The organism is Streptomyces spongiicola, from assembly GCF_003122365.1.
Classification (GTDB): Bacteria; Actinomycetota; Actinomycetes; order Streptomycetales; family Streptomycetaceae; genus Streptomyces; species Streptomyces spongiicola.
In genome coordinates, this window is sequence record NZ_CP029254.1 from 2,895,289 (window position 1) to 2,952,959 (window position 57,671).

Here is a 57,671-nt window from a genome sequence, read left to right on the forward strand (position 1 = left end):
TCCTGGACGACGTGGGTGTAGACCTCCATGGTGATGCTGATCTGCGAGTGTCCGAGGATCTCCATCACGACACGGGGCGCGACTCCGGCCGCCGTGAGGAGCGTGGCCGTGCCGTGCCGGGCGTCGTGCAGCCGGATAACCCGGAGGCCGGCGGACCGGGCGACGCGGGTGAAGGAGCGGTACAGGTTCCGCGGCTCCACCGGGCGACCGGTGCGGGTGGTGAAGACGTAGTCCGACTTGCCCCAGGTCTCCCCCGCCTTTGCCCGATCCACCGCCTGCCGCATCCGGTGCCAGCGCAGCGGTGCGATGCAGAGCGCGGGCAGCGGGACGGCACGGCGACGACGGCTCTTGGGATCGTCGTCGTACAGGATGCCCCGGCGTCGCTGCGTCTGCTGGCGGACATAGAGGACGCGGTGGTCAAGGTCGACGTCCGACCAGCGCAGGTCCACGATCTCTCCCCGGCGGAGCCCCATGGCGATGGCGAGCACGAGGGCCGCGTAGAGCGGGTCAGGCCGGGACGCCGCCAGGAAATCAAGTGCGGCTCGCTTCGCTCCCCGCCCGCGGCCCGGCCCCCGGCCGGGCCTGCACTCCTGTCTCCGCCCCGCTCCAGCCCGGCCAGCGCCCGCACCGCGCTCGCAGCAATCAGCCACCTGATGCCAGAGAAGGGGTGCGTCGTGGCTGGGGCGGTCGGCTCCACGGCTTTAGGCAGCCACTTTGGCGCGAGCCTCGAAGATCATGACCCCAACGTCGTGCTTTACCGGGCAGGTCCACAGACCACCCGACGCGCCGGAAGCTTACGGGGCCATGATCACTCGCGCCAAAGCAGCTCCAGCCCAAAGCCCCTCCCCCGACCGTCTGCAGCACACACCAATAATAGGGCTGATGTTCGAGGAGTGAACTGTTGTTACCAATGTGCAGAAACGGGTTGCTTGTGAAGCGCGGGTGGGATCACCATGAACCATGAGGATGATCCGGGCGCGGATTGAGAACTTCCGCTGCCTCCAGCTAGCTGAAGTGCGCTTCGACAACGTCACTTCAATTATCGGCCCCAACGGTGTCGGCAAGTCCACGATCTTGCGTGCACTCGATTGGTTTTTCAATGGCGAAAAGGGCACGAGCCTAAGCGTCGACGACCTCTGCGTTAACGCTAAAGGCAGCAGGATCCTCGTCGAGGTCGAATTCGATTCGCTTACGCCAGACGATCGCAATGAACTCGGGTACTACGCCCCCGAAGGGGTGGATAGTGTACTGATTCGGCGCACATGGCAAAACGGCGAAGATAAGATCACGGGCAAGGGGCTGACCTTCCCTCCGTTCGAGTTGGTCCGGAGCCAGCTTAGCGCGACCACGAAGCGTAAAGCTTACAACACACTTCGCGAGGAGCGTCCCGAACTTTCTCTTCCTTCTGCCGGAAGCGAAGCTCTAGTAGACGAAGCGATGATCGTCTGGGAGAGAAACCATCCCGACCAACTCGAAGAGTCCGAGATCCAAGCTACAAACTTTTTCGGGTTCGCCGGGAAAGGCAAACTATCCAGCCTCTTTGAGTTTATCTTGGTTAGCGCAGATCTGCGCGCCCTTGAGGAGTCGACTGACACTCGCTCTGCAATTTTCGGCCGAATTATCGAGCGCGCCGTAGACAGGCGAGTCGCGGATACAGAGCTAGCGGAACTGGACGCTCGCCTGAATCTTGAGCGTGCCCAGATTTCGACAAAAAACTTCGGCCCACAGCTTGAGCTGATTTCCAAGGAACTAACCAAAGCCGTGGAGGTTTTCTCTGCTGGCCGAGACGTCCTTGTCTCTCCTGTGGAAAGCTCACACAAGCCCGTTAAAGCATCATTCAAGGTCAGTATTTTAGACGGCCCTGTTGAGACTGGCGTCGAGCGTCAAGGGCATGGATTTCAGCGAGCGATGATTATCGCTGCCCTGAAGCTCCTTTCGGATAGAGGTAGCGAGGGGCCTCGCTCCAAGGCTGTGTGCCTGGCCATCGAAGAACCCGAGCTATACCAGCACCCTGTTCAAGCGCGCGCCTTCTCTCAAGTTTTGCGAAAAATCGCAGAAGACCCTAACCAGAGAGCCCAGGTGGCCTACGCCACTCACAACCCAATTTTCGTGGATCCTCATCATTTCCATGAGATTCGGCGCATAAGTAGAGTCGGTAAGGGGAGCTTCGAGCGGGCCATCTCAATCGCACATGTCCGAGTCGAGGACGTATTAGAAGCACTCTCCGGCTTCGTTCCGGAAGACCGTGTGAGAAAACAGATCGGTGCAGCTATTCTCCACCGTCTGGCCGAGGCTCTATTTGCATCCGCTGTAGTACTCGTAGAAGGCGACACAGATAAGGCCGTGCTGGAAGGATGCGCTACGCGCAGCGGCTGCCCTTTGGCCGTCGAAGGGATTCACGTAGCGGACGCCGGCAACAAGACGGCGATTTACTTGAATCACGCAATTCTGAATCTACTCGGCATTCCATGCTTTGTAGTATTTGACGCCGATTCCGGAGTTGGCGTTCGCATGGAGCAGAAGGGGAGGACTCAGCGCGATATCTGGAATGCGGAGATTTCGGAGAGAACCGAGAATCACCGACTATTCTTGTACCTCGGTCACCATAATAAGCCCGATTGGCCGCCGACTCACGCGGAAAGCGACTTCGCCGTTTTCGCTGACCGTCTCGAAGAGCTAATCAGTAATGAATGGCCTGAGTGGGGGGTCAAGATCAATGAACTCATTGAGTCCGGCCTCGGCTACAGCGAAAAGAATTCATACACGTACGCGAGGGCTTCGATCGAAGCTGAAGGGGAACCGCCGATCGTGATCAAGCAGATCATCGAAAACGTAAAAGCGATGGCCAGGGAGGGCCAGTGATGAATAGATCACCTGTGGCATCATCTAGTATCGCCTCTATTGGCTACGAGGCGGCAACGATGCTGCTTGAGATTGAGTTCTCCTCCGGCGTCTATCAGTATGATGCCGTGCCGGAGCACATCTACATGGAATTGATGGCGGCTCCGAGTCACGGGCGTTACTTCGCGCGTGCCATCAGAGATTGCTATGCATACCGAAAGGTCGCCTGATGCTTTGTGTGGGCCCCTGACGAGCGCTGTCGTACTCCTCGCTACCAGGTGCGGCCGAGGCTGCACCTGTGTTACTGGCTCGGCTGCCCCCCGTCCCACCCCCGTAGCGCCACCGAAGGAGCACGATGATGGCTGGCACCGGCATTGACGACCTGTCCAAGTACGAGTCTGGGACCGACCCATTCACCGCGGCCGAGCTGAAGGCGATTGCCTGCTTCCGCGAAGACCTGTCCGGCATCCCGGACATCGCCTTCACGGGCTTCGACGCCGATGGGATCCGCCGCCTCGCGTCCGAACACGGAGTTGGCGAAGCCCGCGAAATGCTGCACTCGTTCTCTACCGACCTCCTCAACCGCTGGTGGCTGGCGATCCTCTCGTTGGAGAATGACCTGCCGACCAGCACCGACGAGTCCGCCCGGCACAGCGCGGCCGCCGCCCGGTACGTCGGCCACCTCACCGCCCAACACCTCAACGCCTGCGCGAAGTTCGAGCACGCCGTCACCATGTGGTTCCTGGACCTGGACACGGACCTCTCCTCCCCGCTGTATCTGAACAGGGACGGGGATGAGTGAGCCACACTGGGGCGACGAGGAAGTCATCGATGCCCCGGCGTGTCCCGAATGCAGCCACCCCATGAAGTCCGGCGGCATCGTCCTCTCCAAGCGGGAGGACTATGGCCGGCGGACGTGTCGCACGCTATGGAGATGCGCTGGTCAGCATGTCTGGTGGCGCTGGGCCGATCGACCGGATGAGCCTTTGGATGCCTGTCCGGTGCCGGAGCTGCTCCGCTGACATCCAACGCTGACATCAACGACCCCGGATAAGAGCGACACACAACGGTCGCGGACGGCACCGACGCACGAGGCGAGGCCTGACCGGGCCGGGGTTTGATCGAACTCCTAAAGCGGGTGTCGCAGGTTCGAATCCTGCCGGGGGCACAGCCAGAAGGGCCAGTTCAAAGGAGCGACCTCCTCGAACTGGCCCTTTCGCATGATCGCGGCCGTGCCACGGATGTGCCACTACGACCCCGCGCCACCCGGTCTCTCACGGATCACGGCTCCCGGTCATTCCGCGATGGCAAGGCCCCGGCGGCTGTTATGTGGTGATGGATCGGCTCGCGCCGCACGGCGGTGGTGACGCATGCGTGTCACCGGCTCCCGAGTGCTGGCACCGACCACCGCCAAGGTGCTGCCCTCACCGGCCTGGGTTCGACAGAATTCCCATCACCTAGAGTCACAAGGTGAGGTCTGACCAGGGAGGATGCACTAGGTCATGGAGAGGGGGCGTGTCTCTAGGCTCTGACATTCTTGCTGGTCAGCGCGGTGATGACCGCCAAGGGCCCCTTGATGCTGGGGCGTTGCAACCACGCTATCCGATCACATAGCGGGTTTCTAGCCCCATCGCGCTACGCCGAGGCAAGCCCGCAAAAGTGGCGAAAGGTGATGAATCACCCTCGGATCTTGTGGCATTGTCAGAGAATCATGCCTCTCTCGCCAACTCCTTGACCAGCGGGAATGTCAGCGCCTAGAGACACGGGCAATTCGGGCGTGAGGCGATGAAGCTGCAGGTCATGGCCCACTTTGCATCTTTAGGCGAACCGACTTCTGTCGAACGCAGGACCGGGATCCCGGAGGTGGCGCACCACCGTAGAGCCGGGCACTGGTGCACTCCTTGATCCGGTCGTTGCGCGGCTGCTGCGCCGGAGACGGCCCACTCCGGGTCCCGGGGATGTCGTGACCGGCGCCGCCGACCGGTCCTGAGGGCGCCAGGAGCGGTCCGGAAGCGGATCGGAAGCGGATCGGTTCTGGGCACGGAAGCGCCGGCGCTGGTCGCATCGGAGGCGTCAACCGCCATTCCGCGCACCGCTGTCCACCGTCGCCCCCGCGGCGGGCCCCGTCGCGTACGCACGTACGGTACGGACCGCCTCGGGCATTCGGAGCGGGCGCGCCGCACTGCCGTGACCTCTGGAGAAACACATGAACGTCCCAGGGCTGACACCGTATGCCGAACGTCCCGACCCGCCGTCCACGCACCGCTCGCCGCCCACCTATCGCGCCCCGGGGCTGATACCGCCGAGCGGCCCCGTCCGCAACTGGGGGCTGGCGGTCATCGCCACGCCCCTGCTGCTGGCCATGGCGGTGGTCCTGCTGGGCAGCCTGGCCGCGCGCTCCGACCCGTCCGCGTCGTACGGGTCGTCGGGATCGTCAGGGTCATCGGGGTCGTCGGGGTCGTCGGGGTCCTCGGGGTCGTCGGGGTCCGGCCTCTTCGGTTCGGACACCTTCGGCCCGGACCGCGGAACCACGGCCGACGAGCCGACCCGCGCGCCCTCGACGTCGGCACCCGCGTGGCCGTACGACGGCACCGGTGCACGGGACGCCGGCAGCACCCCCGAGGCGACCGCGACCGGCAGCGGGTGGGACGGCGGCTACGCCTACCCGACGGGGAGCATCCCCGGCACCCCGACCGCGAGCGCGACCGGCGGGCCGGGCGACGTCGTCACCGCCTTCTTCGATGCGATCAACGACCGCGACTACCGGACCGCCTGGGCGCTCGGCGGAAGGAACCTGGAGTCCCGCTACGACCGCTTCGTCGCGGGCTACGCCACCACCGAGCGGGACACCATCGGCATCACGTCCGTGCAGGGCACCAGGGTGCGGCTGACCATCGAGGCCCTCCAGGTCGACGGCACCACCCACTCGTACGACGCCGTCTACACCGTCCGCGGTGGTGTGATCACCGGCGGCAAGGCCACCAGGACCGACTGACACCCACCGGGCCCGCCCGGAGAGCCGCACCCACACGAGCGGAGCGCGAACCACCATGGCCACAGAAGAACTCGCCCCCCGACCACCCGGCCCACCGCCGCAGAGGCCGCCGAAACAGCGCGAGTACGCGCGCAGCAGAGCCACCCGGCTGCTGTCGGCCGGCAGCTACCTCGATCCCGGATACCGGAAGGCCGTCATCCGGGAACTGCTGGACAACCGCTTCCGGGTCGTCGCGCCGTCCTTCGGGTACGACGCGGTGTCGGTCCTCGCCCACGCCCTCGCCGCACGCCGGCTGCACCGCGTCCAGTGGGCGGCGGCGGCCGGCACCGCGGCCGCGGTCCTGCTGCTGATGAGCACCGGGGTGCTCAACGGGTCCCTCGGCGTCCTCGTGCTGCTCTGGCTGCCGTGGGCGGCGGCCTATCTGCGCAGGATCGTCACCCTGCACATCCTGATGACCCGGCTGCGGGAGACCGGGCCGGACGGCGGCTTCGACGGCGCGTGCCCGTCGCACGAGAAACTGCCCGTCGGACTCGTCCACAAGATCGACCAAGAGCAGGCCAGCCGCAGCGGAATGGTCTTCTACGGCGGCTACCGGCCCTTCGTCGGCGCGGGCCTGCCGGTGCGCGACTGGTCCAGCGCGCAGTTGCTGCTGGGCGCGCCGAAGACCCGGATCATGGCGCGCAAGAGCGAGAACGGATTGCCGCCCGACCTCGACACCGTCGAGCGCAGGCAGGTCGTGCCGTTCACCGTGCGCGACATCACCAGCCAGGTCGCCGCCCGGATGAACGCGGATCTTCGCGACGAGGCCCGCCCCGACGAGCGGATCCACGGGCTGACGGTCGAGCGGCGCCACTACGCCACCGCGATCCGCTCCAACGACCGCTCCACCGGTACCGCCTGGTCCGAACTGCCCGGCGTGGACGACCTGCCCGGCATCCACTGGCGCGAGGACTACGACGCCGCCCGCGAGTACCTGTGCGTGCGGGTCGGGTCGTGGGACGAGGAGCTGGTGACCTCGATGTTCGTCGGGTTCGACATCAGGGGCAACACTCTGCACACCGAGTTCTACACCTATGTGCTCGGCCCGCTCGTGAAGGACTTCCACCTCGTCGACCAGTTGCCCGCCGCCATCGACGGGCGGCTGGCCGTGCGGGTGGCCTGGGACATGTCCATGACCGCGATTCGCTGGTCCGTCGCACTGTCCCTGTGGCCGCTGTGGCTGATCCCCGTGCGGTTCCTGCCGGCGTGGACGGTCCCGTGGGTCCGGCCCTGGCACGCCAGAAGGGCCAGGAGGGTGATGGCCGAGCTGCTGCAGGCGGACCAGGCGCCGGACACCAGTGAGTTCGCGCTCGGCCGCTACGTCAACCCGTGGTTCAACTGCGGTGCCGTGGCCAGCGTCAGGGAGCTGGCCACCAGCGAGGCCTACCACCACTTCTTCCAGCACGCCGACGCGACCAAGTACATGGAGATCGTCGAGCGCCGGCTGCTCCAGAACATCCGCGCGTTCCTCGACGACCACGACGTGGACCTCGCCGAGCACGACCGGGCGCAGACCAACATCCTGCTGGGCGACAACAGCCAGAACGTGTTCGGCGGCCAGAACAGCGGCTTCACCTACAACTACCAGCCCCCGATCAGCCGTCCATCATGACGGGCAAGGAAGCGATCATGAGTCAGGGCCACAACTTCGGCGACAACAACCAGAACGTGTTCGGCGGCCGGAACAGCGGCTTCGAGTACAAGGTCTACAACACTCCGCAGCAGCAGCCGGACGCCGCGCAGGAGGCTGCCCGCGCGGCCCAGGCGCAAGCGGACCACAGCCGCAGCCGCAGCGTCTTCGTCGTGCACGGCCGCGACGAACAGGTGCGCACGGCGATGTTCGGGCTGCTGCGCCGGCTCGACCTGCGCCCGCTGGAGTGGGAGCGGCTGGTTCGGGCCTCCGGGGGTACGGCGCCGTTCCTCGGCCAGGTCGTCGAGAAGGCGCTCTCGCAGGCGCAGGCAGCGCTCGTGCTGCTCACCCCGGACGACGTCGCCATGCTCCATCCTCATCTGATGGGGTTCAACGAGGCCCCCTACGAGGTTCAGTTGACCGGGCAGCCCCGCCAGAACGTGCTGATCGAACTCGGTATGGCGCTGATGGCCTACCCGGAGCGGACGATCATCGTGCAGGTCGGCCAGGTACGGCCCGCCGCGGACCTCGCCGGCCGCAACGTGGTCCACTTCGACGGCTCCGAGGCCGCCATCTCGAAGATCGTCGAACGCCTCAAGGGCGCCCAGTGCGACCTCGACGACACCCGGCCGGACTGGCGCGACATCTCACACTTCACGAACCTGGCGGCCTACCACCGACTGGCCTGACGGACGACGGGAGGGGCGGGACGCCGGGTTCCGCCCCCTCGCACACCGCCCGAGGGACGCATCCGCGCCACTCGTACGCCGTCCGCATGCCGCCCGTACGCCACCGTTCCGCGCGTGCGCCGCGCGTATGCCACCGTCCTGCGCGTGCGCCGCGCGTACGCCACCGTTCCGTCCGCATGCCGTCCGCATGCCGCCCGTACGCTACCGTTCCGGGTCCGACGCCAGGGCGTCCAGGAACGCGGCCAGCTCGCGCATGTCGATTCTCTCCAGGTCCTCAGGCCGTATCACCACGCGCAGTTCACGGCAGATCGCGCTCTCCCGGGAGCGGGCCACGAACGACACCAGGATCAGCCGGAGCAGGCTGTCCCGGTCGAGATAGCCCAGACGCGCCAGCCCGGAGCCGACCAGCGGCATGGCCACCCGGTCCAGTTGCGCATGCGCGCCCAGCGCGTCCCACAGCCCGCCGAGGCCCCGCCACAGGTCCTCCACGCCGGAGGCCGCCACATAGTCGTTGCCGATCCGGCTGTAGGCCACACCGAACACCAGCCGCGGTCGAGAGCCCAGCACCGCCACCGTGCCGATCGGGTAGCGGTCGAGCTTCCCGAGCGGCTTGTCCGCCCGCTCCTCGCGCGCCACGGGCTCGACCGGGGCGAGCGCCGCGCTCAGCTCCGCGTCCAGCCGGGGCACGTCACCGCCGTATCCGCGGTCCAGCAGTTGGGCTTGCAGGCTCTCGTCGTGGATGACCCGGCCGCCGGCCGAGAGGGTGTCGAAGGTGTCGCTGAACCCGACGACGAGATGGGCCGGCTGGTCGAAGAGGTCGCCCGCCTCGACGACCACCGCCATGTCCGGCCGCCGGAACTCCTGCTGCACCCGGGCCGCCGGACGGGCCCGCATCAGTCCCCAGCCCAGGCACGCCCCCACCGACAGCCCGACGACCGCGCCGGAACCGATGTGCGGCACGAACGGACCCACGACCTGTAGTACGGCGGACAGCCCGCCGAACGCCACCATCGTGTCGCGTACGAAGACCTGGCGGGCGCGCCGCGTGCCACGCGGCAGACGCAGACGCAGACGCAGACGCAGGGACAGACGCAGAGACAGAGGCAGACGAGGGCGGGGGCGCAGACGCAGACGGGGGCGCAGACGGGGGCGGGGGCGAGTCGGCCGGCGTCGCGGACGCGGGCGGAGGCGCGGCACCGGTCGCGGCCGGGATGAGTCGGGGGACCTTACCGGATCCCTCGGGTCCGGACCACCGGAATCACCCGAACTCACGGTTGTCCCACGACCTGATGCTAATCTTCCGGTCACCAGTGCATGACGCAGAGTGATGCACAACCACCGGGGGGCGACGGGGATGGCCGGTGCGGAAGCGCGTGTCCGAGTGAAGATCCTGGGTCCGGTCCAGCTCGAAGTCGACCGGATTCCGATCCGGCTGACACCGCTGACCATACGGCTGCTGCTCCGGCTGGTGGCGGCCGAGGGCGAGGCAGTGCCGGTGCGGCAACTGCGGCGCGACGTATGGGGGCTCGCGGACGAGCCCCGCCATCTGGACCAGCGCAACCGCAACGAGGTCCAGAAACGGGTACTGGAGCTGCGGCGGGCCCTGGCACCCGGGCGGGACGCTGCCGGAACGAGCATCCTGCGTACCGAGCAGCAGGTCACCGTGCAGGGTCCGGAGACCGCCTACCGCCTGGTGCTGCGGCCCGAGGAGCTGGACAGCTCGCGGTTCACCGCGATAGTCGGCGACGCCCTGCTCGCCCCGCCGGCAACCGCCGCGCACCGGCTGGCCGAGGCACTGTCCCTGGTGCGCGGCAGGCCGCTGGCCGAGGTGAGCGGCGAGGGGTTCGCGGTGTCCTTCGTGCGCCGCCTGACCGGCCTCCAGGAGTCGGCCCGGCGCGAACTGGTGCGTGCGCAGATGGACCTGGGGCGCCCGGAGCTCGCACTCCCGATCGCCGAGCTGATCGCCTACGAACACCCCGACGACGCGGAGGCGGCCCGTGTGCTCGACGCGCTCCGTGCCCAGCTCCGCGCCCGGCACGGCGACGAACTGCTCAGGCACCGGGTGCCGTTGCCGGGTCAGCGGACCGATGTGGTGCTGTTGCGCGGCGACCTGTTCGACCAGGAGGACTGCAACCTGGTGGTCGGGTTCTCCGACACCTTCGACACCGAGACCGCCGAGGATCTCGTGATCAGTCGCGAGAGCGTGCAGAGCCAGCTCGTCGACCGCCTGTTCGCAGGACGGCGCCGCCTGCTGGACGACAAGCTTCGGGCGGGGCTGCGCAAGACGAAGGCGGTGGGCACCGAGACCGCCCGGTCCAAGCCGCTGGGCCGGCGGGTACGCTACCCGGTCGGTACCACCGTGGCGGTGCCGGTCGACGGACGGCGGGTGTTCGCCATCGCCTACTCGCAGCTCGGCAACGACCTGGTGGCCAGATCCAGCGACCGTGATCTGCGGCTGGGCCTGGAGAACCTGTGGGCCTCGGTGGCGGTTCACGGCCTGTTCAAGCCCGTCGCCATCCCCCTGATCGGTTCCGGGCTGGCCCGTGTCACGGATCTGGACCGGGGCCAGCTGGTCGCCCTGATCGTGGATTCGTTCATCGACGCCTGCGCCCGGCTTCCCGCCCTGACCCCCGAACTCCGGGTCGTCATCCGGCCCCAGGACCTGGCCAGGACCGACCTGACCCCGGTGGAGCAGCGCTTCCAGGACCTCGTACCCGGCTCGCGCGCGGCGGACTGACGGCGAAGGCGAGGCCGGGCCAGGGCTCGGACGTGTTCCCCGGGACGGCGGGCTGCTCCGCATCTCTCCCCAGCTCCCCCTTCGCGGGCTCCCCGCCGTCCGGACCACGCGCCGCTGTGCCCGGCCTCATCGCGGTCCACGAGACCATCCCGGTCGCTTCCGCAGGTACCCGCCAACCGCTTCCGATCCGATTCCGGGGCGGTCCCGGCGGCACCGGTCGCGGTCCCGGTGGCGGCGGTCCCGGCGGCACCGGTCCCGGTGGCACCGGTCCCGGTGGCACCGGTCCCGGTCCCGGCGGCGGTCCACGGCTCGGCGACACAACCGCCACCGGACGGGTCAGACCGCCGAAGCACCCCTCCCCCGTGGGCCGCCGGTCAGCAGGGTGACGTGCGGGACGCCGGTCCGGGGGTGCCCGGTCACCTCGGCGTCGACGCGGTAGACGTCGGCGAGCAGTTCGGGGGTGAGGACGTCGGCGGGGGTCCCGGTGGTCACGACGCGGCCGCCGTCCATCACACAGATCCGGTCGCAGAAGGCGGCGGCCAGGTTGAGGTCGTGGAGTGCGACGACGGCCGTCACTCCCAGCCGGCGGACCAGGTGCAGGGTGTCGAGTTGGTGGCGTGGATCGAGGTGGTTGGTCGGTTCGTCCAGCACCATGGTTCCCGCGCGCTGGGCGAGCGCACGGGCGATGAGCACCCGCTGCTTCTCGCCTCCCGACAGCCGGGTGAAGGGGGTGTGGGCGAGATCGGCTGCGCCGAGTACGTCCAGCGCGGCGGTGATGACGGCGCGATCGTCGGCGTCGTCTCCGTCGAAGGGCCGCTTGTGCGGGGTGCGGCCCATGGCCACGACGTCGTACACCGAGAGGTCGAAGTCGCCCGCGGACTCCTGGAGGACCGCCGCGAGTCGGCGCGCCAGGCTCCTGCCGGGCATCCGCCGGACGTCCTCGTCGTCCAGCAGCACCCTTCCCGAAGTGGGGCGCAGGGCCCGGTAGACCGTACGCAACAGGGTCGACTTCCCTGCGCCGTTGGGGCCGACCAGCCCCACCACCTCGCCTGGGGCCACCCGCAGCGACGCCCGGTCCACCAGCGCCCGTCCGCCCACGACGACCGAGACGTCCTCCACGGCGAGCGTGCCGGGCGCCATCGCCGTGAACACGGCCGCAGCCGCGGTGGTCTGCGTCATGTCGTCCTCCGTCGCATCAGCCACAGGAAGAAGGGGCCGCCGACCAGGGCGGTGAGGATGCCCACGGGGATCTCCTCGGGGCTCATGGCGGTGCGTGCGGCGAGATCGGCGGCGATGAGGAACGCTGCGCCGAGCAGTGCGGCGGTGGGGAGGGCGCGGCGGTGGTCGGCGCCGACGAGCAGCCGTACGACGTGCGGCATGATCAGGCCGACGAAGCCGATCTGGCCGCTGACCGCGACGATGGTGCCGATCATGAGGGCGACGAGCGTGAACAGGGCGGCGCGGAAGCGGTGCACGTCCAGTCCGAGCGCCACGGCGGCCTCCTCACCCGCGAGCAGGAGGTTGAGCGGACGGCACACGCCGAGCAGGACGGCCGTACCGAGCAGGACGGCGCCGACGGGGATCCACAGCACCGTCCAGGTGGTGCCGGCCAGTCCGCCGAGCATCCAGCGCAACGCCGACTGCGTCTTGTGCGGGTCGTCGGAGGTGACGATCAGGAAGCTCGCCAGTGCGGACAGCACCTCGGCTGTCGCCACGCCCGCCAGCACGAGCCGGACGGTGGTCATCCGGCCGCCGGACCGGGCGAGGAGGTAGACGGCGACCAGGGCGGCGAGTGCGCCGAGGAACGCCGCCACCGGTAGGGAGAACGCGCCGAACAGGGTGAGGTTGAAGACGACGACCAGCACCGCACCGACCGAGGCCCCCGACGAGACCCCGAGCAGCATCGGGTCCGCGAGGGGATTGCGCACCAGCGCCTGCAGGGCCATCCCGGACACCGCCAGGCCCGCTCCGACGACGCCGGCCAGCAGTACGCGGGGGAGGCGGACGTCGATGACGATCGTCTCGCGGACCGGTGTCCAGGTCGGGTCGGCCGGCGCCGGATGCACCCGGTGCAGCAGGATGCCCCAGACCTGGTCGGCGGGGACGCTGATGGACCCGGTCGCGATCCCGAACGTGGCCGAGACCACGACGAGCGCGCCCAGCAGCGCCAGCACCAGCGGGTAGGGGACCCCGGGGCGGCCCGGGACAGGGGCCGCCGCCCCGGGCGCCGTCCGGGCGCCCGGCCTGCCGGTGGCTGCGGCTTTCGTCCGCTCGGCCGCGTCGACGGCTGGGGCCGCGTCGACGGCTGCGGTGGCTCCCACGGCTTCCGTCACTCCCGAGGCTTCCGTCACTCCCGAGGCTTCCCTCGCTCCCGAGGCTCTGGTCACTTTTGCGGCCCTGGCCGCCACGGCCACAGAAGTCGCATCAGTTACATCGGCAGTAGCGGTCACCTCGGCCGCAACGGCCGCGCCGGTCGGGTCGGTCACGCCGTCCGCCCGGGCCGGGTCGCCCGCGCCGGTCACCCCGGTCACCCCGGTCACGCCCGTCACCCCGGTCACGCCCGTCACCCCGGTCACGCCCGTCACCCCGGTCACGCCCGTCGCAACGGCCGCGCCCGTCGCAACGGCCGCGCCCGTCGCACCGGCGGCGCCGGTCGGGTCGGTCGGGTCGGTCGGGCGGGTCACTTGAAGCGTTCCGGGTGGATCTGGCGGGCCAGGGACTCGACGCCGGAGGGTACCCGGACCCCCAGGACCGTGGACGACAGCGGGAGTACCGCGAACCGCCGGTTCTTGATGGCGGGTACGTCCTTGAGTGCCGGGTTCGCCAGCAGGAACCTCTTCTTGTCCTCGACCGTCTGGTCACCGTAGTCGTAGATGACGACGACCTCGGGCATGCGCTCGGCCACCTGCTCGAACGACACGTCGCCGAACGCCTTGTCCAGGTCGGCGAAGAGGTTCACTCCACCGGCCCGCTTGATCATCTCGTTGCCGACGCCCGCCCCGCCCGCGGTGAAGGCGGTCTTGTCGCCACTGTCGTAGACGAAGACCTCCACCGGCTTGGCCCCGGCGAGCTTGTCCTCCACCGCCTCCAGCGTGCCATGGAGCTTCCTCAGCTGCTGCTCGGCCCGATCCGGCACACCGAAGATCCTGGCCACGTTCCGGATCTCCCGGTCCATCGCGGCCATCGTCACGGGCCCGGTCGGGCACTCCTCGATGTTGAGGTAGGAGTTGATCCCGGCCTTGGACAGGGCGGCGCGGCCACGGCCCTCCTTCTCGTCGAAGGTGCTGGCGAAGCCGCCGTAGGCGAGGTCCGGTTCCGCCGCCAGCAGCGCCTCGAAGGACGGGTACTGCTCCGCGATGACCTCGATGCCGTCATACGCCTCCTGGTACTCGGGGAGGATCCTGTCGTCGAGGTATGCCGTGCCCACCATCGACTTCTCCAGTCCCAGTGCCAGCAGGACCTCGGTCGCATGCTGGTTCAACGACACCGCGCGCTGCGGAGGCCGCTGGTAGGTCGTCTTCACACCGCAGTTGGCGACGGTCACGGGGAAGCCCTCGGCGGCGGGGCCGGCGGCCTGGGCGGCGTCGTCCCGGGTGGCGCTCCCGCCACAGCCGGATACCAGCAGGGCCGCGGCGGCCATGGCCGTCAGCAGGGATACGGGACGCTTGCGCATGGTGTGGGTCCTCTCACCATGGCACGGTCCGGACGGTGGTCCGGAGCGTGGCCGGATTCGGGTAGACGGGACGGGGCGGGGCGGGACGGGGCGGGGCGGGACGGGGTGCGGGAGGCAGCACGGAACCGGTCAGGCGGGCGGATTCGGGGAGACCGGCCGACCCGGGCAGACCCGCCCATCAGGGGAGACCGGCCGACCCGGGCAGGCGAGGCGACCCGGGTTGGCGGGTTCACCCGGGTGGACCGGCCGACCCGTTGAGGAAGGGCGGAGGTCCCCCGGGCGCGCGATGCCGGGGGCCGGCCTCAAGGTCGGGTCGCCTGGTCGGCCCGCGTCGCCCGGTCAGCCCGCGTCGCGGAGCGGCGCTGAACGGGCACGCCGGGGCAGGGTGAAGGCGTAGAGGTCGAGGATGTCCGTGAGCGCGGCGACACCGGGGCCGCCTGCCCGCACCCAGGCGGCGACGTCCTCGGTCGCGGCCGGGTCGTTGACGAGTCCGAACCAGACCGGCCGGCCGCCGGCGGCGCGTCCCTCGGACGAAGGCTGCACCACGATCACGTTCGCCTGATCGCACACGTCGAGACAGCCGGTGATCCGGACCGGGGCGTCCTTAGCGAGACGCGCGGTCTGCTCACGGTGGTCGACGCCGGTCACCTTGGAGCTGCCGCAGCAGCAGTCCCGGCACACCACCACCCGGCACGGCACCGAACCGCCGCGGGAAACCTCCACGGGCATCACGACAAGCCCTCCTCTCCGGGGAGATCCGCCCCAGTCGTGTCGAGGAGGCGACCGCGTGAGTCTCCTGGCTCTCGGGTCAGTGCTCGTCCCGGCCTTCCCACCCGCACACGGGCAGTGGTCTGTTCGGGATCCGCTCGCCGATCACAGTGGCGGGACCGCGCCGGATTCACACCGGCTTCCTCGTTCCGCCGTCGCCTTTTCACGGACATCATGGCAGAAGACCACGTCATGTCATACGCCCGCGGTCCACCGGCCGGGGGCAACTGCCGCACCCGGCCCGCGCACAGAGGCAGCGCGCGGCGCCGAGGGCTCGCACGCACCCTGGACAGGCGACCCGTCCGTGGTCGCGAGGCGGTGGGCCGCATCGGCGGGTTCCGGCGGGCCGTTGCGGGGGAACGGCGTCGGGAAGCGGTACGCGCCGGTGCCCGGAACCGGGACTACACCGGGACCGGGACCGGGACGACGACGCCCGGTGCCCGCCGCGGCAGTGTGCGGTCGGTGCCGGCAGCCCACCGGAGGGAAGCAGGCCGGTGCTGCGGCGTCCCGCCGCACGCGGCAGCCACCCACCGGGCCCGTAGGGTACCCCCATGGTGATCGCGACGGTCCGCGAGTGGCGCGACGAGAGGGGTGGGGCGTCCTCGACTCCCGCGAGACGCCCGGCGGCTGCCGGGGCCACTACTCCCGCATCGAGATGGCGGGTTTCCGCACGCTGTCACCGGGACAGCCGGTGGATCTCCGGTGGGAAGCCCCCGGCTTCAGCCAGGACGGGTACGACTACCGCGCGGCGGGCATCGTGCCCCGGCCCGGGTGACCTCAACGGTCCGGGCCGACCGGGGCGGCGGCGCGACCACGACCGCGACCGCGACCACGACCGCAACGGACCGCCGCCGACCCGGTGTCAGGGACCGTTGCGGTCACCCGGACCCGGGGCGTCAGGGACCGTTGCGGTCACCCGGACCCGGGGCGTCAGGGACCGTTGCGGTCACCCGGACCCGGGGTGTCAGGGACCGTTGCGGTCACCCGGGCCCGGGGTGTCAGGGCCGGCCGGGGCGTCAGCGGCGGCGCAGGACCGCGGTGGCCGTGCGCAGTCGCTGTTCGATCTCGCGCCGCTGTCCCGCCCGGGACGTCGGCAGCGAGACGCTGATGCCGAAGAGGGTGCCGTCCGGTGCCGCGGGCAGGGCCACCGCGAAGGAGACCAGCCCCACCTCGTACTCCTCGAGCGAGCGGGAGAGGCCGTCGTCGCGGACCTCGTCCAGGGCCTTGGACAGCTGGGTCCAGGTGGTGTGGGTGGCATCCGTCAGCCGCTCGTAGGGCCCCTTCCCGACGAGTCGCAGCACCTCCTCGTCCGGCAGTTGGGCGAGCAGGCACTTGCCGAGCGCGGTGCAGTGCGCGGGCACCCGCAGCCCCGGCTCGGCCCGCGGGCTGAGCAGATGGCGGCCGGGCGCGGAGTCGAGGTAGACGACCTCGTTTCCGACCAGGGTGGCCAGGTTCGCGGTCTCCCCGGTGTCCTCCGCCAGTCTGCGCAGGATCGCGCGCGCCGCCTCGGACATGCCCATGCCCTCGATCAGCGGCCCGACCATCCGGGCCACCTGCGGGCCCAGCCGCAATCTGCGGGTGCCCGCGGGGCGCGCCAGGAAGCCCTCGGCGACGAGGGTCGCGCACAGCCGGTGCACGGTCGGCAGGGGCAGGTCGAGGGCCTCCGCTATCTCGCTCTGGGTGAGTTCCGGATGTGCGTCGTCGAAGAGCCGCAGAATCGCGAGCCCCCGGGAGAGGGTCCGCGATCCCGCATCACGTGACTCGCTGATCTCTCAGTCCTCCCGAAGTCGGCCCAGCACGAAGCGCTGGAACGCCGAGATGGTGTGCTCCGAACCGAGGAGGAGCCGGCCGCGCTCCACCCCGCCGGACGAGGCCCCGCGCTGTACGGACTCCACCAGGTCGGTGTCCTCGGCCCCCACCTGGTCGTCGAAGGCGAGCATAGCCTTGATCCACGCCTCGTCGACGTCGTCGCCGAAGAAGTAGTCGAGGTATCCGGTGGTGCGTTCCGGGCCCGCCGGGTACACCGGGCCGAAGGAGAGGTTCGGCTGCCCGGGGTTGACGTTGACCTTCAGGCTCGGCCAGACGAGGTGGTACTGGCCCTCGACGACGGGGCCCTGGACGGGGTAGCCGGCCTCCCGGGGGATGTCCCGCACGATGCCGTGGTGGGTGGCGAAGGTGGGCCGCACCTCCAACTCGTACGCGTCGGGGCTGACGTCGAGTACGTCGGCGAGGCCCGGGTGCGCGACCGGGCAGTGGTAGCACTCCAGGTAGTTCTCGACGGCGATCTTCCAGTTGGCCTCGATGGTGTAGTACACGCGGTGGTGGAAGCGCATCCGCTGAAGGTCGATGCCGCCGGCGGCGAGGAGTTCGGGCAGTTCGCCCAGCATCTCGGTGAGCGGGGCGGGGTCCGGGTCGAGATGGACGAAGACGAACGGGCCCCAGGTGTCCACCGACGCGCGGCGCAGCCCCAGTTGCGAGGTGTCGAAGTCCGCCTCGCGGTCCCCGCGCGGCACCCCGCGCAGCGAGCCGTCGAGGCCGTACGTCCAGGCGTGGTAGAAGCACTGGAGGCTCTTGCGGGTGCCGCAGTCCTCGCGGACCACCTGGGCGCCGCGGTGCCGGCAGACGTTCACCAGCGCGTTGAGCCCGCCGGACCGGTCGCGGGTGACGACGATGGGGACGCCGCCGACCTCGCAGGTGAAGAACTGGCCCGGCTGGGCGACCTGGTCGGTGCGGCCGACGTAACTCCAGCTCCGCCGGAAGATCCGCTCCTGTTCCAGGGCGGTGATCGCGGGGTCGGCGTACCAGGTCCAGGGCAGGGTCTCGCCGCGGTCCAGGGCGGCGGAGCAGGCCTCGGCGTCGACGGCCGCCGGGTGGTGGGCCGTCGGGTGGTGGATGGTCATCGCGGTTCTCCTCAGCTGGGGTCGACGTCGAGCGGGCCGAGTCGGGAGGCGCCGCCCGGGGAACCGAGGGGGGCCTGGCGGCCGGGCAGCACCCGGGTGAAGAAGGCGTCGTTGGACGGTCCGTGGACCGCGGCGGCGGCCGGGTCCAGCAGGCGCAGCGCCACGGCCGCCCCGTTGGGGCACACCTCGGCGCACAGGCCGCAGTCGATGCACTCGCCGGGGTGGATGTACATCCTGCTGCCCCCTTCGTAGATGCAGTCGACCGGGCACTCCTCCATGCAGCTGGCGTCCTTCTCGTCGACGCACGCGTCGGTGATCACATGGGTCATGAGTCCCCCTCTCGGGTGGTGGTTCCGTGACGGTCGGTCGAGTGGCCGGGGAAGAGGTCGCTCGCCGGGTCGAGGACGGTCGCCGCGTTGTTGACGGCGGTGGCGGCCTCGCCGAAGCCGACGGCGATCAGCCGGACCTTGCCGGGGTAGGCCGTGATGTCGCCCGCGGCGAAGACCCGCGGCAGGCTGGTCGCCATATGGCTGTCGACGGCGATGTGGCGGCCGTCGAGGGCCATGCCCCAGGACTCCAGCGGTCCGAGGTTGGCGGTGAAGCCGAGGGCGGCGACCACCCGCTGGGCCTTGATCCGCCGGGTGCCGTCCGGGCCCTTGAGGTCGGCGGACTCGATGTGGCCGTCCGGGCCGCAGTGGAGCGCCGCGACCTGGGTGCGGGTGCACACATGCGCCTCGGAGGCGAGGACCTTGTCGACCGTCGCCCGGTGCGCGCGGAAGGTGTCGCGCCGGTGGGCGAGCGTCACCGAGCGGGCCCGGCCGACGGCGGCGAGGGCCCAGTCGAAGGCGCTGTCACCGCCGCCCACCACCAGCACGTCCCGGTCGGTGAGGTCGTCGAGGTCGGTGACGAAGTACGACAGCCCACGGCCCTCGTAGCCGGTGCAGCCGGGCAGCGGCCGGGGGGTGAAGGCGCCGATGCCTCCGGTGACCAGGACCGCGGCGGCGCGCACGGTCAGCCCCTGGTCGCTGGTGACGACCGGGGTGCCGTCCTCGTACGCCAGGGTCTGCGCGGTGTGGCCGGGCAGCAGGTGCGGGCGGGCGGTCATGGCCTGTGCGGTCAGCCCCTCCACCAGGTCGCGGCCGGTGACGGCGGGCAGCCCGGCGATGTCGAGGATGGCCTTCTCCGGGTACATCGCGCCGACCTGGCCGCCGAGTTCGGGCAGGGCGTCCATGACGGCGACGGACAGGCCGCGGAACCCGGCGCAGAAGGTGGCGAAGAGTCCGGCCGGTCCGGCTCCGACGACCAGCAGATCAACGGTCAGGGGCTCGTTCACCGCACTCCTTGCAGGGTCTTGGTCTCGCAGAACTCCTCCAGCCCCCAGCGGCCCAGTTCCCGGCCGAGCCCGGACTGCTTGTAGCCGCCGGTGGGGGCGTTGAGGTTGAAGGCACCGCCGTTGATCTCGACCCGGCCGGTGCGCATCCGGCGGGCGAAGGCCGCCGCCCGGTCCGGGTCCTGTGACCAGACGGCGCCGGAGAGGCCGAAGTCGGAGTCGTTCGCCAGCCGCAGCGCCGCCTCCTCGTCCTCGTAGGGGAGCAGGCAGAGCACCGGGCCGAAGATCTCCTCGCGGACGACCCGCATCCCTGCCTCGGCGCCGGCGAGGACGGTCGGGCGGACCCAGTGGCCGCCGGCCAGTCCGGCGGGGAGGCCGTCCGGGGTCTCGGGCCCGCCGACGACGACCCGGGCGCCCTCCTTGACGCCCAGCCGGATGTAGTCGACGACGGTGTCGCGCTGGGCGGCCGAGGCGCAGGGGCCCAGATGGTCGCCGGGCTGCGCGGGGTCGCCGACGGTGTACCGCCCGCCCGCCCGCACGGCCGCGGCGACGGCCTCGTCATAGCGGGCGGCGGGCACCAGGAGACGGGTGAGTGCGGTGCAGGTCTGGCCGGTGTTGGTGAAGGCGCTGGCGACCGTGGCCTCGACGGCCGCGGCGAGGTCGGCGTCGGGCAGGGCGACGGCCGCCGACTTGCCGCCCAGTTCCAGGGCCACCCGCTTGACGGTGCCCGCGGCGGTGCGCATGACGTGCTGCCCCGCGCCGGTCGACCCGGTGAACGAGACCATGTCGACGCCCGGGTGGGCGGCCAGCGCCTCGCCCACGACGCGTCCGCTGCCGGAGACCACGCTGAGCAGCCCCGGGGGCAGACCGGCGTCGTCGGCGCAGGCCGCGAGCAGGAAGGCGTTGAGCGGGGCGACGCCGCTGGGCTTGAGCACGACCGGGCAGCCGGCTGCGAGCGCCGGGCCCACCTTGGCGGCGATCTGGTAGAGGGGGTAGTTCCAGGGGGTGATGGCGGCGACGACGCCCGCGGCCTCGCGGACGACACGGGCCGGCGGCCCGTCCGGGATCGCCTCCTCGAAGGGGAAGGTGCGGGCCAGCGCCGCCTGGGCGCGCAGCACGTCGACCGCGAGCCGGACCTGGACCCGCAGCGAGAAGTCGCGGGGTGCCCCCATCTCCGCGGTGACGGTGTGGGCGAGTTCCGTCTCGCGGGCGGTCATCGCGTCGGCGAACCGGTCCAGTACCGCGGCGCGTTCGGCCGGGTCGGCGGCGGACCAGCCGTCGAACGCCCCGCGGGCCGCACCGACCGCCGCGTCCACGTCGTCGCCGGTGGCGGCGGGGACCGAGCCGATGCGCTCGCCGGTGGCCGGGTCGTCGACGGGGAGCCGGTCGGTGCGGTCGCTCCACCGGCCGCCGAGGTAGAGCCCGGGGTTGCGTGGGTCGCGCATCAGTCGCCCCCCGTCCCCGCCGGCGCCGGCCGCGGGGTGTCCGCCCGGGCGTGCATGGACACGCCGAGGGAACGTCCTCCGTCGACGGTCAGCACGGTGCCGGTGGTGTACGGGGCACCGAGCAGATGGGCGGTGGCGTCGGCTATCTCCTCGGCCTCCGCGAAGCGGCCGAGCGGGATCATGTCCAGCATCCGCTGCCGGGCCTCGTCGTCGGAGAGGATGTTGGCGGTGGCGGACTCGGTCGGCACGAAGCCGGGCGCGAGGGCGTTGACCCGGATGCCGTGCGGTCCCCACTCGCGGGCGACCGACTTGGTGAAGGCCAGCATGCCGCCCTTCGCCGCCGCGGAGTGGGCGACCCCGGGGGCACCGGTCCAGGCGTAGGTTGCGACGATGTTGACGATCGCGCCGGGCCTGCCGTCCTTGATCAGCCGGCGGGCCAGGGCCTGGGAGGCGTGGAAGCAGCCGTAGAGGGATATCTCCACCACGGCCTTGAAACCGCCCGGCGACAGGTCGACGGTGGGGCAGGCGAAGTTGCCTGCCGCGTTGTTGACCAGGCCGTCGACCGCGGGCAGTTCCTCGAACAGCGCGGTGACCGCGTCGGGGTCGCGGACGTCGAGCGCGGCAGTGCGGACGGCGGTGTGCTCGGCGCGCAGCGACTCGGCCGCGGCCGCGAGGCGCTCGGGATCGCGGGCGGCCAGGACGACCTCGTGCCCGTCCCGGCCGAGGCGGCGGGCGATGGCCAGTCCGATGCCGGCGCTTCCGCCGGTGACCACGTACGTACTCACGTCAGTGCTCCTTCGAGCCAGGCGTCGTTCCAGACGGCGAGCACACGGGCGCGCCGGGAGTAGCGGTGCAGCGGGAACTCCAGGGTGAATCCGATGGCGCCGACCACCTGGTGGCACTGCGCGACGACGGTCTCCGCGGCCCGACCCGCGTGGGCGAGGGCGGCGGGCCCGCAGTCCTCGCGGCCGACGAGGCCGCGCAGCCCCTCGACCGCGGTGGCGGCGTCGGCGAGGCGGAACTGGACGCCCTCCAGGCCGGCCAGGGTGGTGCCGAAGGCGGCGCGCTGCTTGACGTGGTCGACCGCCAGGTCGAGCGCGCCCGCGGCGAGCCCGGTCAGGTATCCGGTCTGGGCGCGCAGCCACGCGGACTCGGCGTCGGGGTGCACGGCGGCATCCGTCGGCTCGCTCTCCACGGCGTGGACGGCGAGGCAGTCGCCGTAGGGGACCGGCTGGGCGCCGAGCACCCGGTGCTCGCGCAGCCCCTCCGGGGTCCGCGCGACGACCCGCTCGCCCGGGTAGCGGGCGAGGCCCTGGTGCAGCGGGGAGCCGCCGAGGAGCCGGTCCACCTCGCTCAGCGGGACGAGGCCGCGGCCGAGTTCGACGGCCGCCGGGCCGATGAAGGCGGAGGCGTCGGGGTCTTCGAGGAGTTCGGCCCAGCCGACGGCCGCCAGAGCCGCGTCGAGGGCGGGGGTGCGGTCGTCCGACGGGCTGCCGGGGCGCCAGACGTCCGGCACGGGGTGGTCGGCGATGACCTGCCGGAGGGTGACGGCGAAGGCGTCGGCCTCCTTGGTGAGCGCGGTGGTCATGCCCCGTTCCTTTCTGCGGTGTCGAGGAGTTCCCGGATCGCGGGTGCTGCGGCGGGCGGCGGGGAGTGCCCGGCGGCGCGCGCGGGGTGCGCGGGGTGCGCGTCGTGCGCGGGCGTACCGGGCGTGCCGAGCGCCGCGGGCGTTGCGGGCGTTGCGGGTGCGGCGGGCGTTGCGGGCGTTGCGGGTGCCGCGGGCGTTGCGGGTGCCGCGGATGCGGCGTGTGCGCCAGGCGTACCGGCCGTCTCGGACGCCTCGGGCACCTCAGGCGCATCAGACGCATCAGACGTATGGCGCGGCGAGAGGTGCGCGACCGGTGGGGAGGACGCTGTCGGCCCCGGCGCCGCGGTTGCCCCCGCCGTCACCGTCGGCCCCGGCGCCCCCGTCGACCCCGCCGTCACGGGGAGTTCGCCGAGGAGTTCGGCCGAGTGCTCCCCGAGACGGGGAGCGGGCCGGGCGGCGGGCGCGGCGGTTCCGTCGATCTTGAAGACGTTGCCGAGCAGCTGGACCGGGCCGACCCCGGGCTGCCGCACGGTCTGCACCAGACCGTTGACGGTCACCTGGCGGTCGTCGAAGAGCCTGCGGAGGAGGCGTACGTCGCCCGAGGGGATGTCGTGCTCGGCGAGCACGGAGAGCCAGTGGTCCAGCGGCCTGGTGGCGAAGACCGCGGCGAAACGGTCCACCAGCGCCGCCCGGACCGCGCGTTCGGCCTCGTCCGCCGGCGCCGCCTGGGGGTCGGCGACCCAGGGGTCGTCCAGTCCCAGAATCCCGAGCAGCCTGCGGCGCTGGGCGGTGTTGAGGCAGGCGAGCGCGAGGAAGGAGTCGGCGGTGCGGTAGCAGCGGTAGTACGGCTCCAGCCGGTCGGCGCCCGCGGTGGTGCGGGCCGTGTGCTCGAGCTCCGGCGCGGTCAGCGGGCCCTGGTCCGCGGTGTCCCCGGAGTCGCCGATCCGGACGAAGCGCTGTACCTGGACCGCCAGGGCGGCGCCGAGGAGGGAGACCTCCACTCCCGGTGCCTGCTGTCCGCGTTCCCGACCGGCCACTCCGGCCAGCACGCTGATGCAGGTGAGCAGTCCGGCGGTCAGATCGGCCATGGCGATCCCCCCGGACCGCCGGGGTACGGCATCCTCGGGGCGGGCGTCGGCCATCAGGAGTCCGGACAGCGCCTGGGCGATGATGTCGTAGCCGAGCCGGCCGGCGTCGGGACCCTCGGTGCCGAAGGCGGTGACGCAGCTCCAGACCGCCCGCGGGTTGGCGGTGCGTACGCTCTCGCGGTCGAGGCCGAAGCGGGCGGCCCGCTCGGGCGGCATGTTGTGGACCACCGCGTCCGCCCCGGCGATGAGCCTCGCGGACGCCGCACGGCCCTCGTCGGTCTTCAGATCGAGGGTGACGGAGCGCTTGCCCCGGTTGAGCGCGTAGAACCAGGTGCTCTCGCCGGGTGCGTGCGGGTTGTAGTGGCGCCAGGCGTCGCCGGTGGGAGGCTCCACCTTGACGACGTCGGCACCGAGGTCGCCGAGCAGCATGGTGGCGAAGGGACCGGCCACGTACTGCGCGTAGTCGAGGACGCGGACGCCTGCGAGGGGGCGGTCGGCTAGGCGCATGCCAGCCCCCTGCGGGCGATGACGCGGCGCTGGATGTCGGAGGCGCCGCCGGCGATGGTGGTGGCGACCGTGGCCCGGTGGAAGGCTGCGACACGGCCGCCCGCGACGGCGTCCGGTCCGTCCTCGACGAACACGTGCGGGCCGAGCAGGTCCGCCGCGCTGTGCGCGATGGCCTGGAGCAGATAGGCGATGGAGAGCTTGGCCATGGAGGAGGCCGCGCTGGCGTCCTCGCCGTCGGCGAGCAGGAGGGTGGCCCGGGAGCCGATTGCGGCGGCGGCGTCCGTCCGGCCGCGGAGCCGGAGCAGTTCCAGGCGCTGGGCCGGGGTCTCGGCGTACGGCTCGAGATCGTCGAGTACCCGGCGGGCGATGCCGACCTTCTCGCTGGTGACGCGCTCGTAGTCGAGGGTGCCCATCAGCACGCGCCAGCCGCCGTGGAGCTCGCCGATGAGGTTCTCCTCGGGTATCTCGACCTCGTCGAGGACGAGTTCGCCGAGCGTGCCGCCGCCGAGCGTGTCATGGGTGATGACCTCGATGCCCGGGGTGTCCATGGGGCACACCAGGACCGACACGCCCTTGTGGCGGGGGAGGTCGGGGTCGGTGCGCACCGCGAGGTAGCACCAGTCGGCGTACTCGGCGCTGGAGGTCCAGATCTTGCGCCCGGAGACGACGAACCTGCCGTCCCTCCGGACGGCCCGGGTGCGCAGGGAGGCGAGGTCGGAACCCGCCTCGGGCTCCGAGAAGCCCTGGCAGAAGCGCAGTTCGCCCCGCGCGACCTGGGGGAGCAGCCGCTCGGCCAGCGCGGGCGGGGCGAACCGGCGCAGGGCGTTGCCGATGGTCTTGACCGACAGCAGATAGCTGGACAGCGGCAGCCAGTGGTAGCCGAACGCCTCCTCCACCGCGTCGGTGTCGAGCGGGTGCAGGCCGCGCCCGCCGGACTCGGCCGACCAGTGCAGGCCGATGAACCCGGCCCGGCCGTACTCCTCGTAGGCGCGCCGGGAGTCGGCGTCGGACGGCATGCCCTGGAAGCGGTTGTGGGCCTCGTGTTGCAGCTCCCCCGCGAGGCGGGAGGCGAAGGCGTGCGCCTGGGCGGCGATCCCTTCCATGGGAATCCTCCTCCATAACTTCCATAAGATGAAAGTTATTTCATTGTGTGGAATAAGAGTAGGGAGCCCGGCTCGCGGGGGTCAAGGCTCAGAGCGCGGCAGTTCCCGCCGGCTTGCCATCCGGCTCCTCCACCGGCTTCCCAACGGGCTGCACAACGGGCTCCCCCGCCCGCTCCTCAGCGGGCTTCCCCACGGGATTCCCCGCCGGGGAGGCGCCCGGCGCCGGAACGGGCCCGGTCGCGGCCGTGCCACCGCTCCCTCCGCCGTCCAGCAGCGCCCGGCCCGGCATGGCGTCGAGGAGCGCCCGGGTGTACGGGTCCCGCGGTTCACCGATGACCCGCCGGGCCGATCCCTGCTCCCTGACCCGGCCGTCCCGGACGACGACCACCTCGTCGGCGATCCGCCGCACCACGTTGAGGTCGTGGGTGATGAACAGATAGCTCACCTGTAGTGAGTCCTGGAGGTCCTGGAGCAGGTTGAGGATCTGGGCCTGCACCGACACGTCCAGCGCCGAGGTCGGCTCGTCGCAGATCACCAGGTCGGGACGGGCCGCCAGGGCGCGGGCCACACACAACCGCTGCCGCTGGCCGCCGGAGAACTCACCCGGGTAGCTGTCCGGGGACACGCCCCCCATACCCACCGCGTCCAGCAGTTCGAGGACCCGCTCCCGGCCGCCCTCGCGCCACAGGCCGTGCGCCCGCAGCGGCTCGCCGACGATCTGCTCGACGGTGAAGCGCGGGTCCAGTGAGGCGTAGGGGTCCTGGAAGACGAACCCGATCCCGCGGCGGGCCTCGCGCAGCCGCCGGCCGCCGCGGGGCAGCGGCCTCCCGCCGACCAGCACCCGGCCGCTGTCGGGCCGTTCCAGCCCCGCGACGATTCGGGCCAGTGTGCTCTTGCCGCTGCCGGACTCGCCCACCACCCCGACGGTGCTGCCGGGCGCGACGGTGAGGCTGACCTCGTACAGCGCCTGATGGGTGCCGAAGCGTTTGCTCACGGCGTCCAGCTCGACTATCGGGGTGCTGACCTGAGCGGACATCAGTGGGCCTCCCAGCAGGCGAGAAGGTGGGCCGGTGCACCGTCGGGCAGCGGGTCGCCCGCGGCGGCGCGCACCGGGGGCGCCTCGACGCGGCATCTGTCGGCCGCCTCGGGGCAACGCGGCTCGAAGGGGCAGCCGGGGCCCGCGGAGCGGTCGGAACGGGCTCCGGGGATGGAGACGTAGCGCGTGTGGGGCGCGCCCGCGTAGGCGTCGCGGTAGGTGGCGACGAGACCCCGGGTGTAGGGGTGGCGCGCGCCGCCGAAGAGTTCCGGGGCGGAGGCGTGTTCCACCAGCCTCCCGCCGTAGAGCACCGCCACGGCGTCGGCGATCTCCGCGGTGACGGACAGGTCGTGGGTGATCCAGATGACCGTGATGCCGAACTCCCGCCGCAGTTCGGCGACCAGGGCCAGCACCTCGGCCTGCACCGTCACGTCGAGCGCGGTGGTGGGTTCGTCGGCGATGAGCAGCTGCGGTCGGTGCGCGAGAGCGATGGCGATCATCACACGCTGCCGCATCCCGCCGGACAGCTCGTGGGGGTAGCGGCCGGCGGTCCGCTCGGGGTCGCGGATGCCGACGCGTCCCAGCATCTCCACGGCCCGGTCCCGGGCTTCCCGGCGGCCGTGGCCCTCGGCGATCCGGAACACCTCGGCGATCTGCCGGCCCGCCGTCATCACCGGGTTCAGCGCGGCGAGCGCGTCCTGGGGCAGATAGGCCACCCGGCTGCCGCGCGCCCTGCGCAGCTCCGCGCCGCGGAGCGCGGCCATGTCGACGTCGCCGACGTGGACCGAGCCGCCGGTGACGCGTGCGCCCGGCGGCAGCAAGCGGGACGCGGCGTGGGCGAGGGTGGACTTGCCCGAGCCGGACTCGCCCACCAGGGCGAGGACGCCGCCCGCGGGGACGTCGAGGCTGACCCCGTGGAGCGCGGTCCGCTCGCCGTAGGCGACGGTGAGGTTCTCCACCCTCACCCGTACACCGAGGCGGGCGGGGCCGTCCCCGGCCGGCTGGTCCATGTCCGGGCGGACCGGGCCGCTCCCCGCGGGCCCGTTCACGTCGAGCCGGGCGGGGCCGCTCCCCGCGGGCCCGTTCACGTCCAGCGGGGCGGGGCCGCTCCCCGCGGGCCCGTTCACGCCCGGCGAGGGCCGGCCGGTCTCTGCGGGCTGGTTCATGTCGTCAGCTCCTGACGGGATCGGGGGTCGACGACCGAGCGCAGCGTGTCGGCGAGGAGGTTGCCGAGGACGACGAGGACCGCCGCGACGACGACCGTGCCCATCAGCACCGGCCGGTCCTGGTCGGCGAACGCCGTGACCTGGAGCCGCCCGATACCGGGCCAGCCGAAGATGGTCTCCACGAAGACGACGTTGGACACGAAGATCGCGACGTCCATGCCGGCCATGGTGAGCACCGGCGACAGCGTGCAGCGCAGCACGTGCCGACGCAGTACGGCGGGCCGCGACAGCCCCTTGGCGACGGCGGTACGCACATGGGGGGAGGCCAGTGTCGCGGCCATCCCGTCGCGCACCACGCTCGCGTAGTACGGCACTCCCGTCAGCCCGAGCACGATCGCCGGCAGCACCAGGTGGGCGGCGTCCGCCCCGTTGCTCACCGGGGCGATGCCGAGCCCGTACCCGAAGGCCAGCAGGAACAGATAGCCCAGGGCGAACGCGGGGATCGCCAGCAGCGCGATGTTGGTCATCAGCACGGGCATCAGACGCCTTCCGCGCAGCGCCTCCCAGGTGCCGAGGGCGGCGCCGAGCAGGATCTCCACGAACAGCGCGGCGGCGCACAGCAGCAGGGTCGAGGGGAGCCGGTCGCCGATGAGCGTGGCGACGGGGGTGCCGCGCTGGTAGGACTCGCCGAGGTCACCGGTGAACACCCCCTTGGCGTACTCCCAGTACTGCTCCCACAGGGGTGCGGTCAGGTGCAGCTGCTCCCGGATGCGCTCCACCAGTTCGGGCGTGGCACGGGGGCCGGCGATACCGCGGGCGGGGTCGCCTGGCACGACGTACAGCAGGGCGAAGGTGGCGGTGACGACGACCGCGACGGTCGCCGCGCCGAGCAGCAGCCGCAGTCCCACCTGGCGCGCCGTCCCCCACCGGGCCGCGCCGGAGCGAGAGGCCTTCGGGGAGACGGCTTCCGGGGGCGCGGTCGCCGTGGGGACCGCCTCGGGAGTCACCGCCTCGGGAGTCACCCCCGGCGGCGGCGCGGACTCCGGTTGTCCGGACTTCAGATGTTCAGCCATGAGCGCCTCTCCGATTCCGGGACCATGCGGCTCACGCCCTCGCTGACGAGCACGAAGGACAGCACCAGGGCCACGACCAGGGTGAGCGGGACGAGAAGGAGGCGCGGGGCGAACTCCAGTGCCTGGGCGCCTTCGTTGAGCAGGCTTCCGAGCTCGGGATGGGGCGGTACGACGCCCGCCCCCAGATAGGAGAGGCCTGAGCCGATGACCACGACGGCCGCGCCGTTCAGTGCGGCGATGTTGAGCAGCAGGGTGCGGATGTTGGGCAGGATGTGGCGGAGCATGACCGTGCGCGGCCGTACGCCGTGCACGAGCGCCGCCTCGACGAACGGCCGTCCGCGCAGCCGCAGGGTCTCGCCGTGCACCAGACGGGCCGTCCAGGCCCAGTAGAGGGCGGCGACCACGACCACGATGCCGCCGACGCTGCGGCCGACCACGCTGGCCAGGGCCAGTCCGGAGATGACGGTGGGAACGGACAGGAAGACGTCGACGGTCCGCATCAGGACCTGCTCGGTCACCCCGCGGTAGAAGCCCGCCGTCAGGCCGACGAGGGTGCCGAGCCCGACGGAGCAGACGTTGGCCAGCACGGTGAACTCGAGAGTGGTGCGCAGCCCGTAGGCGGTCCGGGCCAGCAGGTCCCGTCCCAGGACGTCGGTTCCCAGCAGGTAGCCGTGCTCACCCGCGCCGCGCGGCAGGCCGAGTTCGCTGATGCCGTCCCGGTCGATGTGCAGCGGATCGCCGAACAGCGGCGCCGCCAGGGCGAGGACCACGAGGGCCGCGAGGACTGCCAGGCCGGCGGCGACGACCGCGCGGGCGCGCCTCAGCCGCCTGGCGGAGGGACTCTGCGCGGTGGCGGCGGCGGGCCGCTGCGGCAGGAGGGAAACGGTCATGGACTCACCCACAGACGGTCGTAGTAGGACCCCGTCTCGCCCCGCATGTGGTAGTTGCGGACGCGTGGATTGCGGGCGGCGAGGAAGTTGAGGGAGGAGAAGAAGACGCCCGGGGGGTCCTCGGAGAGCAGCTGCTCCGCCCTGGCCAGGAGCCTGTTGCAGTCGGCCATGGTCTGGCTGCGGCGCGCCTCGGCGAGCAGGGCGTCCACGGCCTCGTTGGCGTAGCCGCCGTAGTTGCTCGAGCCGTCCGAGGCGAAGCAGTTGCCTGCGAGGTCGAGGGCGTTGGGGTTGATCATGTACCAGTGCCGGGGGAAGACGTCGCACTGCCCGCTGGCCATTGCCTGGTCCAGGGCGGACTTGGACATCGGGTCGATGGTGACCTCGACCCCGGCCTCCCGCCACTGCTGCTGCACCACCTGGCTGAGCCGCTCCCAGGGGGCGGAGCCGTCGTGGGCGAAGCGCAGCCGCAGGTCGGTGGCACCGGCCTCGGCGAGCAGGCTCCTGGCCCTGTCGATGTCCCGGCGGTAGGGGCGGGCGGTGCGGGGGAAGTCCGGCAGGTGCTTGGGGAAGGGCAGCGGCGATGACTCCTGGCTGCCGTAGGTGAGCCTGCCCAGCACCTCGGTGTCGGTGGCGTGGTTCAGGGCCTGCCGTACGCGCCGGTCGCGCAGGTGCCGGTGCCCGGTGTCGAGACCGATCCAGGACGTGCCCTGGAGCGGGATGGGCACCACGTACCGTTCGCGCAGCTCCGGTTGGGAGTTGATCTGCGGGCCGAGCGCCACCGGGGCGCCCTCCCCCAGCACGTCGAGTTCTCCGCTCATCAGCTGGCGCAGCTGCATCGCCTGCGCGATGCCCCACCGGTACTCCAGCCGCTCGATGAACGGCGTGCCCCGCCAGATGTAGTGGGGGTTGCGCTGGAACACCGCGCGCTGGCGCTTGCGGTCGTACGAAGTGATCACGAAGGGGCCGGTGCCGACCGGCCGGCGGCCGAAGTCCTTGCCCAGCCTGCGTATCTCCTCCATCGGCAGCGCGGCCATGAAGGGCAGGCACAGCACACCGGCGAACGTGATGTCCGGGGCCAGCAGCCGCACCTCCAGCGTGTGGTCGTCGATCCGCCTGAGGCCGGAAACAGACTTGCGCTTCCCCTCGTTGACCTCTAGGGCACCCTCGATGGAGAACAGATAGCTGGCCGCCCACGAGGCAAGCTCGGGGTCCAGCACCCGGGTCCAGGTGGCGATGTAGTCGTCGGCGGTCACGGCGCGGCCGTGGTGGAAGCGCACGCCCGGGCGGAGGTGGACCGTGTAGACGCGGCCGTCCTCGGAGACCTGGGGCAGGCGGGCCGCCGCACTGGGTGCCGGACCTCCCGACTGACCGTCGAACTGGAACAACGGGGTGAACAGCACGCTGGTCGAAACCTCCCAGGCGTGCAGGTCGTAGCCGACGGCCGGGTCGTACGACTGGGCCTCCTCGCTCCATCCGGTGACGACCCGTCCACCGGTGGCGACGGGGCCCGGGGTGCGGGGTCCTGGGCCCGTACGGCCCGGGGTGGACGTCCGGGTCACGGCCGCGGCCCGCTCCGGCCGCTTCGCGTCCGTGCACGCGGCGAGCATCAGTCCCGCGGCTCCCAGCCCGAAGCCGTGGAGCAGAGTGCGGCGTCCGAGAGATTCCTTCATGGCACCTCCTCGTCTCTGAGGATCGAATACTTCCAATATTCGAAAGTCACAATCACCATGCGGACGCACAGTAGAAGGGTGTGGGGTGGATTACAAGACATGCAGCACGTTTCCGGACGACCGTCTTCAGCACGGTTCGGTCACGGGGGGCGCACCCCGGCGGACCCGCTGGTACGCACGGTCGACGGGGCCGGGGCCGGGGCCGGGGCCGGTGGCGGTGGCGGTGGCGGTGGCGGTGGCGGTGGCGGTGGCGGTGGCGGTGGCGGTGGCGGTGGCACGAGGGTGAGCCCGGCAGCCTGTACGCGAAACGCGCGCCCACCGACGGGCACCGCGGGCAGGGCACGGGCCGGCAGGGAGAGTGCGGGCCGCAACCGCTCCGGGGATGCCAGGAGATGCCCCGGGGGCCCCGGAGGTGAGGGCCGGAGGTGAGGGCCGGAGGTGAGGGCCGGAGGCATCGGACCCTCCGGTGTGGCCCCCGGTCCCGGGTTTCGCCGTACAGGAGTCCCCGCACACGACGCGGCGCCGGCCGGGAGCCGCCCCCGGCGCAGCGGGACCTCCGGCCGACGAAGCACCGCGCGCATGACCCCGCGCACCCATGACCGCCTCGCACCTGACCGCCTCGCCCGGGACAGCGACGCCACGCAGGGGACCCGTCAGCCCGGTGCGCGCGGAAGCGCGGGCAGTCGTGCAGGCATGTAGGCGGTGAGCTGCGTGCGGCAGGTGTGCGGGCAGTTCTGCGGGCAGGCACCCGGGAGGCGGACGCGGGCGGGTGCACGCGTTGCCGGGGCGAGGCGGCCGCGCGATGGATTGCGGCGACCGCACCATGCCGCGCCTACGGCCCGGCCGCCGCCCTGCTCCGGCCGTGCTGCCCGCCGCCGGCCATACGCGGTGCGCGGGCACGCCGACGGCCGCGCGACGACGACCGCGCGACGACCGCACGGCGGTGAGCCCGCCGGCCTCCGGCGGCCCGGGGCTCACCCCGGCAGAGCGCCGGAGCAGCCGGAGCGGCCGGAGGAGCCGGAGGAGCGGGAGCAGCCCGTCGGCCGGTGCGGGCGGCTTGCGGGGCTTGCGGGGCTTGCGGGGCTTGCGGGGCTTGCGGGGCTTGCGGGGCTTGCGGGGCGGCGCATTTCCGCCGCCTCACACTCACAACCCTCGATGCACCCGGCTCATACCGCCGGATAGAAGTGGGTGAGCGACTCGGCGACACACGCAGGCTTCGCCGATCCCTCCAGCTCGAAGGTGAAGGCCCGCGTCATCGCGATGCCGCCCCGGCTCACCTGCCGTATCCCGGAGACCTGGGCGTGCAGGCGCACCCGGCTGCCGACGGGCACCGGTGCCGGGAAGCGGACCCGGTCCGTGCCGTAGTTGAGCGCCATCCCCACCCCGGTGACCTGGAGAAGCTCGGAGAAGAGCGGGACGCCCCAGCTCAGGACCATGTAGCCGTGTGCGATGGTCCGGCCGTACGGGCCTCGGGCGGCCCGCTCGGTGTCCGTGTGGATCCACTGGTGGTCGCCGGAGACGTCGGCGAAGGCGTCCACCAGTTCCTGGGTGACCTCGCGCCATCGGGAGCGGCCCAGGTCGCGCCCGGCGAGCTGGGCGATCTCCGCCATTCCGTGGACGGTCAATGCCATGTCGCGGGATGCCTTCTCGTGTGGTGCGGACGATGCACGGGAACTCCTTCACTTCGTGGTGGCCGCGGTGGCGGGCCCGACGGCAAGCGCGGGGCCGGGCAGGGGGCTTCGGGCGGGACTGGCGACAGTCACGGCAGACACGGCAGACACGGCCGGCACGGCCGGCACAGCAGGCGCGGCAGGCGCGGCGGGCACAGGGCACAGCAGGCACGGCGGGCGCCGTGGCGGACGTTTCTGAACCCGCGCCTCCTCGTGCAGGCCTGGCGGCCGCCCGGGCCGCGAGCCGGGCGGGCTCGCTGAGTCCGCCCGGCTCGCGGCCCGATCCGGCTCGCTGCCCGGCCGGCTCCGGCTCCGGCCCCCGGGCCCGCCGCGGTCCCGCTCGCGGTCGTATTCACGCTCACGCTCGCGGGGGCCGTCGGCGGTCCGACGTCAGGGGGCCACCCGTTCGAACACCGCGGCCAGCCCCTGACCGCCCCCGATGCACATCGCCTCCAGTCCGTAGCGGGCCTGCCGCCGGTGCATCTCCCGTGCCAGATGGGCGAGGATGCGGGCACCCGTCGCGCCGAGGGGATGCCCGAGGGAGATCCCGGAACCGTTGACGTTGATCCGCTCGTGGTCGGCTTCGCCCAGGTCGAGCGCCCGTGTGCAGGCCAGGACCTGTGCGGCGAACGCCTCGTTGAGTTCGATGAGGTCCATGTCGGACAGCGCCAGGCCGGCCCGCTCGAGCGCGGTCCGGGTGGCCGGCACCGGGCCGAGGCCCATCCTCGCGGGGGCGACGCCCGCCCGGGCGAAGGACACCAGCCGGAGTACGGGGGTCAGCCCGAGCCGCTCCGCCGTGGCCAGGTCGGTCACCAGGCAGGCGGCCGCCCCGTCGTTCTGCCCGCTGGCGTTCCCCGCGGTGACCGTGGCCCCCGGGTCGGAGTCCTGCATCACGGGGCGCAGTGCCGCCAGTTGCCCGGCCGTGGTGCCCGGGCGCGGATGCTCGTCGGCGGCGACGACGCTCTCCCCCTTGCGGCCGGTCACCGTGACGGGAACGATCTCCTCCTCGAACAGCCCGGCCGCCGCGGCACGTGCGGCGCGCTGCTGGGATCTCAGGGCGAGGGCGTCCTGGTCCGCCCTGCTGATGGAGAACTCGCGCCGCAGGTTCTCGGCGGTCTCCAGCATGCCGCCGGGCACGGGATGGTGGATACCGCCCGCGGTGACCCGCCCGCGCGCCAGGGCGTCATGCAGCATCAGTCCCGGCGAGGTGATGCCGCGGCGCCCCTCGTGGGTGTAGAAGGGGGCGTCGCTCATGACCTCGACGCCCCCGGCGACGACGACCTCGCTGAAGCCGGAGCGGATCTGCATCGCCGCGTCCAGCACGGCCTGGAGTCCGGAGCCGCAGCGGCGGTCGACCTGGGTGCCCGTGACGGACTCCGGCAGACCGGCGTCGAGGGCGGCGACCCGCCCGATCGCGGGCGCGTCGGAGGTCGGGTAGGCGTGGCCGAGGATCACCTCGTCGATCCGCCCGGGGTCGACTCCGCTGCGGGCCACGACCTCCGAGATCACGTGCGCGGCCAGCGCGGCGGGCCGCTGCGACGCCAGCGCGCCGCCGAACCGGCCGATCGGTGTGCGCAGGGGTTCGCAGATGACGATGGGGGCGGGATCGGCGGACATCCCTCGTCCTTTCACCTGGGGTTGGTGTCCCGCCGACCCTCGCACCGCCCGCCGAGGAGGTCCAATACTCAATTGCTACGGCATTGAGACCGATGGCGTCTCAGCACCCTCCGGGCCCGGCGGGATCCCTCACAGCACCGGCGTCGGCAGCGCGGCCTCGGCAACGGCCAGTACGGCGCGCAGCGCGGCGGAGGGGTTGTCCCTGCGCCAGGCGAGGGCGGCGCGGAGCCTGATCGGCTCGCCCGCCAGCGGCCGGTAGACCAGGCCCGTCTGCTGGATGTGCTGGCAGGAGGTGAGCGTCAGCGTCACCCCCACCCCGGCGGCGACCAGGGCCAGGATGGTGTGCGAATCGGGCGCCTCCTGTGTCACCCGGGGGGTGAACCCGGCTCGCTCGCACGTGGCCGCCATGAGGTCGCGCAGGGAGGAGCCCGCGTTGGCGGGGAAACCCACGAACGGCTCCTCGGCCAGGGCCTCCACCGGGATGCGCGTGCGCTGCGTCAGCCGGTGGTCCGACGGCAGGGCGCAGAGGAGTTCCTCTTCGTAGATCACCCTGGTCTCCAGCCCCGGATGAGCCACCGGCAGCCGCACGAAGCCCACGTCCAGTTTTCCCTCCACGACCCGGGTCAGCGCCGCGTTGGCGTACGTCTGGCCCTCCAGGACCAGTTCGATGCCCGGGTGGGCCGCCCTGACGGCCCTGGTCAGCCGGGGGAGGGCCTCGTGGCTCGAGGCACCGGCGAAGCCGACCGTGACCCTCCCGTACTCGCCACGGCCGGCGGCCCTGGCCACCCGGACGGCGATGCCGACGTCCTCCAGCACCGTCCGTACCGGGCGCAGGAAGGCCTGGCCGGCACTGGTGAGCCGTACCGAGCGGGTGTTGCGCTCGAAGAGCTGCACCCCCAGCTCCTTCTCCAGCTGGCGGATCTGCTGGCTGAGCGGCGGCTGCGCCATCTGGAGCCGTCTGGCGGCGCGGCCGAAGTGCAGTTCCTCGGCGACCGCGAGGAACGCCGTCAGATGGCGCAACTCCATCTCGTCACCCAACCCTGTTCCGGCAGCCGCGGGCCGGACCCGGCGACTGATCTACCTGGAGTATCAATGTGAGCCTAATTCGGTATTGGACAGTGATCAATGACTGTTGGCACGGTGTGAGCCACCTCCTCCCCGGACCGGGTGCCGACCGGACCGGATGGAGAGCCGCTCCGGTCGGGCACCGGGCGGCCGCAACCGGCCGCACCCGGCCGCCGGAAACGCCCCGCCCCGCCTACCGCCCCGCCTACCGCCCCGCCTACCGTGTCGCGCCGTCGCGCCTACCGTGTCGCGCCGCCGCGCCGACCGCGGCCGCGGGAACGGCCGGGGCCCAGAAACGAGGTCTCAACGTGCGCATCAGGATCGTCGGCGCCGGCGTCATGGGACGCGGGATCGCCCAGTGGGCGGCGGCCGCCGGTCACACCGTGGAGCTGGGCGACGCCAGGCAGGAGGCGGTCGGCGACGCGATCGGCTTCGTCCGGCGGATGCTCGACCGGTCCGCGGCCAAGGGGCGGCTGACTCCCGAGGCCGCCCGGGCCGCCTCGGAGCGTCTGCTGCCGCTGGACGACGCCTTCGCCCCGGGCGACGGGGTGGAACTCGTCATCGAGGCGGTACGCGAGGACCTCGCCACCAAGACGGACCTGTTCCGGCGGCTGGAGGACGTCCTCCCCGCGCGCACGATCCTCGCGACCAACACCTCGTCCCTCCCGGTGACCCGGGTCGCGGCGGGACTGGCGGACCCCTCCCGGCTGGTCGGCCTGCACTTCTTCAACCCCGTACCGCTGATGAGGATCGTCGAGGTCGTCCCCGGGGTACTGACCCGGCCGGACATCCCGCCCGCACTCGTCGAACTCGTCCAGGCCACCGGCCACTCGGCCGCCGTGGTCGCCGACACCCCCGGCTTCCTCGTCAACCACGCGGGCCGCGGACTCGTCACCGAGGCGCTCGCCCTGCTCGAGGAGTCCGTGTCCGACCCGGCCGGAATCGACCGCATCGCCCGCGACGTCCTGGGACTGCGCATGGGTCCGTTCGAGCTGATGGACCTCACCGGACTCGACGTGACCGACACCGTCATCGACGGCGTGTGGCGGGGCTTCCGGCACTCGGACCGTCTCCGGCCCTCCTACCTCACCCCCAACCGCGTGGCCGCGGGCCTGCACGGCCGCAAGACCGGTCGCGGCTTCTACGACCACGTCGACGGCGCGCAGGCGACCCCGCCGGAGCCGCCGATCACCGGAGACCCCGGCCGCCCCGTACGCGTGGCCGGGCACGGCCCGGACGCCGACGCGCTGCGCCGCACCCTCCGCGAGGACGGGGCCACCCTGGAGGACGACGGAGCCGACCCCTCCGGGCGGGCCGTGGTGCTGGTGCCCACCTGGGGCACCACCCTGGCGGAGCAGATCGCGTCCGCCGGACTGCCCGCCTCCCGCACCGTCGGGGTCGACCCGCTGGCAATGCCCACCGGCCGCCGGGTGCTCGCCTTCACTCCGGCCACCGATCCGGCCGCCGTCCACGACGCCCGGGCCGTTCTCGCCCGTGCCGCCGCCCCGGCACACCACGACGGCACGGACGGACACCGCGCCGTCTCGGTCGTCCGGGACACGGCCGGCTCGGTGGCCCAGCGGCTGCTCGCGTCGATCGTCTCGGTGGCGGCCTCCATCGCCGAGCGCTCCATCGCGACCCCAGCGGCGGTCGACACGGCCGTCACCGCGGGGCTCGGGTACCCGACCGGTCCCCTGGCCTGGGGCGATCGGATCGGTGCCGCACGGATGCTCGCCCTCCAGGCGGGGCTCCACCGCAGCACGGGCGACCCCCGCTACCGGCCCACCCGCTGGGTCACCGAGCGCGTGCACCTCGGCCTCCCGCTCACCGAGCCGGGCCCGGACCCGGTGGCGCTCGGCGCCACCTCACCACCTCCGCGAAGCGGAACCGCCGAACCCACACACGAAGGAGACGGGGCATGAGTCTGCGGATAGTCGTCTGTGTCAAGTACGTTCCCGACGCGACGGGCGACCGGGGCTTCACCGAGGAGCTGACGACCGACCGGGAGGGGGTCGACGGCCTGCTGTCCGAACTCGACGAGCACGCCGTCGAACAGGCCCTGCGGATCGCCGAGAACGCCGAGAACGCAGGGGGCGCAGGAGGCGCAGGAGCCGCAGGGGATTCCGATGGTGGCGGGGGCGGCGGGGGTGGCGGGAACGGCACGGGCCAGGGCGGCGGTGCGGAGATCACCGTACTGACCATGGGGCCCGAGGACGCCCGTGACGCCCTGCGCAAGGCGCTGTCCATGGGCGCGGACAAGGCGGTGCACATCGAGGACGACGAACTGCACGGCACCGACGCGCTCGGCACCTCCCTGGTGCTGGCCAGGGCCGCCGAGCGGATCGGCTACGACCTCGTGGTGTGCGGAATGGCCTCGACCGACGGCGGGATGGGCGTGCTGCCGGCGATGCTGGCCGAGCGTCTGGGCGTCCCCCAGTCCACCCTGCTCTCCGAGGTCCGCGTCGAGGGCGGCAGGGTCACCGGACGGCGTGAGAGCGACACCGCCACGGAACTGCTGGAGACGGCGCTCCCGGCCGTCGTCTCCGTCACCGACCTGTCCGGCGAGGCGCGCTACCCCTCCTTCAAGGGCATCATGGCCGCGAAGAAGAAGCCGATGTCCGTGCTCACGCTGTCCGATCTGGGCATCGAGGCGGCGGAGGTCGGCCTCCGGGGTGCCTGGACCGCGGTCGACCAGGCCACCGAGCGCCCCGCCCGCACCGGCGGCACGATCGTCCAAGACGAGGGCGACGGCGGCAGGAAGCTGGCCGAGTTCCTGGCCGGGCAGAAGTTCGTCTGAGACGGCCCGGCGGCACGGCGCCCCGACACGGCCCGCTGCCCCGTCCCGCCACCACGGCGCCCCGACACACCCCGCAGCCGCGGCCCTCCGCCCGGCTCACTGCCACGACGGCCGCCCCGGTCCACTGCCGCGACGGCCGGCCGCGACCCACTGCCCGCGTCGGCCGGCCCGACCCATCGCTTCGCACCCGCAGGAGACAATCCCATGGCTGAAGTCCTCGTATACGTCGACCATCTCAACGGCACCGTCCGGAAGCCGACCCTGGAGCTGCTGACCCTCGCCCGGCGCCTGGGCGAGCCGGTCGCCGTCTTCCTGGGCCCCGGAGCAGGCGCAGCCGCGCCCGTACTCGCCGAGTACGGCGCGGTGCGGATCCTCGCCGCCGATCTACCCGAGTTCACCGACCACTTCCTCGTCCCCAGGGTCGACGCGCTGCGGGCCGCGGTCGACTCCGTCTCCCCGGCCGCGGTGCTGGTGCCGTCCTCCGCCGACGGCAGGGAAATCGCCGCGCGGCTCGCGGTCCGCACGGGCTCCGGCCTCATCACCGACGCCGTCGACGTGGAGGCAGGGGAGCACGGCCCGGTGGCCACCCAGTCGGTGTTCGCCGCGGAGTTCACCACCCGGTCCCGTGTCACGCGTGGCGTCCCCGTCATCACCGTCAAGCCCAACTCGGCCGAACCCGAGGCCGCCCCGGCCGCGGGGACCGTCGAGCAGCTCGCCGTGGCCGTCAGCGAGGCGTCCAGGGGCACCCGGGTCGTCTCCCGCACTCCGCGCGAGTCCACCGGCCGCCCCGAGCTGACCGAGGCGGCGATCGTGGTCTCCGGCGGCCGGGGCCTCGGCGACGCCGGGACCTTCGCCCTGATCGAGGCCCTCGCCGACTCCCTCGGCGCCGCCGTCGGCGCCTCCCGCGCCGCCGTGGACGCGGGCTGGTACCCGCACTCCCACCAGGTCGGCCAGACCGGCAAGAGCGTCTCCCCGCAGCTCTATGTCGCCGCCGGGATCTCCGGTGCCATCCAGCACCGCGCCGGCATGCAGACGTCGCGGACCATCGTCGCCGTCAACAAGGACGCGGAGGCGCCCATCTTCGAACTCGCCGACTACGGCGTCGTCGGCGACCTCTTCCAGGTCGTCCCGCGACTCACCGAGGAGATCGAGTCCCGCAGGGGCTGACCCCCGCGCGGGGTACCGGGACCCGGCCGACCGCGAGGAGCGCGAGCACCGCAAGGAGCGCGAGCACCGCAAGGAGCGCGCGCGGACCCACACGGCGGGCTCAGCCGAGGCCGAAGTAGGTCCTGATCGCGTTGAGCATGAGCTGGATCCCGATCGTGGCGACGAACAGTCCGCCGAACCGTGTGACGATGGCGATGGTCTGCGCCGACATCCTCATACGGTTGACCAGGAGCAGGTGCCCCACCGGGATCAGGGCCACGGTGATGGCGACTGCGATGAGCGCGGCGACCGTACCCGACCAGCCCTGCCCCGTCGAAGCGATGCCGATGACCGTGGTGATGGCCCCCGGGCCCGCCATGAAGGGGATGGCGTAGGGCACCACGATCGAGTCCTCGGCCGATCTCGGCGCCGGCTCCTCGTGCGCCGCGGCGCCGCCCTGAGCACGGGTCGGCTCACCGCCGAAGAGCATCTCGAACCCCATCAGCAGGAGCACCAGGCCACCGGCGAAACCGAAGGCGGAGAGGTCGATGCCGACGAGGTCGAGCACCGGCCTGCCGATCAGGGCCGCGCCACCCAGGGTGATCGCGATGACCACCATGATGCGGCCGACGTACTCACGCCGCCGCTCCGGCTCGTTGTCGGTCAGCACACGGAAGAAGAGGCCACGGATGAACGGATCCACCAGCAGGATCATCGCGATGGTCGCCTGAATGGTCAGCTCGATGGTGCTCATGCCCTCGTCTCCCGCCGTCCTCGGTCCAACTCCCGCCGTCCTCGGTCCAACTCTCGCCGCCCCGGAGCGACTCCTGCGCCACGGCGGCCGGCTCCCCGCCGCGGCGGCAGCACCGGAACCGCCCCGGACTGGTGAACACGCCCCGTCCGTCCACTGCCTGGGAGCTGTCTCCGGCCTGCCTCCGCCCGCGCGGCCTGTTCCGGACCGGACCGGACCGGCCCGTTCCGTTCAGGTCCGGGCCCTCAGCAGGCTCCAGGCCTTCTCCATGCCTTCTCCATGCCTTCTCCGGGCCTGGTCCGAGCCTGCTCCGGTCCTGCTCCGGTCCTGCTCCGCGTTCTTCAGGGCCGCTTCGGCCCCACGTCCCCGACCACTCCGATACGGAAGCCCAGCCATGGATAGGTGTGTCGGTAGAAGACGTTGTCCTGCGGCTGGAGTCCGACCGCGGAGGGCCACAGCTGGTAGGCCGGGGCGTTCGACACGCCGCCGTGCAGCCGCCGCCAGACGCGGCCGAAGTCCTGACCGGTGGGGGGCGGGGTGATGGTGTCGGTCCACTCGACCGCGTTACCGCCCTGGTCGAAGGTCCCCCAGGGGGAGGCGCTGAGGGCCTGGCCGCCGGTGCTGAGGCTGCCCTGGTAGAGGGTGGCGTAGGTCGCGGGATCCAGGCCCAGCGGATTGACGGTGGCGCACTCGGCCGGCGGCACCTGGCCCGGGCACCAGGTGGGAGCCGCGCCCCCGGAGGGATGGTACGAGGCGAGTGGCCGGATCGACGCGTTGGTGACGTCACCGGTCGCGGGATCGAGGACGGTGGGGCCGGGGGCGGTCGCGTCGCCGTCTCCGAAGACCCCGGCGTTGGTGGGGTACTTCCAGTACGAGTACGTACCGCCGCCGCTCGGGTCGTAGTAGGCCGCCTTGACCCACTCGTTCTGGCTCGGTACGACGAAGCCGGACGCCGCGGTGCGGGTGGTGTCCGGACGGTCGAGGTCGTACATCCCGCGCTCGGTCCGCGGCGAGAGCCGCACCCTGTAGGAGTGGTAGGTGAAGCCGCCCTCGGTAGCGGTGTCCTTCGCCAGGACCCGCCCGTTGAACAGGGAGTTGACGAAGCGGGCCGCGTCGAGGAAGTCGGCGAAGCCGTAGGGCTTGTCCGCCCACTCCGGGTGGGCGAGCGAGTAGTGGCGGCCCCTGCGGGCGTCTTCGGCGAACTCGACCTGCCCGTACCTCGGCCAGGTCTCGCCGCTCTCGTTCGCGTCCCATAGGCCGAGACGATCGTGTCCGTCCGGGTCGACGGTGTTCAGGAACGCCACCCACTGGGCGACGGTCACCTCGAGCTTGCCGATCTCGTACGGGTAGCGGACACCGCCGACCGTCAGGCAGCCGCCCGGCGTGGCGGGAGCGGCGGCGCAGTCGGGGTAGACGGCGTCGGTGAAGGGGACGACGCCCACCGGGGGGTTGCCGGGGTCTCCGACCCCGGCGGTCGTCACGGTGACGACCTCACCGGTCCGGTGACGGTCGCTCCCGTCGGCGGGCGTCCCCGCGGCGGCGGCCGGAGCGAGCGGCGCCGACAGCGCGCACGCAACTGCGGCGGCCCGCGGGAGGCGGGGGCGGGGGGATGCGAGACGCATGGGCGCACCTGTCCGGTCGTGGCGGGTCGCCCCGCGAGCCGGAGGCGGCCGGGGCGACCCGCTGATCACAACAACAGCGGGCGCCACAGTAACCCCGACGGCAACGCCTCGCGTTCAAGGCGGCACCGAACGCATCGAATGGCGGACACTCATGAGGGGGTCAGAGCCGTGGTCCGTCCCGCGCCCCGCGCCCAGCCGGCGCCCCCACGCCCCGCGCCCCGCCCGAGGTGGGCGTCCGGCGGGCATGCGGCGGACATCCGGCGGGTGCCCGCCCTACGCCGCCCCGCAGGTCAGCTTCATCTGGGCGGCCGCATGGTGCGCGCCGATACGCTCGGCCCCTCCCCAGTCCCGCCCGCGATCGAGCAGTTGCACCGCGAAGACCCTGTCACCCTTGACCGGATAGCTCCTGACGGACACCAGCTCGCCCCGGTGGACGGTCTGCCGGACACCGAAACCCGTATAGCCGGACCGCACATCGTCCGGATCGGCGAGGACGCGGTAGAACGTGGGGTCGCCGGCGGCGTCCGACGCGCGGTCCGTACGGGGGACGAACACCGCGAGCGCGCACGTCCGGTAGTCGTCGTCCAGTTCCCAGCTCCAGATCGCGGTGCCGCTCGTGTCCTTGGTCGCGCTGCCCGACATGGGGACGGCGGTGAAACTGCCGTCGCAGTCGGGGTTGCTGCGCCCTCCCTCGCGGACCGTGTACCAGGCGGCGTGGCCGTTCTCGACGCGGCCCACCTCACGGTACGTGCCCGTCGTGCAGCCCGGTCCGGCCCACTCCTCGAACTGCTCCCCGCCGGGCAGTTCCGTCGGGCCCACCCTGGTCGGGATGGAGCGTCCGGGAACGTCGGTCCCGGCGGCCTGGGCTTCCCCGCCGCCTTCGCCTTCGCCGCCGCCGGAACCGGAACCGGTGAGGAGTGCCGCGGCGGCGACGAAGCAGCCCAGCACCACCACGGTCCCCGCCGCCAGCAGACCCTTCCGGACGCGGGAGAGCAGCGAGATCCGGCCGGTGATCGTCTCGCGGGCGACCCAGGACGGACCGGCCCGCCGCTCGTCCCGGACCAGGTATCCGCAGTCGGGGCAACTCATACCGGGCAGCGGCGTGTGCCTTTCACTGCCGCACCGTTCGCACGCCATACCAGCACACTATGCAGGAACACCGTGCGCCACGGGGCGGGAACCGCCACGATCAGCGCCCGCACCCGCGCCCGCGCCCGCGGCCCGGTCAGCACCAGTGGCCGACTCACCACCCGCCACACCCGCCACACCCGCTCACGGCCCGCCTGCGGCCGAGCACCCCGCACACTCGAGGTCAAGTCCCCCGGACGGTGGGGAGATCGATCCACTCCGTGTCCGGATCCATCTCCACCTGTGCGTCCCCCCGTGCGCGTCCGTGTCCGGATCCATGTCCCAGTGCATGCCCGTGTCCGTACTCATCTGCGTGCCCGTGCGCATGTCCGTACCCATGTCCGTGCCCGTGCCCGTGCCCGTTGCCGTTGCCGTTGCCGTTTCCATTGCCCGCGTCCGAGTCCGAGTCGATCCGGGTTCGCCGGGCAGCGGAGCCGGAATGCCGCCCGGCGCGAGTTCGGCGACCGCCGTTGACCTTGTCCCAGGGGCAAGCCGCATCGTCTTCGTCACCGGGCGGACCTCCCGCCCGGTGACGGAGGATGGGCCCATGCACGACGACTCCCTGCTCACCATCGGAGCCTTCGCCGCTCGGGCACGGCTCTCGCCGAAGGCCCTGCGCCTGTACGACCGGCTCGGGCTGCTCGCCCCGGCGCACGTCGATCCGGCGACCGGCTACCGCTGGTACCGCACGGAGCAGGTCGACCGCGCCCGGCTCGTGGTGCTGCTGCGGCAGATCGAGATGCCGCTGGCCCGGATCGCCGACGTACTGGAGCTGCCGGGGTGGCAGGCCGCCGAGGCGCTCACGGCGTACTGGGCGGAGGTGGAGGATCGCCGTGCCGTGCAGGGTGCCGTCGTGGCCTATCTCCGTGACCGGCTCACGGGCAGGACACAGACGATGAAGTACGAGATCAGGACGGTGGACGTGGCCGAGCAGGTGGTCCTCACCGAGCGCCGCGGCCTGACGGCGGCAGAACTGCCGCGCTGGATCCCGGCGTCCCTCGGCCGCCTGGAGCAGGCGGCCGAGGGGTGCGGTGGCATCGCGGGACCGCCGTACGTCGTGTACCACTCCGAGGTCACTGCGGACGACGACGGCCCGGTGGAGGCGTGTCTGCCGGTCAACGACGCCCGCGCCGCGCAGCTCTGGCTCGAGAGGCAGCGGACCGGGGCGGCCCTCCGCGTCGAACCGGCCGGCCGCCTCGCCTACACCCGGATCACCAAGGCGCAGGTCACACACCCGCTGATCGAGTCCGCCTTCGACGCCGTCGAGCGCTGGACGGCCGAGGAAGGGCTGACGATCACGGGCCCGTGCCGCGAGGTGTACTTCGCGGACTGGGACGCTTCCTCGGCGACGGACGAGGTCTGCGACGTGGCGTTCCCGGTGGGCTGACGGCCGGGTCGACGACGCGGCCCGACGACGCGGCTCGACGACGCGGCCCGACGGCGTCGACGAGAGCGGAGGCGGACGCTGAAGCGCTGTGGTCCACGGGGGTGATCTGCAGCGAGGAGCGCTGCCGCCGCTGTCCGCCGTCGTTACCGCCACCGGCGGCGTCATCGTTGTCGCCGGTGGCGGTGGCGGTGGTGGACAGCGGCGGCGGTGGCGGTGTCGGTGTCGGTGTCGGTGGCGCCGACAACGATGACGGACAGCTCCGCGAGCCGCTGCAGCGACCAGCCGCCGACTGCCACCGGCGCGACCGACGCCCCCCGGTTCGGCTCCTCCCGGGTCGACCCCTCCCGGCCACCGCCTCCCGGTCAGCTCCCCGCGGCATGCCGCCTCCCGCTCAGCTCCTCCCGGTCAACTCCTCCGGACACGGCGTGCCGCGGGGGAGCTGATACGGGGCCGCCAGCCGGTAGACACCCGGACGCGGCGCGAGGAGTTCGGTCCACTCGTCCCCAGCCGTGTCCTCCTCCGCCTTCGTCAGGCAGCCGGCGACGTTGACGAACACCTTCGGCTCGTCTTCCGCACGCAGCTTCGACGCCGGGGTCTCGCGCGGCTGCTCCACGCTCCGGCCCTGGTCGTCCACGAGCCCCAGCCACGGCGAGTACGGGACCCGGATCAGCACCCGGCCCGCCTCGCGCACATGGATCCGCAGCTCACCGTCGCCCGCCCGGTCCACCGTCGCCGGCGGGTCCGCGAGAGGGGTCGGCTCACGGACGGCGAACAGCCGCCAGTTCGCGTCCGACCACACCAGCTTCAGATAGGGCTGGCCGCGCTCGACCAGCTCCGCTTCCTGCCGGGCGCCCGAGTCCGGCTTGCCCGTCGGCAGCACCACGTAGTGGACGGCCCATCGGTGGAGCCACTCGCGGTAGTTCACCGCGTCGAGCGTGTCGTCGTAGAAGAGCGGATTGCGCTCCATGTCCGCCTGCCGGTTCCAGCCGCGCGCCAGATTGACGTACGGCGCGAGTGCCGACGCCTCGCGGTGGCTGCTCGCCGGGACGACCTCGACGCGGCCCTTCTCCGCACCGACTTGCTGGAGTTCGTTCACCAGCGGCGCGAGTTCCCTCGTCCAGGACGCGGCCGGAGCGGTGCGCACGATGTCGTCGACGCTCTTGAAGCCGATCCACGCGTTGAGCCCGGCGAAGGCCACGACGATGGCGTACCACCTGCGCGAGCGGGGAACGGCGTACGGCAGCGCCGCCAGCAGCAGCACCCCCGCGAAGAGCATCGCGAGCCGCGAGACGTTCGAGCCGATCTGCGAGTCCACCAGGAAGGTCAGCAGCGTGCCGGCGGAGTACACCCCGGCCGCGGTCCGCACGGTGCGCCAGCCCCGCGGTACGAGGACGAGGACCAGCACCCCGAAGAGGAACGGCAGCGACGTCGACACGAACGACATGGGCTGGGTGCCGGAGAAGGGGAAGAGCCACGCGGACAGGACCACGACCACGACCGGCGCGATCCCCAGTGCGTAGGCGCCCGGCCGGCGCTTGTTCAGGAACAGCGCCGCGGCGACGACTCCGAGGAACAGCCCGGCGACCGGGCTCGAAGCGGTCGCGAGGCCGGCCAGCGGCGCGGCGAACGCGGCCTTCGCCCACCGCTTCCTCCGCCAGCGGTACGGCCAGCAGAACACCGCCGCGACCGCTCCGAGGGCGAACACCATCCCCAGCCCGAACGTGACCCGGCCCGAAAGCGCGTTGCAGAAGAACGCGAACACCCCGGCCAGTGCGCAGGCCAGCGGGTTCCGGACGGCGCGCACCCGCGTCAGGATCAGCGCGGTCAGCGCGGTGGAGAGGGTCCCGACGACCATCATCGTCGTGCGCACGCCGAGCACGGACATCAGGTACGGGGACACCACGCTGTACGAGACCGGGTGCATGCCTCCGTACCAGGCGAGGTTGTACGCCGAGTCGGGGTGGCGGCCGACGAACTCGGCCCAGGCGTCCTGTGCGGCGATGTCACCGCCGCTGTTGGCGAAGAGGAAGAACCACCCGACGTGGAGGAAGGCCGCCCATGCGGTCGCCGTCAGGACGGGTCGGCGCGCCGAACCGGAGGCGAACCGGGCGGCGGTGCGCCGCGGGGAGGCGAGCCACGAGGCGCCGAACCGCGGGCCGGTGAGCCTCGACTCGGTGCACCGCGCGGCGCCCGGACTTCCCGTCCCGGGAGCGGCCGGAACCCGACGGGATCCGGGGGACTTCGGGGATCCGGGGGATTCGAGCAACTTCGGGGATCCGGGGGATCCGGGGGATCCGGGGGATCCGGAGTCCTCCCCTATTCGCGGGGTCTTCTCGGCTCGTGGCCCCCTCGCGGCACTGCTCTCGTCCGCGCGTGTCGGCTCGACGGTGGTCAATGCGGCTCCCGTGTTCGCTTCCCGTGCTCGGGGACGCCGTCCCGGCTTCGCGAGTTGCCCCGTACCGGGGACGCCGCGATCCGGGGACGCTAGCACGGTGCTGATGCGGCGGACGGGGCACGGAGGCCCGTGCCCCGTCCGGGCGCGCGATGTCAGCCCAGGCGGGTCAGCCTGGCGCCGAAGCCGGGCTCCGCGAGTTCCTGCTGGAGGGCGACGGGCACGGCGACCTGGCTCGCGCCCTCGCCGACGGTCAGCGAACCGACCACCGTGCCGGGCGCGGCCTCGTGCGGCAGGACCTTGCCGCCGTCCGTCAGCTCGAGCTTCACGGTGAGCCCGGACCAGCCGACCGCCCGCACGTCCTTGGTGGCCACGACCGGGACCGAACCGCCCAGACCGTCCTCGACCAGTCCGACGACCTGGCCCTTCTCGACGACCGTCGCGTTCTTCAGGGCGTCCTGGGTCGCGAGCATCAGCTCCTTGCTCTCCTTGATCGCGGTACCGAGGATCGGGGTGTCGTACTGCGCGAGCACGGCGCCGACGATCAGCTGGTCCGTGTCACCGACCATCTTGTGGGCGGCGAAGAGGAGATTGCCGCCCGCCTTGGTGGTGCTGCCGGTCTTGATGCCGAGCGCGCCGTCGAACGGCGGCAGTTCGTTGTAGTTCCGCCATGTCCTGCCCGAAGGGTCCGTCCACTCCGGCAGCTTGGTGATGTCCGTCAGGGCCTTGATCTCGACCAGCTTCAGACCCAGCTTGACCTGGTCCTCGGCCGTGCTGACCGTCGTCGCGTCCAGCCCGGACGGGTCCGTGTAGGTCGTGTTCTCCATGCCGAGTTCCTCGGCGGCGGCGTTCATCTTCTCGACGAACGCCTTCTCCGAGCCCGAGTCCCAGCGAGCCAGCTGCCGCGCGATGTTGTTCGCGGACGGAATCATGATCGCCGCCAGCGCGTCCCTCAGGCTGATCTTGTCGCCCTTCTTGACGGTGTTGAGCGTCGACTCGTTGTCCGTCTTGTCGAGCTGGCCGTCCGACTCCCCCTTGGCGTCGATCTCGATCACGGGCCCCTCCTCGCCCGGCTTGAGCGGGTGGTTCTTGAGGATTACGTACGCCGTCATCGACTTGGTCACGCTCGCGATCGGCACGGGCTTCTGCTCGCCGGAGGAGCCGAGCGCGCCGAGTCCGGACGCCGCCATGTACGCCTGGCCCTTGGCCGGCCAGGGCAGCTGCGGGGCGGCACCCTCGAAGGTGTACGCGGGCTCGGCGGTCAGCGAGAGGGTGTTCTCCGGGAGCGGGCGCATGGTCTGTACGACAGCGAAGACGATCAGGAGCAGTACGACGAGCGGCGTCCAGATCCTGACCCGCCGCAGCAGGGTCCGAACCGGGGTCTGCGGAGGCGGAGGGGTGTTGGTCAGTTCGGCCAGCAGATCGAGCGGCGGCTTGGGCGGCATGGGCTGCTGTCGCGTGCGCTCGGGCTCGGCGACTGACACTGACGGGGCAGCGGCGTACCGGCCGGGCGGGGCGGACTTCGAGGCAGACGGTGCGTCGTCACGTCGCAGCGGCACGAACGTGCTGGTCCGCTCGGCGGCCGACTCGGCGGCCGACTCGGGGGCACCACCGGAGGCCCGGCCGGGACCGGGCTTGGACGCGGACGCGGACGCGGAGTCCGGCCCCGAGGCGGACTTGGACGCGGACTTGGGCTCGGACGCGGACGCCGCACCGGCGACCGGGGTGGCCGGGGCCGCCACTCCCCCGCCGCCGGAGGGGGGTGTGGAGCCGGCGGCGCCCTCGGCGTCGGGACGGTCGTCGGACTCCGCCGCCGGCTTCATGGCAGGCCCCTGTCCGGGCTTCGCCGACCCGCTCGGGGGTGCGGTGACCCTGAGTGCCGTGGTGCGCTCCGCCTCCCACTCCGAGCCCTCCCGGTCCGAACCGGTGCGGTCCGAGCCCTCGCGGTCCGAACCGGTACGGTCCGAGCCCTCGCGGTCCGAACCGGTGCGGTCGGTGCCCGGCCGGCTGGTAGCCGTTGAGGGCTTCACGGCCTGCTTCGGTGCCGCCGCCGATGGGGTGATCTTCAGCGCGGTGGTCGGCTGGTCCACGGCAGACCGGGGCAGCGCGGTGCCGACGGCCACCGGTTTGCCGGCCGGCGTCCGGTTCCCCTCGTCGCCGCCGTCTTCACCGGCCCCGGCCGCATCTGCCGACGCGATGGCCTCGGCGCCGTCCGGGCCCTCTGCGGTGGCCTCGTCCTCGGCTGCGGTGGCGTCGTCGCCCTCGGCGGTCCGGGTCGCAGCCCAGCGGGGCGCCCTGGCCCGGGCACCGTCCTCGCCGCTGTTCCCCCCGCCACCGCCGCCGCCACCCCGGCCACCCCGGCCACCCCGGCCGCCGGCGTCCGGGCCGGCCGCCGATTCCACGTCGACGGACTTGCGGGGCGCGGGCGCCACGGACCTCCTCGCGCCCTCATCGACCACCTCGGTTGCGCCGCGGGCGACTTCAGGGGTGTCTGAGCCCGCCAAGCGATCGTCGGCGTCCGCCTCCGCGGACCCGCTCACCGCGTCCTTCCCGGGCTCGTCCGTACCGGAGTGCCATGCGGTCACGGCTTCCCGGAGGCGGTCGCCGCCGCCGGACGGCCGACCCTCGGGGGCCCCGGACTCCGTCGCGGTCCGGGAACCGGACCCGGCCCCGGGTGCGTCCCCGTCCGTGTCCGTGTCCTCGCCTGCTCCCACGTGACTGCCCCTGTGACTGTCACTGCCCCGGCCCGTGACCCTGCCCGTGCCCCTGTCGCCGTCTCCGCTCGAGGACGACGACCGAGACGACTCCGACGACGGTGTCCTGAACACCGCCGTCGGCTGGTCGGTCCGCCCCTCGGAGGACACCCCCTCCGAACGGACCACGGCAAGCCGCGGATCGCGTTCGCCCGGAGTCGTCTCCCCCGACGACTTCTGCTGCTCCGACCTGTCGGGGGACTCGCCCGCCACCGTGCCTCCTCCGTGCCGCAAACCTGAATCCGCCGTGGCGCTGGTACCACCCGCACCACTGTCCGAACCATCTACCAGTGTCCTGTGTGAGCCCTTGGCCCCCGTCCTAGACGAGAACGACATACCTACCGGTTCCCGTACGAAGCACCCAGGCACTCTCGACAGACCAATGTGAGAGGCGTCACCCTGTCATTCATCCACGCGGGGAGGCATGGATGGGCAGGAGCCGCAGAACAATTCCGGAGGAGCTTCTGCTGCTCGCTCTGGACCCGGCCACGGGTACCACAGCGCAGCCGCAGTCGCTCGACCTCGGCCTGGCCGGAGCACAGCTAGTGGAGCTGGCCCTGGCAGGACGGATAGCCCCAGACGGGGATCGTATCGCCGTGGTGATGCCACGGCCGACAGGAGATCCGACACTGGACTCCGCACTGGAACTGCTGCGCAGGCGCGGCAGTCCGGTACGGGCGGTCCACTGGATCGGCGGGCCCCGGCTGGGGTTGCGCCAGACCTACCTTTCGCATCTGGAAAGGTGCGGCATGGTCCATGCCGTGGCGGGACAGATGTGCGGGGTGCTGCCGACGACTCGCTACCAGGCGACGGACACGGCTATCAGCCGGGAAATCAGGGCCCGGCTGGACAACGCCATCCGCACCGGCGTACCGCCGGACCCGCGGACGGCCGCGCTCGCCGCGCTGGCGCACGCGGTCGGCCTTGGCAAGCACCTCTATCCCGGCAACGAGGGGCGGTCCTCCCGCTCCCGGCTTCGGGACCTGATCAGGCACGACCCCATGGGCGGACTCGTGGCCCACGCCGTGATGGACGTTCAGAACGGCGTGTCCGCGCAGCCTCGCCGCAGCCCGGCAGCGACCGGCCGGCAGCCGGCCGTCCAGATGCCGGCAGGACGCGGCGGCATGGCCCGCGCCGCCGCCCACTAGCCAGGGCCGCGGGTACGGGCGCGGGCCCGGCGCACCGGCCGGGCACAACCGGACACGCACCGGCACGGATGCACCCGGGACGCCCACGGCCGTGGACGCGCCGGGACATCCGTTCGCGTGCCCGCCGGGATTCTCCGCCCCACCGACGTCGGCCCTGACCCGGTGCGGGAGCCGCGGAGGGCGCGGGGCAGTCGTACACAACGACTGCCCCGCGCCCTCTCCACGGGCTGCGATCGCACCCCACCGCCCGGGGCCTCACGCGGGCGCGCGCCCTCCGCCGCGCCAAGCCACCCGCAGGCTCCAGGGCCGCATACACCGACTCAGACACACGCACCGACGCACCGACGCACCGACGCACCGACGCACCGACGCACCGACGCACCGACGCACCGACGCACCGACGGGCATGGTCGCTGTCTCCTCGGGCTGCTCGCGAAGCCGCGCCCACGCGCAGACGCACCCTCCAGCTCAACGCCCGCCGGCCCGCGCAGCACTTGCAGTGCGACATCACCCGCGTCACCCCGCCGAACGCGTGCCGCGGGGCGCCACCCGCGCCCACCCGCACCTCCGCCAAGGCGTGCCGCCAAGACGCGCCGCGCACAGCCGGAGTTCTTTGTCCCCCGCATTGTGCGCGCGTGTCGTCGTTTTCCAGCGCGGGCAGCACCTTTGGTGGCAGTCTGCTGAGACGTAGATACGCACAGCAACAGGACAGCAGAGCAGAGCAGTCCACAGCCGGAGGTGCAGTTCCCGTGGCGTCCAACGTCAACCCCACCGTCAGGCGTCGCCGTTTGGGCCAGGAGCTACGCCGCCTCCGCGAACTCAAGGGCATGACGGCGGAAGAGGTGGCGGACCGTCTGCTCGTCTCCCAGTCGAAGATCAGCCGACTGGAGAACGGCCGGCGGTCGATCAGCCAGCGCGACGTCCGCGACCTCTGCGGAGTGTACGAGGTCGAGGACCACCGCGTCGTCGACTCCCTGATGCAGATGGCCAAGGACTCCCGCCAGCAGGGCTGGTGGCACGCTTTCGGCGACATCCCGTACAGCGTCTACATCGGCCTGGAGACGGACGCGGCCAGCCTCCGGGTCTACGAGCCGCAGATCGTGCCCGGCCTGCTGCAGACCAGGGCGTACGCGGAGGCACTCATCACCGGCGCACTGCCCGAGACGCCGAGCAGCGATGTGGAGAAGCGCGTACAGGTCCGGGTCCGCCGACAGGAGCGGATCGCCTCCGACGAGAGCCCGCTACGCCTGTGGGCGGTGGTGGACGAGGCAGCACTGCGGCGGGTCGTGGGCAACAAGGAGATGATGCGCGAGCAGCTCGAGCATCTCGTGGAGCGGTCGCAGCTGCCGCACGTCACCGTCCAGGTGCTGCCGTTCAGCATGGGCGCGCATCCCGGGATCACGGGCCACTACGCCATCCTGGAGTTCCCCGACGCCGCGGACTCGAGCGTCGTGTACATCGAGGGCGTCACAAGTGACCTGTATCTGGAGAAGGCGAACGACGTCCACAAATACACCGTGATGTACGAGCACTTGCGGGCCCAGGCCCTGAACGTCGAGCACACAAGGGAGTTCATCGAGGACATCGCCAAGTCCTACGCCAGATGACCTCAGTCCAGGGGGCATCGCAGTCCCCGTGCGGGGGCGATGGGCGCATCGCCCGGCAGCTGACCGGGACGTCGTGAGGGCGCAAGATACACCGTCACCACCGCTTCCCGGAAGAGTTATATGGAATATGCCATCCGGTCGAGTGAAGAGACATTCTCAGCGGTCGAGCGTGCCGAGTAGCGTCGTGATCACGCCGTCGAGCACGTCGGCCGCACCGTCGAAACACTGAACCGGAGAAAGACATGGCTATTCACCAGGGCGCCACGGACACTTGGATCAAATCCTCGTACTCCGGCGGCAACGGCGCATGTGTCGAGGTCAAGTCCCCTGTCGTACGGGCGATCGCCGTTCGCGACTCGAAGGCCCCCGAGGGCCCCTCCATCACCTTCGTCCCCGACTCCTGGAACGCGTTCGTCCACGGCGTGAGCAGGGGCACCCTCTAGGTTCCGCAGCCCGAACCGGAACCGGAACCGGTAGCAGGAAGATCAGGAAGCCGCAGGCTTCCGATGTCGGCCTCGTCCCGCGTGTGCGGTGCCGACCGGCGTCGAGCCGACCCGACTCGACAGACAGAGCCCTCTCGACTGGTCCGCCGTCCCGGCCGAGGGGGCTCGGCCCTGCGGGTCCCGACCGACCCGCCATGCGGCCTCGGTAGCAGCCCCGCTCCCCACCACCGCCCGCCTCACCGCCTCAGTACCTGGGTGACTCGGTAGTGCCCTCCCCGGTACAGGCCACCCGGCACGCCCTCCCACTGCGGCCCTCCCCGGGCGCCGGTCCCCCCTGAGGTGGAACGCGCCTACGCGAACCCGCCCGGCGGCCCGCGGCCGGGGCGATCGACCCGCGCGCCGGCCTGGCGCGCCCACCATAGGGGCGCGCCGCAGCAGCCCTCGGTGGTCCAACGGATGGAGCAGCAGCCGGAGCCACCGGCCGGCTGGTAGTCGACGCCGCCGGGTGTCGCGGCAGCCGCAGCACCCGGTGGCGGTCGCAGCACCCGGGTGACCGCCGCCCTGAACCACCCCTGAACCACCCCTGAACCACGCCCGCTCGGCCCCAGGGCGGTCCCTCCCGGCCGGCGCCGGTGAACCGACCGGCGCCGCCGCCGTCCAGCGAGCGCCAGGCTGCACGCCCACCCGCAGCGGGTGCCCGGGGTGGTCAGCCGCGCGGGTAGCGCTGGAGCCAGCCGGGGGCCGAGACTGCGGGGCCGTGGAGTGCGGGCCCCTGGGTCATCTCCATGGCGAAGTCGTCGGCCAGTTCGAGGATGGTGGAACGGCCCTCGACTTCCGCCACCCAGGCGGGCGGGAGGGCCGTCTCGCCGTGGAGTGCGCCGAGGAGGGCCCCGCAGAGGGTGCCGGTGGTGTGAGAGGCGCCGTCGTGGTTGACCGCGAGGCGGAGCCCGTGCCGGACGTCCTCACTGACGAGGGTGCAGTAGACGGCGACGGCGAGGGCGTCCTCGGCGTGCTCGGGGTCGCCGAGGGCGTCGACGTGGGCGGGGCCGGGGGTGCCCTGGCGTACCGCGCCAAGGGCCTGTTTCAGTCCGTCGCTCACGGGCTGGTGGCCGGGCCTGGGTGTGAGGAGGTACAGCGCCCGCTGGACGGACGCGTCGACGGTCTCGCCGCGGGCCAGCCCGTGGACGATCACCGCGAACGCGCCGGCCGAGAGGTACGCCGTGGGATGCCCGTGGGTCTGCGCCGCGCACTCGACGGCGAGCTGGCAGACCAACCGGGGTTCCCAGCCCACGAGCAGTCCGAAGGGCGCGGAGCGGACGAGGGCGCCCGCGTCGCGGGCGGTGGGGTTCTTGGGCTTGTCGATGGTGCCGAGGAGCTCGTCGGCGAGACCGGTGAGGCAGGCGGGCGCCGGGTCGCGGCGGGTGTAGAGCCATTCCTCGCGGGCGAGCCAGCCGTTGTCCTTGCGGCGCTCGTCGGGGCCCCAGTCGCGCTGAGTGGCCGCCCAGCGAAGATGGGCGCGGTGGACGTCGGTCGGCGGGTGCCAGGCACCGGTGTCACGGCGGACCTGGGCGCGTATGAGGCCGTCGACGGTGAAAAGGGTCAGCTGGGTGGCCGCGGTGACGGCGCCGCGGCGGCCGTACGCAGGGGCGAGGTCGGCGACCCCGTCGGGGCCGTGGGCGGTGCGGATCTCGTCCAGCGACAGCGCTGCGACCCCGGCGCCGAGGGCGTCGCCGACGGCCCCGCCCAGCAGACAGCCGCGCACCCGGGCACGGAAGTCCTGCTGCTCGGCACGTCCCCAGACGGCTGCGGCTCCCGTGGTCACGCGGCTCCCTCCCTTCTCGTGCCGAGCACTTTAATCGACCGTGAGAGATCGCTCATGGGTGGAATCCGGCTGCCGTGGCCGGTGAGGCGGAACGCGGCGGCCGGCCCCGGTCCGGGTCCGGTCCGGGGCCGGTCACGGTCCTCGGCGAGCATGGCTGCACAGCCCCGGAGCCGGGGCTCCCCCGTCGCCGCGGGCCCTCCGCGGGCCCTCTGCGGGGATGGCATCGGGGATGGCACGGGGATGTCCGCGGGAGGGGCCCGCGGCCGACTGCACGGCGCTCCCCCGCGCACCCCTACCCTCCGCGCGCACCCCGCCGTCCACCCTCCGCGCGCACCCCGCCGTCCACCCTCCGCGCGCACCCCGCCGTCGCCCGGCGTGCACGGCCGCGGAGCCTCTGCTCGTGCACCGCCGAGAAGCCCCTCCACCGGCTCCCCGGGGTGCCGCCGCCCCGGACCCGTCCACGCCGCCGCGGGGACTCAGCCCGGTGGCAGCACCGGCAGCAGCTCCGGAAGGTGACCGTCGGAGTCCACCGCGGTGCGTCGCCGCTCCGCCGGAACGTCGCCGTACAGCGTCGTACGGGGCCGGGACGGGCGTCCGGCGGCGTCGGCGATGGCGGTCAGATCGCGGATCGAGCGGTACGAGCCGTAACTCGACCCGGCCATCCGGGAGATGGTCTCCTCCATCAGGGTGCCGCCGAGGTCGTTCGCGCCGGAGCGCAGCATCTCCGCCGCACCGTCCGCCCCGAGCTTCACCCAGCTGGTCTGGATGTTGGGGATGTGCGGATGGAGCAGCAGCCGGGCCATCGCCGTGACGGCCCGGTTGTCCCTGGCCGTCGGTCCGGGCCGGGCGATGCCGGCCAGATAGACCGGCGCGTTGGTGTGGATGAAGGGCAGCGTCACGAACTCGGTGAAACCGCCGGTCTCCCGCTGGATGCGGGACAGCGTGCGGAAGTGGCCCAGCCAGTGCCTCGGCTGGTCCACATGGCCGTACATCATCGTGGACGAGGAACGGATGCCCAGTTCATGGGCGGTGGTGACCACCTCGATCCAGGTGGCGGCGGGCAGCTTGCCCTTCGTCAGCACCCAGCGGACCTCGTCGTCGAGGATCTCCGCGGCCGTGCCGGGGATGGAGTCCAGCCCCGCCTCCTTCGCCGCGGTCAGCCACTCGCGGACGGACAGGCCGGTGCGCGTCGCGCCGTTGACGACCTCCATCGGGGAGAACGCGTGCACATGCATTCCCGGTACCCGGTCCTTCACGGCCCGGGCGATGTCGAAGTACGCGGTGCCGGGCAGGTCGGGGTGGATACCGCCCTGCATGCACACCTCGACCGCGCCGACGTCCCACGCCTGCTGGGCCCGGTCGGCGACCTGGTCCAGCGACAGGGTGTAGGCGTCGGCGTCGGTGCGGCGCTGGGCGAAGGCGCAGAAGCGGCAACCGGTGTAGCAGACGTTGGTGAAGTTGATGTTGCGGGTGACGATGTAGGTGACGTCGTCGCCGACGACGTCTCGGCGCAGGTCGTCGGCGATCGAGCAGAGCGCGTCGAGGGCGGGCCCGTCGGCGTGCAGCAGGGCGAGGGCCTCGCCGTCGGTGAGCCCCGTCGGGTCGTCCGCCGCCGTGGCCAGGGCCTGCCGCACGTCGGTGTCGATCCGCGACGGCACCATGCCGGGCGCCGCCGCCTCGCGCAGCGCTCCCCAGTCCCCGTACACCTCGTCGAAGTCGTCCCGGCGGTCCGAGCTACGTCCGTCGGTGTCGATCGTGCGGTGCAGATCGGTCCGCCCGCTCGCGGTGAAGCCCTCGTCGGGCTCCTGCCAGGGCAGGCCCGTGGGCACGGCCTCCTCGTTCGCCAGGCCGGTGCCGGGATCGGCGAGGGCCCGAACGTGCGGCAGCAACCGGGGATCGAGCCAGGGTTCGCCGCGCCGTACGAACTCCGGGTACACGGCGAGCCGCTCCCGCAGTCGGAAGCCCGCGTCCCCGGACCGCTCGGCGAGCATGTCGATCCGGGGCCAGGGACGTTCGGGGTTGACGTGGTCGGGTGTCAGCGGGGACACCCCGCCCCAGTCGTCGATGCCGGCGGCGATGAGCCGGCCGTACTCCTCGTCCACGAGGTTCGGCGGCGCCTGGAGGCAGCCGGAAGGGCCCATGACGTGCCGGGCGACGGCGATGGTGGCGACGAGGTCGTCCAACTCGGCGTCCGGCATGCCGCGCATGGCCGTGTCGGGCTTGGCGCGGAAGTTCTGGATGATCAGCTCCTGGATGCCGTGGTATGCGCGCGAGACCCGGCGCAGCGCGAACAGCGACTCCGCGCGCTCCTCGTACGTCTCGCCGATCCCGATCAGCAACCCGCTGGTGAACGGGACGGAACTGCGCCCGGCGTCCTCCAGCACCCGCAGCCGCACCGCCGGCTCCTTGTCGGGCGAGCCGTGGTGCGGGCCGCCGGGCTCGGACCAGAGGCGGGTTGCGGTGGTCTCCAGCATCATGCCCATGGAGGGCGCGACGGGCTTGAGCCGCTGGAAGTCCGTCCAGGTCAGCACGCCCGGGTTGAGGTGGGGCAGCAGCCCGGTCTCCTCCAGGACGCGGATCGCCATGGCCCGCACATAGGCGATGGTGTCGTCGTATCCCTCCGCCTCGAGCCACTCGCGCGCCTCGGGCCAGCGGTCCTCCGGCTTGTCGCCGAGGGTGATGAGGGCTTCCTTGCAGCCCAGCTCCGCCCCGCGCCGTGCGATCTCCAGCACCTCGTCGGGCGACATGAACGGCCCGTGGCCGGCGCGGCGGAGCTTGCCGGGGACGGTGGCGAAGGTGCAGTAGTGGCACTTGTCCCGGCAGAGTCGCGTGAGCGGGATGAACACGCTCTTCGAGTAGGTGATGACCCCGGGACGCCCCGCCGCCTCCAGTCCGGCGTCCCGCACCCGCGCCGCGGACGCGCACAGGTCCTCCAGATCGCCGCCGCGCGCCTGCAGCAGCACGGCGGCCTCGCCGATGTCGAGCGCGACACCGTCCCGGGCCCGCCTGAGAGCACGGCGCATGGCGTTGGCGGTCGGACGCTCCGCCTGGTCTCCGGCCCGGTGTCCGCCCTCGTGATCCGTCATGCAGCGAGCATACGAGCGCGGTCCGACAGTGGAACGGGGGGTGGGAGCGTATGCGCCGAAATCGGTCGC

Annotated in this window: 44 protein-coding genes, 2 pseudogenes and 1 riboswitch (1 of these 47 running past the window's edge); of the genes and pseudogenes, 15 read left to right on the plus strand and 31 right to left on the minus strand. The window is 72.1% G+C overall.

The window, feature by feature from the left end:
- Positions 1 to 536, minus strand: a pseudogene (locus tag DDQ41_RS12615) (tyrosine-type recombinase/integrase); its annotated part reaches 76 nt to the left of the window's first position; the annotation flags it as partial.
- Positions 537 to 960: 424 nt separating this feature from the next.
- Between DDQ41_RS12615 and DDQ41_RS12620 the strand changes: the two are divergent.
- The 6 genes from DDQ41_RS12620 (at position 961) to DDQ41_RS12650 (ending at position 8,194) form a co-directional block, all read left to right on the plus strand.
- A complete protein-coding gene (locus tag DDQ41_RS12620; protein ID WP_109294597.1) occupies positions 961 to 2,862 on the plus strand; it encodes an ATP-dependent nuclease in 1,902 nt (633 codons plus the stop codon).
- Positions 2,862 to 3,071: a KTSC domain-containing protein gene (locus DDQ41_RS12625; protein ID WP_109294598.1), complete on the plus strand. Its 210-nt coding sequence runs from the start codon at positions 2,862 to 2,864 to the stop codon at positions 3,069 to 3,071. The genes DDQ41_RS12620 and DDQ41_RS12625 overlap by 1 nt, the downstream gene beginning before the upstream one ends.
- A 125-nt stretch (positions 3,072 to 3,196) precedes the next feature.
- Positions 3,197 to 3,643 (plus strand): hypothetical protein, encoded by a 447-nt coding sequence (locus tag DDQ41_RS12630; RefSeq protein ID WP_109294599.1) that lies wholly within the window; start codon positions 3,197 to 3,199, stop codon positions 3,641 to 3,643.
- A 1,404-nt stretch (positions 3,644 to 5,047) separates the two neighbouring features.
- Positions 5,048 to 5,836, plus strand: coding sequence for a hypothetical protein (locus DDQ41_RS31250; RefSeq protein WP_162602669.1), 789 nt, complete (start codon positions 5,048 to 5,050; stop codon positions 5,834 to 5,836).
- A 55-nt stretch (positions 5,837 to 5,891) separates the two neighbouring features.
- Positions 5,892 to 7,487, plus strand: a complete 1,596-nt coding sequence (locus DDQ41_RS12645; RefSeq protein WP_109294602.1) for a hypothetical protein — start codon at positions 5,892 to 5,894, stop codon at positions 7,485 to 7,487.
- Between the two features lie 17 nt (positions 7,488 to 7,504).
- On the plus strand, positions 7,505 to 8,194 hold the full coding sequence (locus DDQ41_RS12650; protein WP_109294603.1) for a TIR domain-containing protein: 690 nt from the start codon (positions 7,505 to 7,507) through the stop codon (positions 8,192 to 8,194).
- A gap of 201 nt (positions 8,195 to 8,395) precedes the next feature.
- Here DDQ41_RS12650 and DDQ41_RS12655 read toward each other — a convergent pair whose 3' ends face one another.
- On the minus strand, positions 8,396 to 9,166 hold the full coding sequence (locus tag DDQ41_RS12655) for a macro domain-containing protein (RefSeq protein ID WP_245991538.1): 771 nt from the start codon (positions 9,164 to 9,166) through the stop codon (positions 8,396 to 8,398).
- A 409-nt stretch (positions 9,167 to 9,575) separates the two neighbouring features.
- On the opposite strand from DDQ41_RS12655, the gene DDQ41_RS12665 reads away from it, so the two are divergent.
- Entirely contained in the window at positions 9,576 to 10,931 is a 1,356-nt protein-coding gene (locus tag DDQ41_RS12665) for a macro domain-containing protein (protein WP_109294604.1), read from the plus strand.
- A 336-nt stretch (positions 10,932 to 11,267) separates the two neighbouring features.
- On the opposite strand, the gene DDQ41_RS12670 is transcribed toward DDQ41_RS12665, so the two are convergent.
- The 4 genes from DDQ41_RS12670 to DDQ41_RS12690 all read right to left on the minus strand — a co-directional run bounded on the left by DDQ41_RS12670 (position 11,268) and on the right by DDQ41_RS12690 (position 15,333).
- Positions 11,268 to 12,071, minus strand: coding sequence for an ABC transporter ATP-binding protein (locus tag DDQ41_RS12670; RefSeq protein ID WP_174720357.1), 804 nt, complete (start codon positions 12,069 to 12,071; stop codon positions 11,268 to 11,270).
- Positions 12,072 to 12,106: 35 nt separating this feature from the next.
- Entirely contained in the window at positions 12,107 to 13,108 is a 1,002-nt protein-coding gene (locus DDQ41_RS12675) for a FecCD family ABC transporter permease (protein WP_162602784.1), read from the minus strand.
- Positions 13,109 to 13,611: 503 nt separating this feature from the next.
- On the minus strand, positions 13,612 to 14,604 hold the full coding sequence (locus DDQ41_RS12685) for an ABC transporter substrate-binding protein (protein WP_109294607.1): 993 nt from the start codon (positions 14,602 to 14,604) through the stop codon (positions 13,612 to 13,614).
- Positions 14,605 to 14,943: 339 nt separating this feature from the next.
- The gene (locus DDQ41_RS12690) at positions 14,944 to 15,333 is read right to left on the minus strand and encodes a hypothetical protein (protein ID WP_109294608.1); all 390 of its coding nucleotides are present in this window, start codon (positions 15,331 to 15,333) and stop codon (positions 14,944 to 14,946) included.
- 40 nt (positions 15,334 to 15,373) lie between these two features.
- A riboswitch (cobalamin riboswitch) is annotated at positions 15,374 to 15,572 on the minus strand.
- Between the two features lie 351 nt (positions 15,573 to 15,923).
- Here DDQ41_RS12690 and DDQ41_RS12695 point away from each other — a divergent pair.
- Positions 15,924 to 16,147: pseudogene (locus DDQ41_RS12695) on the plus strand (cold shock domain-containing protein).
- Positions 16,148 to 16,388: 241 nt separating this feature from the next.
- On the opposite strand, the gene DDQ41_RS12700 reads toward DDQ41_RS12695, so the two are convergent.
- The 17 genes from DDQ41_RS12700 to DDQ41_RS12790 all read right to left on the minus strand — a co-directional run bounded on the left by DDQ41_RS12700 (position 16,389) and on the right by DDQ41_RS12790 (position 35,481).
- Entirely contained in the window at positions 16,389 to 17,141 is a 753-nt protein-coding gene (locus DDQ41_RS12700; RefSeq protein WP_109294609.1) for an IclR family transcriptional regulator, read from the minus strand.
- 3 nt (positions 17,142 to 17,144) lie between these two features.
- Positions 17,145 to 18,272 (minus strand): aromatic ring-hydroxylating oxygenase subunit alpha, encoded by a 1,128-nt coding sequence (locus DDQ41_RS12705; RefSeq protein ID WP_109294610.1) that lies wholly within the window; start codon positions 18,270 to 18,272, stop codon positions 17,145 to 17,147.
- Positions 18,273 to 18,283: 11 nt separating this feature from the next.
- Complete coding sequence (locus tag DDQ41_RS12710) at positions 18,284 to 18,601, minus strand: indolepyruvate ferredoxin oxidoreductase subunit alpha (protein ID WP_109294611.1); 318 nt, start codon at positions 18,599 to 18,601, stop codon at positions 18,284 to 18,286.
- Positions 18,598 to 19,605: an NAD(P)/FAD-dependent oxidoreductase gene (locus tag DDQ41_RS12715; RefSeq protein ID WP_109294612.1), complete on the minus strand. Its 1,008-nt coding sequence runs from the start codon at positions 19,603 to 19,605 to the stop codon at positions 18,598 to 18,600. The genes DDQ41_RS12710 and DDQ41_RS12715 overlap by 4 nt, the downstream gene beginning before the upstream one ends.
- Complete coding sequence (locus DDQ41_RS12720) at positions 19,602 to 21,047, minus strand: aldehyde dehydrogenase family protein (protein ID WP_109294613.1); 1,446 nt, start codon at positions 21,045 to 21,047, stop codon at positions 19,602 to 19,604. The genes DDQ41_RS12715 and DDQ41_RS12720 overlap by 4 nt, the downstream gene beginning before the upstream one ends.
- Positions 21,047 to 21,832 carry an SDR family oxidoreductase gene (locus DDQ41_RS12725; RefSeq protein ID WP_109294614.1) on the minus strand — a complete coding sequence of 262 codons (786 nt, stop codon included), beginning with the start codon at positions 21,830 to 21,832 and terminating at the stop codon, positions 21,047 to 21,049. Before DDQ41_RS12725 ends, DDQ41_RS12720 begins: the two co-directional genes overlap by 1 nt.
- Entirely contained in the window at positions 21,829 to 22,635 is an 807-nt protein-coding gene (locus DDQ41_RS12730) for an acyl-CoA dehydrogenase family protein (RefSeq protein ID WP_109294615.1), read from the minus strand. The genes DDQ41_RS12725 and DDQ41_RS12730 overlap by 4 nt, the downstream gene beginning before the upstream one ends.
- Entirely contained in the window at positions 22,632 to 24,230 is a 1,599-nt protein-coding gene (locus tag DDQ41_RS12735; protein WP_262508444.1) for a CaiB/BaiF CoA transferase family protein, read from the minus strand. The genes DDQ41_RS12730 and DDQ41_RS12735 overlap by 4 nt, the downstream gene beginning before the upstream one ends.
- Positions 24,221 to 25,333: an acyl-CoA dehydrogenase family protein gene (locus tag DDQ41_RS12740; protein ID WP_109294616.1), complete on the minus strand. Its 1,113-nt coding sequence runs from the start codon at positions 25,331 to 25,333 to the stop codon at positions 24,221 to 24,223. Before DDQ41_RS12740 ends, DDQ41_RS12735 begins: the two co-directional genes overlap by 10 nt.
- Before the next feature lie 88 nt (positions 25,334 to 25,421).
- Positions 25,422 to 26,369: an ATP-binding cassette domain-containing protein gene (locus tag DDQ41_RS12745; protein ID WP_262508445.1), complete on the minus strand. Its 948-nt coding sequence runs from the start codon at positions 26,367 to 26,369 to the stop codon at positions 25,422 to 25,424.
- Entirely contained in the window at positions 26,369 to 27,535 is a 1,167-nt protein-coding gene (locus DDQ41_RS12750; protein WP_262508446.1) for an ABC transporter ATP-binding protein, read from the minus strand. The genes DDQ41_RS12745 and DDQ41_RS12750 overlap by 1 nt, the downstream gene beginning before the upstream one ends.
- The gene (locus tag DDQ41_RS12755; protein WP_262508447.1) at positions 27,532 to 28,608 is read right to left on the minus strand and encodes an ABC transporter permease; all 1,077 of its coding nucleotides are present in this window, start codon (positions 28,606 to 28,608) and stop codon (positions 27,532 to 27,534) included. The genes DDQ41_RS12750 and DDQ41_RS12755 overlap by 4 nt, the downstream gene beginning before the upstream one ends.
- Positions 28,593 to 29,498 carry an ABC transporter permease gene (locus DDQ41_RS12760; RefSeq protein WP_109294617.1) on the minus strand — a complete coding sequence of 302 codons (906 nt, stop codon included), beginning with the start codon at positions 29,496 to 29,498 and terminating at the stop codon, positions 28,593 to 28,595. Before DDQ41_RS12760 ends, DDQ41_RS12755 begins: the two co-directional genes overlap by 16 nt.
- On the minus strand, positions 29,495 to 31,168 hold the full coding sequence (locus DDQ41_RS12765; RefSeq protein ID WP_109294618.1) for an ABC transporter substrate-binding protein: 1,674 nt from the start codon (positions 31,166 to 31,168) through the stop codon (positions 29,495 to 29,497). Before DDQ41_RS12765 ends, DDQ41_RS12760 begins: the two co-directional genes overlap by 4 nt.
- Positions 31,169 to 32,334: 1,166 nt before the next feature.
- On the minus strand, positions 32,335 to 32,799 hold the full coding sequence (locus tag DDQ41_RS12775) for a MaoC family dehydratase (RefSeq protein WP_109294620.1): 465 nt from the start codon (positions 32,797 to 32,799) through the stop codon (positions 32,335 to 32,337).
- Between the two features lie 429 nt (positions 32,800 to 33,228).
- Complete coding sequence (locus tag DDQ41_RS12785) at positions 33,229 to 34,455, minus strand: acetyl-CoA C-acetyltransferase (protein ID WP_109294621.1); 1,227 nt, start codon at positions 34,453 to 34,455, stop codon at positions 33,229 to 33,231.
- A 129-nt stretch (positions 34,456 to 34,584) separates the two neighbouring features.
- Positions 34,585 to 35,481: a LysR family transcriptional regulator gene (locus DDQ41_RS12790; RefSeq protein ID WP_109297703.1), complete on the minus strand. Its 897-nt coding sequence runs from the start codon at positions 35,479 to 35,481 to the stop codon at positions 34,585 to 34,587.
- A 347-nt stretch (positions 35,482 to 35,828) separates the two neighbouring features.
- Between DDQ41_RS12790 and DDQ41_RS12795 the strand changes: the two genes are divergently transcribed.
- From DDQ41_RS12795 to DDQ41_RS12805, 3 genes are all read left to right on the plus strand, one after another.
- A complete protein-coding gene (locus DDQ41_RS12795) occupies positions 35,829 to 37,442 on the plus strand; it encodes a 3-hydroxyacyl-CoA dehydrogenase (RefSeq protein ID WP_109294622.1) in 1,614 nt (537 codons plus the stop codon).
- Positions 37,439 to 38,317 (plus strand): electron transfer flavoprotein subunit beta/FixA family protein, encoded by an 879-nt coding sequence (locus DDQ41_RS12800; protein WP_109294623.1) that lies wholly within the window; start codon positions 37,439 to 37,441, stop codon positions 38,315 to 38,317. Before DDQ41_RS12795 ends, DDQ41_RS12800 begins: the two co-directional genes overlap by 4 nt.
- A 204-nt stretch (positions 38,318 to 38,521) precedes the next feature.
- Positions 38,522 to 39,484: an electron transfer flavoprotein subunit alpha/FixB family protein gene (locus tag DDQ41_RS12805; protein ID WP_109294624.1), complete on the plus strand. Its 963-nt coding sequence runs from the start codon at positions 38,522 to 38,524 to the stop codon at positions 39,482 to 39,484.
- A gap of 100 nt (positions 39,485 to 39,584) precedes the next feature.
- Here the strand turns inward: DDQ41_RS12805 and DDQ41_RS12810 are convergent, their stop codons facing one another.
- The 3 genes from DDQ41_RS12810 to DDQ41_RS12820 all read right to left on the minus strand — a co-directional run bounded on the left by DDQ41_RS12810 (position 39,585) and on the right by DDQ41_RS12820 (position 42,925).
- Positions 39,585 to 40,217: a MarC family protein gene (locus DDQ41_RS12810; RefSeq protein ID WP_109294625.1), complete on the minus strand. Its 633-nt coding sequence runs from the start codon at positions 40,215 to 40,217 to the stop codon at positions 39,585 to 39,587.
- A 338-nt stretch (positions 40,218 to 40,555) separates the two neighbouring features.
- Positions 40,556 to 41,836 carry a hypothetical protein gene (locus DDQ41_RS12815; RefSeq protein WP_109294626.1) on the minus strand — a complete coding sequence of 427 codons (1,281 nt, stop codon included), beginning with the start codon at positions 41,834 to 41,836 and terminating at the stop codon, positions 40,556 to 40,558.
- A gap of 273 nt (positions 41,837 to 42,109) precedes the next feature.
- Positions 42,110 to 42,925: an adhesin gene (locus DDQ41_RS12820; protein WP_394342135.1), complete on the minus strand. Its 816-nt coding sequence runs from the start codon at positions 42,923 to 42,925 to the stop codon at positions 42,110 to 42,112.
- 586 nt (positions 42,926 to 43,511) lie between these two features.
- Between DDQ41_RS12820 and DDQ41_RS12830 the strand changes: the two genes are divergently transcribed.
- Positions 43,512 to 44,351, plus strand: a complete 840-nt coding sequence (locus DDQ41_RS12830; RefSeq protein WP_109294627.1) for a MerR family transcriptional regulator — start codon at positions 43,512 to 43,514, stop codon at positions 44,349 to 44,351.
- A 161-nt stretch (positions 44,352 to 44,512) separates the two neighbouring features.
- Here DDQ41_RS12830 and DDQ41_RS32410 read toward each other — a convergent pair whose 3' ends face one another.
- The 3 genes from DDQ41_RS32410 to DDQ41_RS12840 form a co-directional block, all read right to left on the minus strand.
- Positions 44,513 to 44,647, minus strand: coding sequence for a hypothetical protein (locus tag DDQ41_RS32410; protein ID WP_262508448.1), 135 nt, complete (start codon positions 44,645 to 44,647; stop codon positions 44,513 to 44,515).
- A 95-nt stretch (positions 44,648 to 44,742) separates the two neighbouring features.
- Positions 44,743 to 46,425, minus strand: a complete 1,683-nt coding sequence (locus DDQ41_RS12835; protein WP_245991540.1) for an MFS transporter — start codon at positions 46,423 to 46,425, stop codon at positions 44,743 to 44,745.
- A 473-nt stretch (positions 46,426 to 46,898) separates the two neighbouring features.
- Positions 46,899 to 49,175, minus strand: coding sequence for a hypothetical protein (locus DDQ41_RS12840; protein WP_316681991.1), 2,277 nt, complete (start codon positions 49,173 to 49,175; stop codon positions 46,899 to 46,901).
- Between the two features lie 749 nt (positions 49,176 to 49,924).
- On the opposite strand from DDQ41_RS12840, the gene DDQ41_RS12845 reads away from it, so the two are divergent.
- The 3 genes from DDQ41_RS12845 (at position 49,925) to DDQ41_RS12855 (ending at position 52,694) form a co-directional block, all read left to right on the plus strand.
- On the plus strand, positions 49,925 to 50,644 hold the full coding sequence (locus DDQ41_RS12845) for a GOLPH3/VPS74 family protein (protein ID WP_109294630.1): 720 nt from the start codon (positions 49,925 to 49,927) through the stop codon (positions 50,642 to 50,644).
- Positions 50,645 to 51,393: 749 nt separating this feature from the next.
- Positions 51,394 to 52,251: a helix-turn-helix domain-containing protein gene (locus tag DDQ41_RS12850; RefSeq protein WP_109294631.1), complete on the plus strand. Its 858-nt coding sequence runs from the start codon at positions 51,394 to 51,396 to the stop codon at positions 52,249 to 52,251.
- Positions 52,252 to 52,493: 242 nt separating this feature from the next.
- Entirely contained in the window at positions 52,494 to 52,694 is a 201-nt protein-coding gene (locus DDQ41_RS12855) for a DUF397 domain-containing protein (RefSeq protein ID WP_109294632.1), read from the plus strand.
- A gap of 706 nt (positions 52,695 to 53,400) precedes the next feature.
- Here DDQ41_RS12855 and DDQ41_RS12860 read toward each other — a convergent pair.
- The gene (locus tag DDQ41_RS12860) at positions 53,401 to 54,516 is read right to left on the minus strand and encodes an ADP-ribosylglycohydrolase family protein (protein WP_109294633.1); all 1,116 of its coding nucleotides are present in this window, start codon (positions 54,514 to 54,516) and stop codon (positions 53,401 to 53,403) included.
- Positions 54,517 to 54,992: 476 nt separating this feature from the next.
- Positions 54,993 to 57,602: a bifunctional FO biosynthesis protein CofGH gene (locus DDQ41_RS12865; RefSeq protein WP_109294634.1), complete on the minus strand. Its 2,610-nt coding sequence runs from the start codon at positions 57,600 to 57,602 to the stop codon at positions 54,993 to 54,995.
- Positions 57,603 to 57,671: the final 69 nt, after the last annotated feature.

What these genes read in the sequence shown, in the direction of transcription:
- DDQ41_RS12735 (WP_262508444.1), bottom strand. Translation starts at nt 24,230, where the DNA reads ATGCGCCTAGCCGACCGCCCCCTCGCAGGCGTCCGCGTCCTCGACTAC.
- DDQ41_RS12720 (WP_109294613.1), bottom strand. Translation starts at nt 21,047, where the DNA reads ATGCGCGACCCACGCAACCCCGGGCTCTACCTCGGCGGCCGGTGGAGC.
- DDQ41_RS12820 (WP_394342135.1), bottom strand. Translation starts at nt 42,925, where the DNA reads ATGAGTTGCCCCGACTGCGGATACCTGGTCCGGGACGAGCGGCGGGCC.
- DDQ41_RS12625 (WP_109294598.1), top strand. Translation starts at nt 2,862, where the DNA reads ATGAATAGATCACCTGTGGCATCATCTAGTATCGCCTCTATTGGCTAC.
- DDQ41_RS12775 (WP_109294620.1), bottom strand. Translation starts at nt 32,799, where the DNA reads ATGGCATTGACCGTCCACGGAATGGCGGAGATCGCCCAGCTCGCCGGG.
- DDQ41_RS12845 (WP_109294630.1), top strand. Translation starts at nt 49,925, where the DNA reads ATGGGCAGGAGCCGCAGAACAATTCCGGAGGAGCTTCTGCTGCTCGCT.
- DDQ41_RS12815 (WP_109294626.1), bottom strand. Translation starts at nt 41,836, where the DNA reads ATGCGTCTCGCATCCCCCCGCCCCCGCCTCCCGCGGGCCGCCGCAGTT.
- DDQ41_RS12830 (WP_109294627.1), top strand. Translation starts at nt 43,512, where the DNA reads ATGCACGACGACTCCCTGCTCACCATCGGAGCCTTCGCCGCTCGGGCA.
- DDQ41_RS12805 (WP_109294624.1), top strand. Translation starts at nt 38,522, where the DNA reads ATGGCTGAAGTCCTCGTATACGTCGACCATCTCAACGGCACCGTCCGG.
- DDQ41_RS12760 (WP_109294617.1), bottom strand. Translation starts at nt 29,498, where the DNA reads ATGACCGTTTCCCTCCTGCCGCAGCGGCCCGCCGCCGCCACCGCGCAG.
- DDQ41_RS12710 (WP_109294611.1), bottom strand. Translation starts at nt 18,601, where the DNA reads ATGACCCATGTGATCACCGACGCGTGCGTCGACGAGAAGGACGCCAGC.
- DDQ41_RS12790 (WP_109297703.1), bottom strand. Translation starts at nt 35,481, where the DNA reads ATGGAGTTGCGCCATCTGACGGCGTTCCTCGCGGTCGCCGAGGAACTG.
- DDQ41_RS12785 (WP_109294621.1), bottom strand. Translation starts at nt 34,455, where the DNA reads ATGTCCGCCGATCCCGCCCCCATCGTCATCTGCGAACCCCTGCGCACA.
- DDQ41_RS12650 (WP_109294603.1), top strand. Translation starts at nt 7,505, where the DNA reads ATGAGTCAGGGCCACAACTTCGGCGACAACAACCAGAACGTGTTCGGC.
- DDQ41_RS12685 (WP_109294607.1), bottom strand. Translation starts at nt 14,604, where the DNA reads ATGCGCAAGCGTCCCGTATCCCTGCTGACGGCCATGGCCGCCGCGGCC.
- DDQ41_RS12765 (WP_109294618.1), bottom strand. Translation starts at nt 31,168, where the DNA reads ATGAAGGAATCTCTCGGACGCCGCACTCTGCTCCACGGCTTCGGGCTG.
- DDQ41_RS12740 (WP_109294616.1), bottom strand. Translation starts at nt 25,333, where the DNA reads ATGGAAGGGATCGCCGCCCAGGCGCACGCCTTCGCCTCCCGCCTCGCG.
- DDQ41_RS12670 (WP_174720357.1), bottom strand. Translation starts at nt 12,071, where the DNA reads ATGGCGCCCGGCACGCTCGCCGTGGAGGACGTCTCGGTCGTCGTGGGC.
- DDQ41_RS12865 (WP_109294634.1), bottom strand. Translation starts at nt 57,602, where the DNA reads ATGACGGATCACGAGGGCGGACACCGGGCCGGAGACCAGGCGGAGCGT.
- DDQ41_RS12745 (WP_262508445.1), bottom strand. Translation starts at nt 26,369, where the DNA reads ATGTCCGCTCAGGTCAGCACCCCGATAGTCGAGCTGGACGCCGTGAGC.
- DDQ41_RS12810 (WP_109294625.1), bottom strand. Translation starts at nt 40,217, where the DNA reads ATGAGCACCATCGAGCTGACCATTCAGGCGACCATCGCGATGATCCTG.
- DDQ41_RS12630 (WP_109294599.1), top strand. Translation starts at nt 3,197, where the DNA reads ATGATGGCTGGCACCGGCATTGACGACCTGTCCAAGTACGAGTCTGGG.
- DDQ41_RS12750 (WP_262508446.1), bottom strand. Translation starts at nt 27,535, where the DNA reads ATGAACCAGCCCGCAGAGACCGGCCGGCCCTCGCCGGGCGTGAACGGG.
- DDQ41_RS12690 (WP_109294608.1), bottom strand. Translation starts at nt 15,333, where the DNA reads ATGCCCGTGGAGGTTTCCCGCGGCGGTTCGGTGCCGTGCCGGGTGGTG.
- DDQ41_RS12755 (WP_262508447.1), bottom strand. Translation starts at nt 28,608, where the DNA reads ATGGCTGAACATCTGAAGTCCGGACAACCGGAGTCCGCGCCGCCGCCG.
- DDQ41_RS12645 (WP_109294602.1), top strand. Translation starts at nt 5,892, where the DNA reads ATGGCCACAGAAGAACTCGCCCCCCGACCACCCGGCCCACCGCCGCAG.
- DDQ41_RS12730 (WP_109294615.1), bottom strand. Translation starts at nt 22,635, where the DNA reads ATGACCACCGCGCTCACCAAGGAGGCCGACGCCTTCGCCGTCACCCTC.
- DDQ41_RS12620 (WP_109294597.1), top strand. Translation starts at nt 961, where the DNA reads ATGAGGATGATCCGGGCGCGGATTGAGAACTTCCGCTGCCTCCAGCTA.
- DDQ41_RS12800 (WP_109294623.1), top strand. Translation starts at nt 37,439, where the DNA reads ATGAGTCTGCGGATAGTCGTCTGTGTCAAGTACGTTCCCGACGCGACG.
- DDQ41_RS31250 (WP_162602669.1), top strand. Translation starts at nt 5,048, where the DNA reads ATGAACGTCCCAGGGCTGACACCGTATGCCGAACGTCCCGACCCGCCG.
- DDQ41_RS12705 (WP_109294610.1), bottom strand. Translation starts at nt 18,272, where the DNA reads ATGACCATCCACCACCCGACGGCCCACCACCCGGCGGCCGTCGACGCC.
- DDQ41_RS12855 (WP_109294632.1), top strand. Translation starts at nt 52,494, where the DNA reads ATGGCTATTCACCAGGGCGCCACGGACACTTGGATCAAATCCTCGTAC.